The following is a 57,671-nucleotide window of genomic DNA, read 5'->3' as shown; positions in this document are numbered from 1 at the left end:
CCGGGTCGAGTTCATCCCGTACTGGGAACCGGACGAGCGCACCCGGGCCGAGCTGGCCGAGCGCGGAGCCGACCTGCACTACGCGCAGATGAGCAAGGCCAAGCACCTCTACGTGCTGTACGACACCCGCCGGGAGGCGGCCCGGCTGGGGCTGCGCATCGTGTGGCCGGTGGACATCGACCCCTGGTGGGAGCTGCCGCACCTGGCCTGGCTCGCCGCCCGGCGCATGGGCCGGGCAGCCGAGTTCTACACGGCGGTCATGGCGGCCCGCTGGGAGCACGGCGAGGACGTGTGCGAGGCGGCCGTGGTGCGCGAGCTGGCCCGGCAGGTGGGGCTCGACCCCGACCGGCTGGTTGGCGCGACGGAGGTCGAGGACATCCGTGCGGAGGGCGTCGACTGCCTTTACGCCGCGTACGACGACGACATCTTCGGTGTGCCCTACTTCCGGATCCGTCGCGAGCGCTACTGGGGCCTGGACCGGGTGGACGACTTCATCGCCGAGCTGGGCTCCGACGAGCCGCGATCGAGGCGCCCCGCGACGGCCGCGCGCGGGGAACGGGTGCGGGCCGCCGTCGACAACGACTCAGCCGGCGGCTGCGGCTGATCCACCCCCGCTGCGCCGCCGGTGCGGCTGGCGGGGGCTGGTGCCAACGGCCCGCGCCGCGCGCAGCGCGGCGATCCGGTCGGCGGGCAGCCCGAGCCACTCGGTCAGCACCTGGTCGGTGTGCTGGTCGAACAGGGGCGCGGGCAGCGGGCTGGTGAGCCGGCGCCCGTCCAGCCGGCCCGGCACGGCGAGGTACCCGCGGCGCCCGACCACCGGATGGTCCAACTCCGCCACCCACTGCCGCAGCGTGCCGTCGGCGTGGCGGTCGCGGACGCTGCGTACGGGCTCGGCCGCCGCGCCGGCCGCGCGCAGGCTCGCGACCACCTCGGCGACCGAGCGCCGCGCCGCGTCGCCCGGGTCGCCGGGCGGGCCGCCGTGGCGGTCGACGAAGGCCACGTGGCCGTCGGCCGCCGCGAGGATGCCGGAGCGGGTGGCGCCCGGTTCGGTGTTGCCCGACCTAGCCGGCTCGCGGCCCTCGCGGGAGGCGAGCACGAGCCCCTCGCCGAGGTGCAGCCAGAGCGTTTCCTGTTGGGACAGGTCGATCCAGTCGCCTCGGCCGTGCCGGGCCCGCCCGGCGAGCGTGGCGAGCACGGCCACGGTCCCGTGCACCCCGGCGACCGCGTCCGGGTAGTAGGTGCTGCTGGCCCGAGCGTGCTCGCAGGGGTGGCCGTAGCGGGCCGCGAAGCCGCCCATGCCCTCGGTCAACATGCCGTAGCCGGCCATGTCGCGGTACGGGCCAGTGCTGCCCAGGGCGGGCATGGTGATCACGACGAGCCCTCGGTCGACCTGTTCGAGGAGGCGGCGGGTCAGGCCGCGCCTGTCCAGGGCGTCGGAGCTCAGGTTGACGATCAGCACGTCGGCGACGCCGGTCAGGCCGAGGAACACCTCGGCGCCCTCGGGTGTGGCCAGGTCGACCGAGATTCCGCGCTTGCCCCGGTTGAGGCTGTTGAACTGCGCCGAGGCGTCCCAGGTGCACGCGTCGGGATCCACGCCGTCGGGCACCGGCACGCCGAGCTCGCGCCACCGGTGCCGGGTGCGCCAGCCGTCCGGCCGGTCGCCCACCTCGACGCGCACCACGTCGGCGCCGAGGCCGGCGAGGAACCGGCCGGCGAGCGGCCCAGCCCACGCCAGGGTCAGCTCCGCCACCCGCAGCCCGGCGAGCGCTGGCGGCCTCGGGGTCGGGGCCGAGCGCGGCCGGTCGGGGTCGAACCACTCACCATCACCGTCCATTGTGGACAGCCAGGTTTCGGTGCCCAGGTTCGGCCGCCGGCCGCGCCACGGCCGCACCGCGACGCGGGCCCCGGTCGCGCCCGGCGCGGTGTCCTGAGACGGTGTCGCTGGTGGCCCGGGACACCGCACCAGGCCGAGGAAGCCGCGCTCGCGCAGGTGCGGATCGGCCAGCGCGTCGCCCGCGGTCAACACCATCCCGGCCGCCCAGCCCGACCGCAGCGCCGCGGCGAAGATCTCCCGCCTTGAGCGGGCGAGATACCAGGGTCGCAGCTCCTCGGCGAGCAGCTCTCGGTTGGCCCAGCGGCGCGCGAACACGAAGCGCGGATCGTAGGGCAGCTCGGGGCGGCCGTACACCTCGCACTGCCTGATCCAGTCCTGCGCCCGGACTGTTCCCGGGATCACGTGGCCATCGGCGCAGGCGAAGACCCCGGACGGATAGGTGCGCGCCAGACGGCCGGCGTTGCGCCGGCGCTCCTCGGGGTCGTCGCCGCGGCCGGAGGTGAGCGTGTAGAGATCCGCGGCCACGTGCGACTCGAACGCCGACAGCAGCGCCTCGTCCCATGTGACCTCGGCGCGGCCGGCGTGCGCGGCGAGGCCGGCGAGCACCAGCGCCGCCGCGTACGCGCCGGCCAGGTACTGCGACTGCCAGCCGGGGAAGCGCAGCGGGTGGCCGCTCTCGTCGGCGCTGACCGCCAGCAGCCCGGACGCCGCCTGCACCAGCAGCTCCTCGGTCGGGCCGGACCCTGGGGTGACCGTGACGATCAACGGGCCGCCCGGCGGCTGCTCGCCCAGGGCCGGCGATCCGTCGTCGAGCACCACATCCGCCCAGCGCAGCGCCGCGGCGAGCCCGCGCCTGGTGACCAGCCGCTTGCCGGCGTTGAGGTGGACGAAGACCGGGCTCGGCCGCTCGAAGGGCAGGTCGTCCACCGGGAGCTCGCGGGCCGGGTCCCCGCCCGGCGGCTCGGCTTTCACCACGGTCGCGCCCAGCATCGCGAGCAGGCGGCCGGCGAACGGGCCGGCGACCCCGGTCGCGAGTTCGAACACCCGCAGCTCGCGCAGCGGTCCGGTCGTCCCGGTGTCAGCCGTGTGGCGCATCGTCGGCCTCCAGCAGCTGCGCGGCCAGCTCCGCCAGGTGCGCCGAGGACGACGCGTCGAACGACCGCAGCCACAACGCGCGGCGGTACCAGCGGTGCACGGGGTGTGCCCAGGTCATCGCGATGCCGCCGAGCACCTGCATGGCGTGCTCACAGGCGGCCAGCGCGGCGTCGCGCCCGGCGACCACGGCGCAGGCCACCGCGCCGTCCACCTCGGCCGGTGGAGTCAGCGCGGACTGGTCCACCAGCCACGCCGCGCGGTAGGCCAGGGTGCGCGCCAGCTCGGTGGCGAGATAGCTGTCCGCGATTCGGAACGCGACGCCCTGGTAGGAGCCGATGGGGCGGCCGAACTGGGTGCGCTCGCGCGCGTGCCCGGCAGCCAGGTCGAGTGCGCGGGCCGCCACGCCGACCGCCTCCGCGGCCAGCAGGGTCAGGGTCCGCCACCTGATCAGCCCCAACGCCTCGCGCGTCGCGGCGCCTGACTCCGTCAGCGGCCGGACCGGCGCGTCGACGCAGCGCAGCCGCGACAGACGCCGCAGTCCGTCCAGGGATCGGGTCGGCGTCACGCTCACCCCGGGGCCGGTGGGGGAGGCGCTGAACAGCGCGACGCCGTCCGGGGTTTCGGCGCTGAGCACGACCTCGGACGCGCTGGCGAGGTCGGGGACGAGCCGCTTGGTGCCGGACACCCGCCAGGCGGCGTCGGGCGAGCGGACCGCCCGGCAGGCGGACCTGCTGGCGGTGTCGCGCAGCGAGCGGCAGCGCTCGTCGTACCAGGCGAACGTCCGTGGCACCGGGGTGGCTGGAGTGGTCGGGGGCAGGCCGAGGGTCGACCACCACGGCGTCGGGTGCAGCACGTAGCCGGACTCCTCGGCCAGCAGCGCGAGCGTCGTCAGGTCCAGCTCCGGGTCCAGCCAGCCCATGCGCACCAACGGATCCCAACCGTCCACGGCGTGGCCGTACGCCGAGTCGGCGAGCTCCGCCACCCGCTCGGGCGGGTAGCGCGTGGCCAGGAACGCGTGCGCCACCTCGCGGAACTCCTCCTGTGCCGAGGTCGGACCGAACTCCATGACCGTGCCCCCTCACCGCGACCGGGGCAGCCCGGCGACGCGCTCGGCGACGATGCCGCGCAGGATCTCCGACGTGCCACCGGCGATGGTGTCGCCCCGGCTGCGCAGCAGCTGGGACTGCCAGTAGCCGGACCAGAACGCGTCCTCGGCGTCGAGCGCGGCCTCTGGCCCGAGCAGCTCCCAGGCGAGTCGGGTGAGCCGCTGGTGCGTCTGCGACCAGTGCAGTTTGAGGATCGAGGTCTCCGGGCCGGGATCGCCGGTGCGGGACAACCGGGTGAGCGCCCGGTATCCGGTGTAGCGCAACGCCTGTAGGTCGATGTGCAGCCGCGCCACCGAGGCGCGGACGTCCGGGTCGCCGGCCCGCCCGGTGGCCCGGACGGTGGCGAGCAGCCGTTCGAACTGGACGCGCAGGCGGGCGCTGAGGGTGATGGCGAAGGTGCCCCGCTCGTGCGCGAGGGTCGTGAGCGCGACCGGCCAGCCGCCGCCGACCTCGCCGAGCACGGCGTCCTCGCCGACGGACACGTCGGCCAGGGTGATTTGGCTGAAGTTCGACTCGCCGTTGATCTGCCGCAGCGGCCGCGTCAGAACGCCCTCGGCGCGCAGGTCGACAAGGAAACAGGTGAGCCCCCGGTGCCTGGCGGCCGGCTCGCCGGTGCGGGCCAGCAGCAGACAGAAGTCGGCGACGTGGGCGTAGGAGGACCACACCTTGTCCCCGTTGATCACGTACCCGTGCGGGACGGCGTCGGCGCGGGTGCGCACCGCGGCGAGGTCCGAGCCGGCCTCGGGCTCGGAGAACCCCTGGCAGAACAGGTGTTCGCCGCGCAGGATCGGGGTCAGGTGCCGGCGCTGCTGCGCCTGTGTGCCGAACCGGATCAGCGTGGGCCCCACCATGTTCAGGCCGATCACGTTGAGCTGGTCGGGGGCGCCGGCCAGCGCGCACTCCTCGGCGAAGATCCCCTGATAGGCCGGCGGGAGACCGCGGCCGCCGTGCTCGGCCGGCCAGGTCAGGCCCGCGTAGCCGGCCTCGTGCAGCGAGGTGCTCCACGCCAGCAGCCGAGCCAGGTCGACTTCCGCCGGGGCGCCGTCCACGGGGCCGGACGGCAGCCGCTCGCCCAGCCATTCCCTGAGCCGACGGCGAAAATCCGCCCGGTCGGGCGTGTCGTGGAGGTCCATGACCGCACGCTAGCCAGCCCGATGTCGGCGGAGCTACGGTGCGCGACGTGACCCGGCAGCAGCGGTCCCCGGACGAGGAACGGCTCCACCGCAGGCAACGGCTCGCCGCCGCGCTGCGGATCTTCGCCCGGCTGGGGTATGACGAGGGCGCGGGCGGCCACCTGACGGTTCGCGACCCGATTCGGGCGGATCACTTCTGGGTCAACGGGTTCGGCCAGTACTTCGGCCACATCCGGGTCAGCGACCTGCTACTGGTGGACGGCCACGGAACCGTGGTGCGGGGCGAGGGCGAGGTGAACCCGGCGGGGTACGCGATTCACTCGCAGATCCACGCGGCGCGGCCGGACGTGGTGGCCGCGGCGCACTGCCACTCGACCTTCGGGCGCGCGTGGTCGACGCTGGGCCGCCTGCTGGATCCCCTCACTCAGGACGCCTGCGCCTTCTTCGAGGATCACACCCTCTACGACGACTACTCCGGCGTGGTCCTCGATCCCGAGGAGGGCAAGCGGATCGCCGCCGCGCTCGGCCCGGCCAAGGCGGTGATCCTGCGCAATCACGGCCTGCTCACGGTCGGCGGCGGCGTGGCCGAGGCGGCGTGGTGGTTCGTGTCGATGGAGCGGTGCTGCCAGGCGCAGCTGCTCGCCGAGGCGGCCGGCGAGCCGGTCGTGATCGACCCCGACAGCGCCCGGGCCACCAGGGCCACCATCGGCGTGTCGGCGATGGGCCGGCTGAACTTCCGGCCGATGCTCGCTGACATCATGCGCGCCCAGCCGGATCTGCTGGGCTGAGAGCGTCTTCGGAGGTCACCGTGGCGCTGCTGCTGGCGGAGGCGGCCCGGTCGCGGGGCGGCGAGGCGGCGATCCGGGACGAGCGGCGGACTCTGGACTGGTCCGGACTCAACCGCGCTGTGAACCGTTGGGTAGCCCTGCTGCGCGCCATCGGACTGTCCACAGGGGACACCGTCGCGGTGGTGTCGGGCAACCGGGTGGAGGTTTTCGAGCTGCTGCTTGGCTGCCTGCACGCGGGGTTGACCGTGGTCCCGGTCAACTGGCAGCTGACCGCCGAGGAGATCGCCCACCTGCTGGCCGACTGCGGCAGCCGCGCGGTTGTGGTGGACGAGGACCGCGCCGACGTCGTCGCGGCCGCCATCGACCTGTCCGGCGTGGACGGTGTGTCGCGGCTGGTCACCGGTCGCGCCAACGTCTCCGGATTCCGCGCGGTTGAACCACTTGTGGCCGAGGCGGACGACGCGGAGCCGCCGGAGCAGCGCTGCGGCTCGATCCTGCTCTACACCTCGGGCAGCACCGGCACGCCGAAGGGCGTGGTGAACGGCGCGTTCCGGGTGGCGGCCCCGCTGACCGAGGTCAGCCGTCTGCTGACCTACGCGGCGAAGGTGCTCGGCGTGCCCTCCGATTCCAGGGCCCTGCTGGTCGGGCCCTGGTATCACTCGGCGCAGCTCTACTTCGCCCTCCTGCCGTTGCTACGCGGGTGCGAGCTGCTGATCAGGCGGCGCTTCGAGGCCGAGGAGACCCTGAGGCTCATCGACGCCGAGCGGATCGGGGTGTGCCACCTGGTGCCCACCCAGTTCGTCCGCCTGCTGCGGCTGCCGGACGAGGTGCGCCGGCGCTTCGGCGGCGGGAGCCTGCGCCGGGTCTGGCACGGCGGCGGTCCGTGCGCGCCCGAGGTGAAGCGCCGGATGATCGACTGGTGGGGTCCCGTCGTGGTCGAGTACTACGCGGCGACCGAAGGAGGCGTGGTGACCCTCATCGAGGCCGCCGAGTGGCTGAGCAAGCCGGGCAGCGTCGGCAGGGCGGTCCCGCCGACCCGCATCCATATCGCCGCGCCCGACGGCACGGAACTCCCGGTGGGCGCAGTCGGCCGGGTCTTCTTCCGGCGCGGGCGCGCCCAGGACTTCCACTACCGGCGCGATCCCGAGCAGACCAGCGCGGCCCACCTCGCGCCCGGCGTGTACACCTACGGCGAACTCGGCTACGTCGACGAGGACGGCTACCTGTTCCTGACCGGGCGGGCCAAGCAGCTGATCGTCTCCGGTGGGGTCAACATCCATCCGATGGAGGTGGAGGCGGCGCTGCTGGCCCACCCGGCGGTGCGGGACGTGGCCGTCATCGGGATACCGGACGAGGAGTTCGGTGAGCGCGTGCTCGCCGTGGTGCAGCTCTGCGGCGGCCTGATCGGCGACACCGAGGCAGCCGAGGTGCTGGCGCGACACTGCCGGGAACGGTTGGCCGGGTTCAAGGTCCCGCGCGCCTGGCGAGTGGTCGAGCGCCTGCCAAGGGACGACGCCGGCAAGCTCCGCCACAACGACGTGCGCCGGGCGCTCGGGCCGCGGTGAGCACCGGCGGGGGCGCTGTGCTCCGGCACAAGGACAGGCAGGGGACAAGGGTCACCCACGGAGCCCGCCTGCGTGCAAGATATGTGCAACTACGTGTGATTGGCAAAGGCCAGGATTTGGCCGCCGTCAGCCAGTGATCTCGGCGCCGATCTGGTCGATGGCGGCGCGGTAGCCGGCGGCGAGCCGCTCGGCGAGGCCACCATCGATACGCTCCGGCGCGTACTGCACCAGCACCCGCAGTCCGCCGTGATGGGACACCACGGACAGCTCAAGATCGAAGCGGCTGGCCAGTTCCGGCGGCTGCACGGTGACCTCGACGCCGGCGACCGTGGTCGGCGCCGGCAGGTCGGGGAGCAGTTGGAACACCACGCCCTCCACCCGCCGTTCCACCTCGGTGTCGTCGGTGGGCGGCAGGAAGTGCGAGAAGGCCTGGTGGGCGAGGGCGTCGTTGACAGTGGCGCTGGTCCGCCGCAGCAGGTCGGCCAGCGGCGCACCGCGCTGGACGCGGGTGCGCAGCACCAGCAGGTTGGCCAGGGAACCGACGGTGCGCATCACCTCGGGCCGCACCCGGTTGGCGAACGGCGCGGAGATCGCCAGGTCCGTGTCGCCGCATTCCTGGTGGATCACCCGGTAGAACAGGGCGAGGAGCACGCTGAACAGCGTGGTCCGCCCCGCGCGGGCGATATCACGCAGCTGCTCGGCCGTGGCCGCGTCGATCTCCAGCGGAATCGTGCGAACGCCGGGTTCGGCAAGCACGGGGTTCGCCGCGAGTCGCGCCAGCCTTGGCGCCCTGACCTGGGCGAGCTGCCGCTGCCAGTACTGCAGGTCGGTCCTGGCCCGCTCGACCGAACTCGGGCGCCGCTGCCACCGCGTGTAGTGCCGGTAGCTCCAGCCGGGGCACGGCAGCGGCGCTCCGGCGAGCAGGGCGACGAACTCCTCCACGAGGACCCGGCAGGACCAGGCGTCGGTCACCAGGTGATGGGCGTTGAGGCAGAGCAGGTGGTCGCGCTCGCCGAGCGACCAGAGCGTCACCCGCAGCGGGCACCGGGTGGGATCGATCGGCTCGCGCACCTCGGTCTGCACGCGCCGACGCAGCTCCTCCTCGGTGGCCGGGCCGACCGAGGCGATGGCCACCGGCTCCGCCTGGTGCACCAGCTGGGTGAGCAGGCCCCGACGGCGGGCGAAGGTGGTCCGAAGGCTTTCGTGCCGGGCGACCAACTCGTCGACAACCGGCTGCAGCACGTCGGGGCCGGCCCGCCCGCGCAACCGCAGCAGCAGTGGATAGTTCAGGTTGCCCTGGCCGCCGTGGAACCGGTTGACCAGCCACAGCATCCGCTGGCCGACCGAGGCCGGTTCCTCATGGACGATCATGGCCGGCGAACTCGGCGGCCGGCGTCGGGGCCAGGTCCCTCGGCCGGTACTTGGTCTGCCGGCCGGCCGCGACGAACAGGCTCTGCCCCGGCTCGTACACGTCGCTGGTGTGCCAGGTGCCCCGAGGGTTGATCAGGGCCTGGCCAGGCCCTAGCTCGATCGTGTGGTGCTCGCCGTTCACCTCCTGCACGATCGCCGACCGGCCGGACAGCTGGACCACCAGCTCGTCGCCGCCGACGTGGCACTCCCAGTGCCGCCACGTCTCGGCCAGGGACACGATGCCGACCAGGCGGCGCTCATCGCGTTCGGCGGCGAAGGTGCGCAGGTAGCCCCTGAGGTAGTCGGAGGTCCAGGAGAATCCCGGCAGCGGCAGCGCCCTGGCGCCGGAGCCCAGGTGCACGAATGTCGTGGAAAGGTCGAACGGCTCAGCCGCCATGACGGTTGCCTCCGTTGTTTTCGGCGGCTCGCACGTAGCGGGTGACGCCGCTGCCGAAATAGCGTTCTCGCAGTGTTCGCTCAGCTGTGTCATAGCTCTTTCGCGCCAGGCCGCGACGCTGTAGTTCGGGCACCAGGAGTTCGCACAGATCCCGGGTGCCGAGTGTAGGCGGGCACGGCATGAGATTGAACCCGTCGATTTTCGTCCGTTCGAGCCACATCTCCATCCGGTCGGCAACCTGCTCAGGAGTGCCGAACAGCATGAGCCTCGCGTGCGGGTTCGGCCGGCGCGGCGTAGCGACGTGTTCTCGGAGGTCGCCGACCGTGAGTTCGCGACCCGCGCCGGCCTGCCGGAGAAAGTCGGTGACCGAACGCATCTGGCCGGCCGGCAGGTCCGACAGCGGCGCCTCGGCCGGGTACGAGGCGAGATCCAATCCGGTCCAGCCGCACCATTTCGCGGTCAGCCCGCCCCGGCTGCTGAACCTCTCGTACTCCTCGGCCCTGGCCCGCGCCTGCGCGGCGTCCTCGCCCAAGATGAGGCACATGCCCTGGAGGATCCGCAGCCCTTCCGGGTCGCGGCCCTGCCGCCGCGCGCGGTCGCGCAGGTCCTCGACGCGTTCGCGGCCCTGCCTGAACCCGCTGAGCGCGACGAACACCAGCTCGGCGTGCCGCGCGGCGAAGGTCAGCCCCCGGTCGGAGGATCCCGCCTGGTAGAGCACCGGAGTGCGCTGCGGCGACGGCTCGCACTGGTGCGGCGCGGACATCCGGTACCACCGGCCGGCATGGTCGACGCGATGCACGCGCGCCGGGTCGGCGAAGGTGTCCGAGGCGGCGTCGTGGCGCACGGCGCCGGCCTCCCAGCTGTCCTCCCAGAGCCGCACGACCAGGTCCAGGTACTCGTCGGCGCGGTCGTAGCGCTCGTCGTGCGGGCACTGCTCGGCCAGCCCGGTGCCCACGGCCAGCCGCAGATCCGAGGTGACGATGTTCCAGCCGATGCGCCCGCCGGTGAGGTGGTCCAGGCTGGAGAACAGCCGGGCGCACTGGTACGGCGCATGATACGAGGTGGAGTAGCTGACCGCGAAACCCAGGTTCCTGGTGGCGGCCGCCGCTGCCGGGATAACCAGCACCGGATCTATCGCGGGCACCTGAACGGAATGCTGGATGGACGGCGCGGGTGAATCCTGGTACACGTCGTACACGCCGTGAATGTCCGCGAAGAACAGCGCGTCAATACACGCGCTCTCCAGCTGTTGGGCCATGTTCACCCAGTAGTCCAGCGACCGGTAGCCGAGCGCCGACTGATCCTCGGGATGTCGCCACATCCCCTCGAACAGTGGCGCGGGAATGCATTGGGTGAGAACGTTCAGATACATGGCACGCACCTCTCCCCGAATTGCGTCGAAAGCAGGGCTTCGGTGACCGCAGGGAATTCTCATCGCCGATGGCGGACGGTACCGGATATTCTGCTCGACTGCGTCGAGCACAGGCCGGACGTCGCGGTGCTCGCCGACACGGCCGGCGGGGAGCTCTCCTCGGTGCGGCTGCTGGACCTGGTGCGGCGCGGAGCCTTCCGCCTGCACGCGGAGGGCGTGCGGCGCGGCGGGTTCGTCGCCGTCGACACCACCTCGCTGACCTGGCGGGAGGTCGCGATCGGGTACCTGTCGGTGGTGTGGCTCGGCGCTGCCGCCGTGCTGACCGCCGGCGAGGTCAGCGAGCGCAGCGCCAGGGAGCTGGCGGACGTGTCGGTACTCGTCCGCGGCGCGGGCCGGCGCTCGGCCGGCCCGGCGTGGCTGTGCGTCGAGGAACTGATAGCCGCCGGCGGGCACTTCGGGGCGCCGCTGGCCGAACCCGACGACCTGCTCGACATCGTGTTCACCTCGGGCACCACCGGCTCACCCAAGCCGGTGGCCTCCCGGCACACGCAGTGGACCGGGCTGGTTCGCCCGGAGATCCTGGCCAGCCAGGTGCGCCGGGTGGTGGCGCACACCGGCATCCCGGTCGGCGTCTCCGGCGGGCTGCACGGAGTCCTGCTGCACCACCTCGCCCGAGGGGTGACCAGCCGCTGCGCCCCAACCGCCGCGGCGCTCGCCGCGAGCTGCCGCGACCATCCGGCGGACGAGCTGCACCTCACCCCGCACGCGGCCAGCGGCGTCGCCCGCGTGGTGGCGCCGCGGGAGCCGTGGGCGCGGCGGGTGGTGATCATCAGGGTGGTGGGCGGCCCGGTGCCCGAGGCTGTGGCCCAGGCGCTCGCGGAGCGGTTCACGCGGGCCAGAGTGGTCTCTGTGTACGCCCTGACCGAGGGCGGCGCGGCGCTGTGCGTGAAGGTGGTGGGCGGCGGTCACCGCGACTCGGTCGGCCGCCCGGTCGCCGGCACCGAGGTGCGGGTGCTCGACGCGGACGGGCGAGAGCTGCCGGCCGGGGAGGTCGGCGAGCTGGCGGTCCGGGCCAGCGGCACAGCGCCGCTGGCCTACTTCCGGGACGAGTCGATGAACCGCGACTGGTTCCCCGGCGGCTGGGCGCGCAGCGGCGATCTCGGTTTCGTCGACCCCGGCGGCGAGGTCCGGCTGGTCGGGCGGGTCAAGGAGCTGATCTTCCTGCGCGGCGGCCGGCTGCCTCCCGAGTACGTCGAGGAGATCCTGTTCCGGCGAATACCGGAGGAGGTGGAGTTCGCGGTCGCGGGCGTGCCGACCGCGGGCGGCTGGGACCGCATCGCGGTCTTCCTGCGCGGATCGGACTCCAGCCCGGAGATTGGTGAGGCGAAGCGACGCCTGGCCGACATGACGGGCCCGTTCCGGCCACAGATCGTGCGGGTCGTCCCGGAGATCCCGCGCGCCCCGTTCGGCAAGCCGCTGCGCCGGGTGCTCACCCAGGACCTGGTCACGAGCGTCGACCAGGTGACGCGAAGACCAACTGCTGATTCTCCCTAGTTGCACACCTCGGCGCGCTTGCCCGGCCGATCCGGCCGCTGCCAGTCTCGTTCGGGCCGACCGCGAATGCCGCCGATGGTGGGCCATGACCTCATGAGGGCGACATGGAATTCGAGCTGGGATGCGTTTCGTCCGGTGGCGCGCAGTGCGTGGAACTCGCCGACAAGCACGCGGCCGACTTCGCGGTGACGGCGGACCGGTTCGACCGCGACAACGCCTTTCCCACGGACAACTGGGCGGCGTTGCAACGCTCCGGGTTCCTGGCCGCCACTGTGCCGGTCGACCTCGGCGGCCTTGGCCTGCGGTCGATCCACGACCTGGTGGTGGCGATCAGCCGGCTGGCCCGAGGGGACGGCTCCACCGCGATCGGCGCGGCCATGCACCTCACCGCGTTCTGGTACCTGGCGCGGCTGCGCACCTCACCTTCCTGGCCGGTCGCCGCGCCGCCGGCCCGGCACCTCGATCTGATGCTGCGCGCCTGCGCGCGCCGGCGCGCGATCGCCTGCGTGGCCATCTCCGAGCGCGGAACCCCGCTTGGCAACCCGGCCACCACCGCCGAACCGGCCGGCTCCGGCTACCGGATCAGCGGGCGGAAGGCGTTCTGCACCAACTCCCCGGCGGCCACCCTGTTCCTCAGCACGGTCCGCCTCGGCGCCGACGAGGTCGGATTCGCCGTGGTGCCCAGGACGACCCCCGGGCTGCGGGTGCTGGAGAACTGGGACGCCCTGGGCGTGCGCGCCTCCGGCAGCGGCGACGTCGTGTTCGACGGCTGCCAGGTCGCGCAGGAGATGGTCGTGCCGGCCGGGCCGGTTGGCGCGCTGCCCCCAGCCATCCTCCCGCTGACCATGGTCGGCGCGCTGGTCCTCGCCTCGGCATTCCTCGGCATGTCCGAGCAGGCGCAGGACCTGCTCACCCAGGCGCTGTCCCGGCCGAGGTCCGTCCGGCCCGCGGCGCGGGCGCTGGTCGGGGAGAACGAGATCGACATCGCGACGAGCCGCGCGGTGCTGGCCAGGACCGCCGTCCTGCTGGACGAACGGCTCGGGGCGGGCACGCCCGACCTGCCTGCCGTCGAACTCGCCGGCCTCATGCGCGAGGTGCAGTGCGCGAACATGGCGGCCAAGCGGGCCGCGATCACCACGGTGGACCGCTGCCTGACCGCGTCCGGCGGCGGCGGCTACCTGTCGTCGAATCCGATGTCCCGGCTGTACCGCGACGTTCGCGCCGGACCGTTCATGCAGCCGTTCTCGGCGCTCGACGCGTTCGAGTACATCGGCTCGGTCCGGCTCGGGCTCGACCGGGATCCGGGCAGGCCGAACGGGGAGCGCGAGCTGCCATGACTACCGAGGATCTTCGCGGCCCCGTCGAGGTGCTGGCCGACCTGGAGAGCATGGGCGTCGAGCTGTGGTTGGACGGGGCCATCCTGCGATACCGAGCCCCGCACGGGGTCATGACCGCCGAGCGGCTGGCGGCGCTGCGGGCCCGGCGCCAGGAGGTGATCGGGGCGCTGGAGGCTGCCGCCCGCCCCACCGCCGTGCGGCCCGATCCAGCCGGTCGGTACGAGCCGTTCCCGCTCACCGACGTGCAGTCCGCCTACCTCACCGGGCGCGGCGGCGGCTTCCCCTACGGCGCGGTGGGCTGCCACGGCTACGGCGAGCTGCGGTTCGACCAGGTCGAACCGGCCCGGCTTGAGGCGGCGTGGCGGGCGCTCGTCGACCGCCACGACATGCTCCGCGCGGTGGTCGGCGCGGACGGGACACAGCAGGTCCGCGAGCAGGTGCCGGCCTACCGCATCCGGGTGGTCGACCTCGGCGCGGCCACGGCCGAGCAGCTGCGGGCGGCGATCGAGACGACCCGCGCCGATCTGGACCACCGGGTCTACCAGCCGGGTGAGTGGCCCCTGTTCGATCTGGTGCTGACCAGGTCCGACGCCGCGGCCATCCTGCACTTCTCGATCGACTTCCTGGTCGCCGACTTCGTCAGCATCCAGCAGCTGCTGGCCGAGTTGGACGCGCTGTACCGGGATCCCGCCGCGCTGCCGGCCGGGCTGGAGATCACCTTCCGCGACGTGCTGCTCGCCGACCGGGCGGCCAGGTCGGGCCCGACCGCGCACCGCGACCGCGCGTACTGGTGGGATCGGATCGACACCCTGCCGGGGCCACCCGACGTCCCGGTGCTGCCGGTCGAGCGCGCCCTGCCGCGGTTCCGCCGGCTCGTCGCGGCGCTGTCCGGTCCGGAGTGGACATTGCTGCGCGACCGGGCGAGGACGGCCGGGGTGACGCCGACCTGCGCGGTGCTCGCCGCCTACGCCGAGGTGATTCGCAAGTGGTGCCGCCGCAAGGACTTCACGCTCAACGTCACCGTGCTCAACCGGCCTGGCGCGCACCCGCAGATCGGGCAGGTCGTCGGCGACTTCACCTCTGTCGAGCTGCTCGCCGTGCGGCACCAGTCCGGCGAGCCGTTCCGCGACCGGGCGGCGCGGATCCAGGCCACGCTCTGGGAGGACATGGACCACCGGTCCTGCTCGGGCATCGACGTCATGCGCGAGCTGCGCAAGCGCGGCGCGGACGGGCTGACGATCTTCCCGTTCGTCTTCACCAGCAGCGTCGGGCTGGCCAGGGACCGGGAGGCCGGCGGCGGCATCGAACGGCTGGTGCACGGCATCAGCCAGACCCCGCAGGTGTGGCTGGACTGCCAGGTCATGGAGCACGCCACCGGTCTGTCGTTCAACTGGGACGTCCGCGAGGGCGTGTTCTCCGACGGGTTGCCCGAGGCCATGTTCGACGCGTTCGAGGCGCTGCTGCGGGACTTGGCGGCCAGCGCGCGCCCGTGGGACGCTGCCGGCGCGGTCCCGGTGCCGGCCGCGCAGCTCGCCAGCCGCCCCCCAGCCGATGCCGCCGCCGCGATCGGCGAAAGCCTGTTGCCGGACGGAGTGCTGGCCCGGGCCCGTGAACACCCGGACCGGCCGGCCGTGCACGCGGGAGACCGCACCCTGACCTATCGGGAGCTGGTCGGTTGGGCCGGCGCGGTCGCGGCGGCGATCCGAGGCTGGGGCACCCCGGCCGGCTCGATCGTCGCCGTTGCGATGGACAAGGGCGCCAGGCAGGTCGCCGCGGTGCTGGGCGTGCTGTTCAGCGGCTGCGCCTACGTCCCCATCGAGACCAGTCAGCCGATCGCAAGGCAGCGGCGGATCCTCGCCGACGTCGGCGCCGTCGGGCTCCTCACCCAGTCGTGGCGCCCCGGCGAAACCCATGGCCTGCCGTCGGTGGCCGTGGACACGCTGCCGAACTCGACCGAGCCGCCCACTGTGACCGGCGCGGCGCCCGACGACCTCGCCTATGTCATCTACACCTCCGGCTCGACCGGGTCGCCCAAGGGTGTGACGATCACTCACCGGGCCGCGCTGAACACCATCGACGAGGTCAACCGGCGGTTCGAGGTCGGGCCCGGCGATCGCGTGCTCGGCCTGTCGAACCTGGCGTTCGACCTGTCCGTGTACGACATCTTCGGCACCCTGTCGGCCGGCGGCTGCCTCGTCCTGCCCGACGCGGACCGGCGAACGGACCCGGCGCACTGGGCCGACCTGATCGACCAGCACGGCATCACACTGTGGAACTCGGTGCCAGCGCAGTTCGAGATGCTCATCGCCTACCTGCGCACCGAGCCGGACCGCGTGCTCGCGACGCTGCGGCTGGCCCTGCTGTCCGGCGACTGGATCCTGGTGTCGCTGCCCCCGGCCGCCCGGCTGCGGCTGCCAGGGCTCCGGCTGATCAGCCTCGGCGGCGCCACGGAAGCCTCGATCTGGTCGATCATGCATCCGATCGAGCCGGCCGACGAGGGCGCGGCGAGCATCCCGTACGGGCGGCCGCTGGCCAACCAGACCGTCGAGGTGCTGGACGCCGACCTCGACCCGGTTCCCGACCTGGTGGCCGGCGAGCTGTTCATCGGCGGGGCCGGCCTGTCCACGGGCTACCTCGGCGACGCCGAGAAGACCGCGGAGCGGTTCATCACGCACCCCGTCAGCGGGCGCCGGCTCTACCGCACCGGCGACCTCGGGCGTTACCTGCCCGGCGGCGCCATCGAGTTCCTGGGCCGCGAGGATTCCCAGGTCAAGATCCGAGGGCACCGGGTGGAGCTGGCCGAGGTGGAGGCGGCACTGGTCGGCCACCCGGCAGTGCGCGCGGCCGCGGTGGTCGCGGTCGGCCAGCGGCCGGACCCGGTCCGGCTCGCCGCGTTCGTCGAGCCCGCCGCGCGCGAGCCGGTCGCGGCCGGGGTCGACGCGCTGCGCACGGCCGCAGTCGAGGGCTCTCGGGCGTTGCGCGCGGAGGTCCGCGACGATGAGATGCTCGCCTTCGCGCACGCGCTGGACGCGACCGCGTTGGCGCAGATGCTGCACGCCCTGTGCCAGGAGGGCCTGTTCGCCGACCCGGCGCGGGCGCACACCATGGGGGACATCCTGACCGGGGCGCGGGTGGCCCCCCGACACCACCGGCTGGTGCGGCGCTGGGTGCGGGCGCTGGCCGAGGAGGGCCTGCTCGACCACGACGAGGAGGCCGACACCTACCGCCGGATCGCCGAGGCGGACGGGACAACCGTGGCGGCGGGCTGGCGGCGGGTGGAAGGCCTGGTCCCCGAGGTCGAACGGCGCACCGAGCTGATCCAGTACTTCCGCACCACGGCACGCCACCTGTCCGAGCTGATTCGCGGCGAGCTCGACCCGCTCACCCTGCTCTTCCCGGAGGGCCGCACGGAGATCCACGAGGTCGCCTACAACGGCATGTTCCTCAGCCGCTACGTCAACCGGCTGCTGATCGGGGTCGCGACGGAACTGGCCGGCCGGCACGACGCGGCGGCGGGGCCGTTCCAGGTGCTGGAGGTGGGCGCCGGGGTCGGCGGCACCAGCGTGGACCTGATCCCGGCGTTGGCCGGCTTCGACGTGGCGTACCGCTTCACCGACGTCTCCGAGTTCTTCCTGAACAACGCGCGGAACCGGTTCCGGGACCACCCCTGGGTGAGCTACGGCCGATTCGACATGAACCAGGACTTCCGGACGCAGCGGCTGCCGCCCAACTCCTACGACCTGATCGTGTGCGCCAACGTGCTGCACTACGCGCACGGCGCCGACGCCACCTTGGCCACGCTCCGCGAGCTGCTCAGGCCGGGCGGCTGGATTCTGTTCATCGAGGCGACCAGGGACAGCTACCAGATCATGACCTCGATGGAGTTCCTCTTCGACGAGGGGATCGGCGAGTTCGACGACGTGCGCAGGGCCGGGGAGCAGACCTTCCTCACCCGCCCGCAGTGGCTGGCGGCCCTCCGCGCCGCCGGCGCGGACGGCGTGCTGAGCCTGCCAGAGGACGACCCGATCACCGACCAGATGGGCATGCACGTCTTCGCCGCCCGGTTCAAGTCCGACCGCTGCCCGGTGACCCGCGCGGACGTGGAGCACCACCTCACCGGCCAGCTCCCCGACCACATGCTGCCCTACCAGCTTCAGGTAGTGGACCGCCTGCCGCTGACCGGCAACGGGAAGGTCGACCGAGGCGCGCTGCGCTCATGGCTCGCCGCGGGCGAGCGCACCGGCGCGGCGGCGGGCGGCGGCGAGCCGCCGGCCGGGGAGCTGGAGCAGCGGCTGGCGCGAGTGTGGCAGCGGATGCTGCGGGTGGAGCGGATCGGCCGGGCGCAGAACTTCTTCGAGCTCGGCGGGGACTCGCTGCTGGCCGCCCAGCTCGCCGGGGAGATCCGGGAGCACGTGCCCGAGGCGGCCGGCATCTTCTACGACGACATGCTTCGGCTGATCCTGCAAAGCTCCACGGTGGCCTCGCTGGCGGCCAGGATGGGATCGGCCCCCGACCGCTGTGGCGAACCGCCGGTGCCGGACCGGCCGTCCTCGCTGGTGCCGCTCGGGCCGGGCACCGGCACGGTGGTCGTGGTGCACGACGGCACCGGAACGCTGGCGGCATACCGGCCGCTGCTGGAACGGCTCGACGGGGCGGCACTGGCCGGCCTGGTGGTCGCCGACCCGGACCGCTACCTCGGCACGGTCCCCACCGCGTTGCTGGACCAGGTCGCCGCCGAGTACACCCAGGCGCTGCGCGCGGCCGGCCACGACCGGCTGCGACTGGTCGGCCACGGGTTCGGCGGGATCCTCGCCGCCGAGCTCGCCCGCCAGCTCACCGAGGTCGGGGTGCGGGTGGAGCGGCTGGTGGTGGTCGCGACCGAACCGCCAGGGCCAAGCGGCGATGGCGACGCGCCGAGCCTGCTGCGCCGGGAGTTCGGGGCCGAGCCGCCCGCGGACGTGGAGCTGGACGTCGCGCTCGAGGTGTTCCGGCACAGCACGGCCGCCGCCGCGCAGCCGCTGCTGCCCTACGCCGGCGACATCACGCTGGTTCGGCCGAGGACCGCCGGGCCGCAGCTGACCGCGTACTGGGCCGAGATCTGCCTTGGCGACCTGGAGATCGTCGACGTCGACGCCACGGCGGGCGACTGCCTTCTGGCGGCGACCCAAGCGCTGGCCGAGCTGCTCGGCGACGCGCCGTGACGGACCGGCCGCTGATCGGCGTGCTCGGCGCCGCGGGCGCCGTCGGCGGCGCCCTCGTCGAGACGCTGGCCGCGCGCGGCCTCGGACGGCTGCGGCTGGGCACACGCCGGCCCGGCCCCGCGCGGCAGCTCGGCGCCGGTGTCGAGCTCGCCTCGGTGGACCTGGCCCGGCCGGAGAGTCTGCGCCGGTTCTGCGACGGGTGCGCGGTGGTGGCCAACTGCGTCGGGCCTGTCGCCGGCCCGCCCGCCGAGGTCGCGGAGGCCGTGCTCCGCGCCGGCGCCGGCTACGTCGACGCTGGCGGCGACGAGCCGCTGCGTGCCCGGCTGGCCGCGCTACCGGGCACGGCAGTGATCGGCGCCGGAGTCCGGCCGGGACTGTCGGGGCTGCTGCCCCGCTGGCTGGCGCGGACCGCCGATCCGTCCAGGGACACCGCGCTGGTGCTGACCGGCTACCTGGCCACCACCGACCGGATGACCAGGGGAGCGGCGGCCGAGTTCCTGCTCGACCTGGCCGAGGGCGACGGCGAGCCGGGCGCGCTGTGGCGGTCGGGCGCGCGGGTGCCCCGCGCGCTGGAGCCCGAGCACGGGACGCTGCCGTTCTTCGCGGGCGCTATCATCGCCTACCCCTACCTGAGCGCGGAGATCGAACGGGTCGCCCGGTCGATTCCGCTCGCGGAGGTCCGCTGGTACCAGGTGTTTGAGGCGGGCGGCCGGATGCTGGCGACGCTGAGCCGGCTCCAGGAGGCGCTGCGCCAAGGGGCCCGGCCCGCCGATCTCGCCGGCGAGCTGACCAGGGCCGTCGACGCCGAGATGTTCGGCAGGAAGTCCGCTCAGCAGCTGGTGTTCGAACTCGCGGGACCGGCCGGAGGACAGGTGGCGGTGCTGCACGCGTCGAGCACCTACCGGCTCACCGCGACGGTGACCGCGCTCGCCGTGGCGGCCCTGCTCGCCGGCACGCTGCCGGTGGGCGCGTACTTCGCGGCCGAGGCGCTCGACTCCGAGGCGGTGGCCGGGCTGCCCGGTCAGCCGGGGGTGGCCGGGCTGAACCTGCTGGACGGGTCGCTGGCCGACTACCGCCGGGTCGAGGAGGGCGCGCTGTGAGCGCGCCGGACCAACACGGCGAGCAGTGGCGTCCCCGGGTCGTGGTGTGCGGCACCGGCTTCGGCCGGACCTACCTCGCCGCGACCCGCCAGCCCAGCGCGCCGGTCGAGCTGGTCGGCATCCTGGCCAGGGGCAGTGCCCGCTCCCGGGACTGCGCGCGGCACTACGAGGTGCCGCTGTACACAGATGTCGACCAGCTCCCGGACGGCGTGGACATCGCATGCGTGGTGGTCAGCGCCGCGATCAACGGCGGGCGCGGGGCGGAGCTCGCCCAGCGGCTCATGGCCCGCGGCATCCACGTGCTCCAGGAACACCCGCTGCACCAGGCGGAACTCGCCGAGTGCCTGCGCCACGCGCGTCGCCACCGGGTCGTCTACCACCTCAACACCCACTACGTGCACCTGGAGCCGGTGGCCCGGTTCGTCGAGGCCGCCCGCCGCCTGCTCGCGGGCCAGCCGGCGCTGTTCGTCGACGCGCTGACCTGCTTCCAGGTGCTGTACACCCTCGTCGACATCCTCGGCTCGGCGCTGGGCGGCGTGAGCCCCTGGGAGTTCGCGGCCGCGCCGGACGCCGGAGCCGCCGAGGTGCTGCGCAGCGTCAACGGCCGCATCGCCGGGGTGCCGGTGACACTGCGCGTCCAGAACCAGCTCAACCCGGTGGAGCGGGACAACGGCGGCCACGTCATGCACCGCGTCACCCTGGCCGCCGAAGGCGGGAACCTGTTGCTGGCCAACGCCCACGGCCCGGTGCTGTGGACGCCGAGGCTGCACATGCCGGCCGACTACGCCGGCGCGGTCACCGTGGACGCCTGCGCCGCGCCGGACCTGGATGTGCCCGGCGTGCGCTGCCTCGCCCCGCCGGACGGGGCGTCCTACCGCGAGGTGGTCCGCGACCAGTGGCCGGCGGCGGCCGGCCGCGCGCTGGCCGGGCTCCGCCGGGCGATCCTGGTCGGCGAGGACCCGCTGCCCCGGGGGCAGTACCACCTGGCGCTGTGCCGGCTGGTCGCCGAGATCACCACGGCGCTCGGCCAGCCGGAGATCGATGCGCCGCCCGCGCCGGACATCCTGCTGGCCGACGAGCTGGTCGCCGGTCAGCCGCCCAACAGCCAGGCCAAAGCGTCGGCGAGGTAGGCCCGCGCGGAAACGGTGTCGTGGCCGGTGGGACCGGTGTCGAAGCGGACCGCGCCGCCGCGTTCGCGCAGGATCGCGGCCAGCTCGGTGGTCTGCTCCAGGATCGTGTGCTCCCAGGCGTCCTCGTACTGTCCGGCGGCCAGGTACACCCGCTCCGGTGTGACAGCGGCGCCGGCGTAGCGCTCAAGGAGCCGGGTGTCCGGTCGGGCGCGGCGGAAGTCGGTGCCCGGCACCAGGTGAAGCGCGCCGGAGACCACCGCGAGCCGGGCGAACCGGTCGGGTTCGTCCAGGCACAGCGCGGCGGCGGCCAGGCCGCCAGCGCTGTAGCCGGCGACGGTGGCCGGGCGGTCGAGGATCGCGTAGCGGCCGGCCAGCAGCGGCCACAGCTCGTCGACCACGAACCTGGTGTGGCCGGCGTAGTTGGCCAGGTCGCGCAGCCGGGCGGTGAAGCCGCGGTCGGCGAACAGCACGGCGAGGAACGGCGCGAACCGGCCGGTCGCCATCAGGTTGTCCAGGAACGCCGTGGCGCGCCATTCCTCGTTGCCCTCCAGCAACAGCACCACGTCCCACGGGCCTCGGCACTCGGTGTAGCCCGGCGGGAGGTAGACCAGCACGTCCTTGCGCCGGCCGAGGGCGGCGCTGTGGATGGTGAACTGCTCGACCCGGCCGGCGGGGACCCCCGGCCGCGCGGCCGTCGGCGGCGCGGCCGGCGCGCCAGGCAGGCTCAGCAGCGACTCCAGCATCCGCAGCCGCAGGCCGCGGATGCGCACCTGGTCCACCGCCGGGTTGAGGTAGTCGATCCGGCGGGCGGTGGGGGAGTGGGCGAGCGCGAACAGAGCCTCGGCGTCGAGCGCCTCCGGCGGATCCGGGCAGAAGTGGTACTTCACCCTGGCCGCGCGGGGCAGGGTCACGGTGCCGGCGAACAGGCCCGCGCCCAACCTCGCCAGCAGCAGGTACCCGCCGGGCAGGGCCGGGCAGAACAGCCCAGCGCGGCCCGGACCGCGGCGGTCGGCGTAGACGAAGCTGACCTCGAAGCGGTCCGGGTCGCCGGTCGGCTCGACGATCGGACCGCGGGCCTCGCGGGCCAGACCGAGCACGGCCGCCGGCCCGCCGGCGGCCAGGGCTGCCCGCACGGTCGGTCCGAGCACCGCGGTCGCGATCGCCGTCATGGCCGAGGCACGGACACGCACCAGCCGTCGCCGGCCAGCAGGTCCAGGCCCATCGCGACGGCGGCCCGGTAGGCGTCCTCCGGGCTGTAGACGATGGGCTGGCCCGCCGGGTTGAACGAGGTGCAGGTGACCACGGCATGGCCGGTCCGCTGCCGCAGCTCGCGCAGCAGGGCGACATAGGGCCCCTCGGCCAGGTCCGCGCCGAGGACCTGCGGGCGGGCGGTGTTGTCCACGTGCACCACGCCGGCCAGCGGCCGCAACGCCGAGGTCGCCACCGCGCAGTTGATCAGCATGTGCGGCGACGGGGTGCCCAGGAAGGACGCCTCGAACTCCTCGGGCAGCACCGAAGGGGCCAGCGGCCGCCAACTCTCCCTGCCCTTCAGCACGTTGAGCCGGTCCCTGGTTCTGGTCGAGTCGGCGCGGGCCAGCACCGCCCGCTTGCCCAGCGCGCGCGGGCCGATCTCGGCCCTGCCCTCGAACCAGCCGCATATCTGGTCGCGGTCGACCAGCCGGTCGGCGAGCTCGCCGGGCGAGTGGTCAAGCGGCGTGGCGCCCAGCGCCGCCAGCCGCGAGCGGATCTCCTCAGGGGTGAACCCCCGCCCGAGAAACGCGCTCTCCGCGACGCACGAGGCAGGGTCGGCGCTGGCGGCGACGGCCGCGCCGATGGCGATCCCGCCGTCGTTGGCCGGCGGCGGGATGGTCAGCGCCGCGCCGCGCCCGGCACACCACCTGGCGACGGTGGCGTTGATGCTGCAGTTGAGCGCGACCCCGCCGGCCAGCACGAACGCCGCCGGCACTTCGGTCTGCTCGCCGAGGTAACCCATGATCTGCGCCTCGACCTGGCTCTGCACGCCAAGCGCGAGGTCGGCCCGCCGGTTGAACGAGGCTCCGGCCGGCACGAGCGCGCGCATCCGCAGCACGCCGGCACGGTGCTGGCGGCGGATCTCGTCGCGGTCGCCGAGCACCGGGATCAGCCCGGCGAAGCGGTCGTCGGGAAGCGCGGGCAGCCGGTCCATGGCCTGCTCGCGGCCGTAGGAGGCCAGGCCCATCGTCTTGCCCTCGTCGCCCCGACGGAACCCGATGGCCGAGGTCGCCGCCTCGTAGAGCAGGCCGAGCGAGCCGGCCAGCCCCAGGTTCCACACCTTCTCCACGGAGCCGTGGCGCAGCCGGAAGTACGCGCCCGAGGTGGACTCGCCTGCGCCGTCGATCACCAGTCCGTCCACCTCGTCGCGGGCGAGCCCCGGCGCGATGAAGGGCACGCCGCTCCAGAAGTGCGCGAGATGGTGGTCGACGAAGGTGACCGGGGTGGCCTTCGGGATGGCCACGTCGACCGAGGCGAGCGCGTCGCGGATCGCCTCGCCGGTGTGCCGCTCGGTCAGACCAAGGCCCAGCGCCTGCGGCCGCCAGCCGTGGCAGACCGCGTCGATGTCGCCGGTCTTCACCCCGGCGATGCGCAGCACCTCGGGGACGGCGAGCGCCGGCTCGTCGCCGGGCGCGTGCCGGCGGCGGTTGAGCCGCTCCTCCTCGACAGCGGCCACCACGCGCCCGTCGATCACCAGTGCGGCCGCCGCGTCGTGGTCGGCTCCGGCGAACCCGTTGAGCCCCAGGGTTATCACCCGACCATCGTGGGCCCGGCCCCGTGGTGTGCGGTACTGCGCCGCACGGTTCGCCGTCCTTGTTGCGGTCATCGGGCGCGCCCATGCTTGACCGATGTTCGAGTACCTGCTGGACCTGGTGGACGGACCTGTTGCCGCCACGGCGTTTCATCTCGGGGCGGAGCCAGCGGACCGGGTCGACCGCGGCGAGTTCGCCGCCGACATCGTCCGGCTCGCCGTGGACCTGCCGACGCCGGGCGGACCGGGCGACGGCGCGGCGTGGGTGGCCGTCCGCGACCGCTACCTGTTCGCGGTCGCCACGATTGCCGCGCTGCGCGGGCGATCCGCGGCCCTGGTGGAACGCGACGGTCCACTCGCGACATTCGACGCGCTCGCCGCCGCCTGCCCGCCGGCCCTCGTGCTGTGCGACGACCCGGACTCCGGCGCGTCGCGGTGGGCGGTGGCTCGCGGAGTCCGCGTGCACGTGCTGACCGGCGCGCGCGACGGGGACCGCCCCGTGGGGCGGCTGTCCGGCAGTGCTGTCGCCGGCACGGTGTTGCACTTCTTCAGTTCCGGCACGACCGGTCCGGTCAAGTGTGTCGGTGTCAACCGCGCGCACCTGTCCGCCGCGATCAGCGGGGTGATCGGCCGGTTGTCGCTCACCGCCGAGGACATCTCGTTGAGTATCGCCCCGCTGACCCACACGCTCGGGTTCGTCACCGGCGTGCTGGCCGCGCTCGGCGCGGGCGGGGCGGTGGCCTTCGCCGACCCCGGTCGGGCGCGGCAGTTACGGGAGATCGTCACCGACGTCGGGCCGAGCTGGTGCGCGGCCTCGCCAAGCGGCCACGCGCTGGTGCACACGCTGGTGCACGACGGTGGCCTGCGCTGGCGCGCGCTGCGCTTCCTGCGTGCCAGCGCTGGGCCGCTGCCCGACGAACTGGTCGACGACGTGGAGCGCCACTTCGGCGTTCCGCTGATCAACGCGTACGCGATGACCGAGGCGCCGGGGGAGATCGCCTCGCAGGACCTGGTCGGCGTCCGCCGTTTGGGCACGGTCGGCCGGCCGAGCCTGTGCGAGGTGGACGTGCGTGGCGCGGGCGGGTCGGCGCCGGCCGCCGGGGGCGGGGAGGTCTGGATCCGCGGCCCGAACGTCGCGACCGCCGCGCGGGCCGGGGACTGGGTGCGCACCGGGGACGTCGGACTGCTCGACGACGCCGGATTCCTGCGGCTGACCGGCCGGATCCACGATGTCATCAACCAGGGCGGGCTGAAAGTGTGGCCGCCGGAGGTCGAGGCCGCGGCCCGACTGCATCCCTCTGTGCGCGCCGCGGTGGCGTTTCCGATACCGCACAAGGGACTCGGGGAGACCGTCGGCCTCGCCGTGGTGCCGCGCGCCGGCGAGGTGGTCGAGCGGTCCTCGGTGCGCCGGCTGCTGATGGCCGAGCTGCCACGGGAGAAGTGGCCGAGCACCATTGTGATCTGCGACCGGGTCCCGCTCAACGGCCGAGGCAAGATCGACCGGCGTGGGCTGTCCTCGGCGCTGCGCCTCGACCCGTTGACGTGATCGTGTCCCCGCTGTGAACGTGTCCGTGTCCCGGTGGGCGGGAGCGTCCGATGTCCCTTCAGCTGTACTGGTTTCTGCCGTCGCACGGCGATGGCCGCACTATCAGTCGCAAGACCGGCTCTGGCTCGGCCGGCACGCGGGCCGCGCAGCGCGACCCGGACCTCAACTACCTCGGGCAGGTCTGCGGGGCGGTGGAACAGGCCGGCTTCGCAGGCATGCTGGTGCCGGCCGGAATGTTCTGCGAGGACCCGTGGCTGCTCACCGCGGCACTGGCGCAGCACAGCTCGCGGGTGGCGTTCATGGTGGCCCTGCGGCCGGGTCTGCTGTCCCCGACGCTGGCCGCGCAGATGGCGGCGACCGCGCAGCGCGTCACCGGCGGCCGGCTGCTGCTCAACGTCGTCACCGGCGGCGACCAGGTCGAGCTGGCCCGGTACGGGGAATGGCTGGAGCACGACCAGCGCTACGAGCAGTCGGCCGAGTTCCTGGCCATCGCCAGGGAACTGTGGGCCGGCCGGCAGGTGACCTTCTCCGGCGCGCATTTCCGGGTCAAGGACGCGCTGCTCACCCGCCCGCCCGAGGTGCCGCCCCCGGTGTTCGTCGGCGGCTCGTCGGCCGCGGCCTGGCGGGTGGCGGCCGAGCACGGCGACGTGTACCTGGCCTGGGGCGAGCCGCCGCCGCGGCTCGCCGAGCTGTTCGCCGGGGTCCGCGAGGTGGCCGGGAAACAGGGCCGTGCGCCGTCCTGCGGCACCCGGTTCCACGTCATCTGCCGGGACACCGCCGAGGAGGCGTGGGCGGTGGCGGCGGACCTGGTCGCCGACCTGTCCCCGGACATGGTCGCCGCCGCGCGCAGGCGGATCCTGCGGTCGGACTCGGTCGGCCAGCGGCGGATGGCGGACCTGCACGGTGACCGGCTCGACGGGCTGGAGATCTATCCCAACGTGTGGGCCGGCTACGGGCTGCTGCGGCCGGGCGCGGGCGCGGCCCTGGTCGGCAGCCACGCCGAGGTTGCCGACCGGATCGAGGAGTTCCACCGGATCGGGGTGCGGCACCTGATCCTGTCCGGCCAGCCGCACCTGGAGGAGGCGTACTGGTTCGGCGAGGGAGTCATGCCGCTGCTGCGGGACCGCGGCCTGCTCGGCGGGGGCGACGGCGCGGCAGCCGCCCCGCCCGACCCCCGGCTGGCCGTGCCCGGCTGACGAACCCGAGGAGATCGTGATGGCCATCGGCGATGACGGAAACCCGATGACGGTGGTGGTCGGCCACCCCCGGCCAGGGTCGCGGACGCACGCAGTAGCGGTCCGGGCCGGCGACCTGCTCGCGACGCGGCTGCGCGCCGGCGCGGCCAAGCCACCGCCCCGGCCCCACCTGGTCGACCTGGCGCTGCTGGCGCCGTTCCTACTCGACGGCCGCACTGCCGGGCGGGCCTTCGAGGCGATGGGCCCCAACCGGGTGGTGGTGATGGCCAGCCCCACGTTCCGGGGGGCGTACTCGGGGTTGCTCAAGGTGTTCCTCGACCTGCTGCCGCGCCATGGCCTGTCCGGTTCGGTCGTGGTGCCGCTGATGACCGCCGGCATTCCCGAACACCGGCACGTCGTGGACACCACCCTGCGGCCCGTCCTCGCCGAGTTGGGCGCCGACGTGCCGACTCCCGGGATCAGCGTGCTGGAAACCGACATTGGCCGCGTCGACGAGGTGTTCGAGGCCTGGTGGGACGCCAACGGCCGGGCCCTGCGCCGCGCGGTCGGCGCCGCGCTCGCGCTGCGCGAGGAGGCCACCCGATGCTGACCGGAGCCGTGCCGTGGCCGGCTGCGCTTGCCCGGCGCTACCGGCGGGACGGGTACTGGACCGGCGAGACGCTTGCCGAACTGCTGCGCGGCCCCGCCCGCGACCGCCCGACCCACCCGGCCGTGGCGACCCGCGCCGACCAGGTCGGCTACGCCGAACTGGACCGGCGCTGCGACGCGCTCGCGGGTGGGCTGCGCGCCGCGGGCGCCAGGGCCGGCGACCGGTGGGTGGTGCAGCTGCCCAACTCGGTGGAGCTGGTCACGGTGTGCGTCGCCATGTTCCGGCTCGGGGTCATCCCGGTGCTCACCCTCACCGCGCACCGCCTCGCAGAGATCGGCTCCCTGTGCGCGTCCGCCGACGCGGCCGGACTGGTGATCCCGGACGTACATCTCGGCTACGACCACCGCACCCTGGCCCGCGCGGTCGCCGCGGCTGTGCCCGGTGTGCGAAGCGTCGTGGTGGCCGGCGAGCCGGCGGAGTTCACCGCGCTCGCCGAGCTCGCCGGGGCCGACCCGGTCGACCCGGCCCCGCCCGACCCCGACGAGGTGGCGCTGTGCCTGCTCTCCGGCGGCACGACCGGCCTGCCCAAGCTCATCCCGCGCACCCACAACGACTACGCCTACCAGCTGCGCGAAACGGCCACGGCGATGCGGCTGGACGGCTCGGGGGCCTACCTCGCCGCGCTGCCGGTGGCCCACAACGCGGCGCTGGGCTGCCCCGGGGTGCTGGGCGCGCTGCGCTGCGGTGCCACCGCGGTGCTCGCCAGCAGCCCGGCTCCGGACGACGCGATCCCGCTGATCGGGCGGGCGGGCGTCACGCTGACCACCCTGATGCCGGCGTTCCTGCCGCTGTGGGCCGCCTCAGCCGACCTGTTCGACGTGGACCTGTCCCGGCTGGTGATCGAGGTCGGCGGGGCCATGCTCGACGAGGCCACGGCGCGCGCGGCGGAGCAGGCGCTGGGCTGCACGCTGACCCGCTGGTTCGGGATGGGCGAGGGCCTGCTCAGCTTCACCCGCGTGGACGACCCGCCCGGGGTTCGCCTGGGCACCGAGGGACGTCCGCTCTGCCCGGCCGACGAGCTGCGGGTGGTGGGCGAGGACGGCCGGGATGTGGCCCCCGGCGCAGTGGGAGAGCTGCTCACCCGGGGTCCGTACACGCTGCGCGGGTACTACCGGGCCGACGAGCACAACACGAGGGTGTTCACGCGGGATGGCTTCTTCCGCACGGGCGACCTGGTCCGGATGACCCCGGCCGGCGACATGATCGTCGAGGGGCGGATCAGGGACGTGATCAACCGCGGCGGGGAGAAGGTCCCGGCAGGTGAGGTCGAGGAGCACCTGCGGGCCCACCCGCTGGTGCGCGACGCCGCGCTCGTGGCCGTGCCGGACCGGGCCATGGGCGAGAAGTCCGCCGCGTTCGTGATCCCGGCCGGAGCGTCGCCGCCGTCGCTGGCGCAGCTCCGCGACTTCCTGCGCGGCCGTGGACTGGCCGCCTACAAGCTGCCGGACCGGCTGGCGCTGGTCGAGCGGTTCCCCCACACCGCGATCGGCAAGGTCGACAAGGCGCGGCTGCGCGACGAGATGCTCGTCGCTCCGGCGGGCTGAGCGGTGCCGGCCCCAGTGCTGGTCGAGGCGGTCCGCACCCCCATCGGGCGGCGCGGCGGCGCGCTGGCCGGGCTGAAGGCGGTGCAGCTGCTGGGTCACGTCCAGCGGGAGGTGATCCGCCGCGCCGGCATCGAGCCCGCCGATGTGGAGCAGGTCATCGGCGGCTGCGTGACCCAGATCGGCGAGCAGAGCCTCAACGTCACCCGCAACGCCTGGCTGAACGCCGGGTTCGACTACCGCGTCGGGGCGAGCACCGTCGACGCCTCCTGCGGCTCGGCGCAGCAGGCCAACCACCTCATCACCGCGCTGATCGCGGCCGGCGCGATCGAGATCGGCATCGCCTGCGGAGTGGAGTCGATGAGCCGCGTGCCCATCGGCAGCAACCTCACCAACGGCCCCGGCCACTACAAGACCCGCGACTACCCCTACGACGACCCGCCGGGCGCCCAGTTCGGCGGGGCCGAGCGGATCGCGGCGCGGGACGGGATCACCCGCCGCGACGCCGACGCCTACGGGCTGCGCTCCCAGCAGCGGGCGGCGGCGGCCTGGGCAGCGGGCCACTACGCCGCCGAGGTCACGCCGATCCTCGCGCGGGGACCGGACGGCGAGATCGTGGTCGACCGCGACGAGGGCCTGCGGGAGACCACGTTGGCCGGCCTCGCCGGGTTGCGGCCGGTGCAGCCAGACGGCGTCCACACCGCGGGCACCGCCTCCCAGGTCTCCGACGGCGCCGCCGCGGTGCTGTGGATGGCCGAGTCGCGGGCCCGCGCGTTGGGGCTTCGCCCCCGCGCCCGCCTCGCGCACCAGGTGCTGACCGGCGCGGACCCCTACTACCTGCTGGACGGCCCGATCGCGGCCACCGAGAAGATCCTGCGGCGGTCCGCGATGAGCCTGTCGGACATCGACCGGTACGAGGTGAACGAGGCGTTCGCCGCCGTGGTGCTGGCCTGGGCCCGCGCCAACCGGGCCGAGGAGGACCGGCTCAACGTCAACGGCGGCGCGATCTCCCTCGGCCACCCGCTCGGGGCCACCGGCACCAGGCTGCTGGTGAGCGCGCTGGCCGAACTGGAACGCGTCGACGGCGAGTTCGCCCTGATCACCATGTGCTGCGGTGGATCCCTCGGCACGGCCTCGATTCTTCAGCGGCTGTGACCGGTGACCGTTTGATGAGCACCGGCTGGGACGCGGAGACTGGCTGGCGTGCCCGACGACCGACAGCCTGCCGCCCTGGTGACCGGCGCCTCGCGGGGCATCGGCGCGGCCATCGCGGTCCGGCTCGCCCAGGACGGCTTCGCGGTCGCCGGCTGCCACACCGGGCCGAGCCCCTCGGCGGACAAGGCCCGCGCCCAGGTCGAGGAGATCGGCGGGGCGTCCTACTTCGCGCCGTGCGACGTGCGCGACGCCGACGCCGTCGAGGCGTTCGTGGCCGCCGCCGAGCGGGCGGTCGGCCCGATCGCGACGCTGGTCAACAACGCCGGGATCGTCCGGGACAACCCGATGGTCCTCATGCCGGCCCAGGACTGGCAGGCGGTCGTGGACACCAACCTCACCGGCACCTGGAACGTCTGCCGCGCGGTCGGCTTCCGGCTGATGAAGCGCGGCGGCGGGGTCATCGTGAACATCTCCTCGGTGGCCGGGGTGCACGGCAGCGCGTCGCAGGCGAACTACGCGGCCGCCAAGGCCGGCATCATCGGGCTGAGCAAGTCGCTCACCCGGGAACTGGCCCGCTTCGGCGTGCGGGTGAACGTGGTGGCGCCTGGCTTCATCACCACCGACATGACCGACGCGCTGGCATCGGCGCTGCGGTCCAGAGCACTCGACCAGATCCTGTTGCGGCGCTTCGGCGAACCCGACGACGTGGCCGACCTGGTCGCCTTCCTGGTCTCCGATCGGGCCGGCTACATCACCGGCCAGGTCATCCAGGTCGACGGCGGCATCACGCTGTGAGCGGCCACTACGCGGCCCCGCTGCCCGCCGTTGACTGGGTCGAGGCAGGCGGGCGCGACGGCACGGTGACCCTGACCGCCAGCAAGGACGTCCGCGCGGACGACCCGTACCTGCCGGCGCACTTCCCCGACCACCCGGTCTATCCCGGCGTGTTCGTGCTGGAGACCGTCCGGCAGGCCGTGATCGCCGCGCTGGGCGAGCGCGCCGGAGCGCTGCCCGACCTCGTCGAGGTGCGCTCGCTGCGGCTGCTGCGGGCCGTGCGGCCGGGCGAGCGGCTGTGCGTCGCGGCCGCCCTCACCCACGGCGGCGGGGGCGGCCCGATCCTGGTGGACGCGCGGTGCGAGCTGGCGGACGGCACCGAGGTGGCGCGGCTGCGGCTGGGGTTCGGCTATGAGCCGTGAGTACGGCGAGATCCGCGCGATCCTGCCGCACGGCCCGCAGATGGTGCTGCTGGACCGGGTGGAGTGGCTCGATCCAGGGCGGGCACTGCGGGCGGTGAAGGCCATCAGCGGCGGCGAGCCGTGCTACCAGCGGCTGCCGGCTGGGCTGCCACGCCGCGGCTACGCCTATCCCCGCTCGCTGATTCTGGAGTCCTTCGGGCAGGCCGCCGCGGTGCTCTGGCACTCCCTGACCGGCCGGCTGGCCGACCAGGACAGCCTGCTGATGTTCGCGGCGGCCCGGTCCTGCCGGTTCGAGGGCCACGCCTACCCGGGCGAGGTGCTGCGGCACGAGGTGGCGCTGGAGCGGTGCGTGGCCGACACGGCGTTCGCCACCGGCAGTACCTGGGTCGGCGAGCGGCGCATCGCCAGCATGGGCTCTCTGATCGCGGTGGTGCGCACCCGACCCGAGTGAGTCAGCCACGCGTCCTGCACACGTCGTCAACGGCCCACCCAGCGGTTACGTTGGCCCAATGCCGCAGGTGACTGTCCGCGCATCGGTAGCCGCCACGCTGAGCTGGCAGTACGCCGGGCGCGAGGCGCGCCTGCAGTCGCTGTACCAACGGGCCAAACACGCCCAGTGGAACGCCGCCTCCGACGTGGACTGGTCGATCGAGGTCCCGTTCGGCGCGCCCCTGCCGATGGATTCCGGCGACGCGCTCGGAACGTTCGCGGCGTCGCCCCTGGCCGGGCGCGGCCCGGCGATGTGGGACGTGTTCCGGTGGGAGCTCCAGTCCTGGATGGTGAGCCAGTTCCTACACGGCGAGCAGGCCGCGCTGGTGGTGGCCGGCCGGCTGGTCGAGTCCATGCCGGATGTGGAGGGCAAGCTGTGCGCGGCCAGTCAGGCGATCGACGAGGCCCGCCACGTCGAGGTGTTCTCCAGGTACGCGCAGGAGAAGCTGCCCCGGATCTACCCGATCTGCGCCCCGCTGGCCACGCTGGTCGAGGACATCCTCGGCGACGCGCGCTGGGACATCACCGCGCTGGGCATGCAGATCCTCGTCGAGGCGCTGGCCATGGCGGCGTTCCGGCTCGTCGACCGGACCTTCCACGACGACCTGATCAAGGACATCACCCGGCTGGTGGCTCGCGACGAGGCGCGGCACGTCTCCTTCGGCGTTGTGTCCCTCGGGAACCTGTACCGCGAGCTCACCAGCGTGGAGCTGGCCGACCGCGAGGAGCTGGTGCTTGAGGCGGCCGTCCTGACCCGGCGTCGTTTCCTGCTGGAGGACGTGTGGGAGCGGCTGGACGTGCCGGCCGCCGCCGGCGCGGGGTTCGCCGCGAGCGACCCGACCATGACCAGGTACCGCCAGACGATCTTCGCGAAGGTGTTCGCCTCGCTGCGCGCCGTCGGGCTGCTCACCGAACGGGTCCGCACCGAGTTGGCCGCCCTGGAACTGGTGCCGCGGCGAGAGGGAGCGCGATGGTGACGACCAAGACCCTCGCTCTGGACCTGGCCGGGATGCGCGCGGCAGTGGCCGAGCTGCTCGACCTGGCGCCGGAAGCGCTGGCCGGCGACGAGGACCTGCTCGGCCTTGGCGTGGACTCCATCCAGGTGATGCGCCTGGCAGGCCAGTGGCGCCGGGCGGGAGCCGACGTCACCTACGCCGAGCTGGTCGAGCTCCGCACCCTGGCGCAGTGGTGGCACCTGGTGTCGGCGAAGCTGGCCGCGCCGGTCGCGGGTGATCTGCCGGCCCTGCCTGAGGTCGACGAGAACGAGCCGTTCGACCTGGCCCCGCTCCAGCACGCCTACTGGGTCGGACGCGGCGACGAGCAGCGGCTCGGCGGCGTCGGGGCCCAGTTCTACTGCGAGTTCGACGGCGCGGGAGTGCGGACGGAGCGGCTGGAGCAGGCGGTCCGCGCCCTCGCTGGGCGGCACGGCATGCTGCGCGCCCGGTTCCTGCCAGACGGGCGCCAGCAGATCCCGGCCGACAGCACCTGGCCCGGGCTGACCGTGCACGACCTGCGCGGCCTCGACGAGACCGAGGCGCTGGCGCGCGCCGGGCAGCTGCGCGACCTGCTGGCCCAGCGTCGGATGGCCGCTGACGCTGGCCAGGTCCTCGACGTGCACCTGTCGCTGCTGCCCGGCGGGCGCACCAGGGTCCACCTGGCGGTGGAGATGCTGGTGTGCGACGCGCAGAGCTTCCAGGTGCTGCTCGCCGACCTGGCCGCGCTCTACGTCGAACCGGGCGCCCCGCTGCCGCCGCTGGATGTCAGCTACCCGCGCTACCGCGCCGCCGTCACCCGCCGACGGAGGGCCGCCGCCGAGCGGGACCGCGCCTGGTGGCAGGGCCGGCTGGACGAGCTGCCCGGCGCGCCGCGGCTACCGCTGGCCGGCGAACCCGGCGACCTGGCCACGCGAACCCATCGCCGACGCGGCCACACGATCCCGGCGCGGGACTGGGCCAGGCTCAGCGCGCACGCCCGCGACAACCGGGTCCTGCTGTCGGTCGCGCTGGCCACGGCGTTCGCCGAGGTCGTCGGCGGGTGGAGTGAAACGCCGCGATTCCTGCTGAACATGCCGTACTACGACCGCGAGGACGTGCACCCCGACATCGGCCGCATCGTCGGCGACTTCACCAACGTGGTGCTCGTCCCGGTCGACGTCGGCGACGACCGCCCGTTCGCCGACAGCGTGCGCCGGGTCCAGGCGGTGTTCCACGAGCACGTCGCCCACGGGTCCTACACCGGCGTCGACGTCCTGCGCGACCTGCTCCGACGCGACCCCGACGCGGGGCCGCCGGCGCCGGTGGTGTTCACCACCGCGATCAACCTCGGCGAGCTGTTCGACGACGGCCTGCGCCGCTGCCTGGGCGCCCCCGGCTACACGATGTCCACCACCCCGCAGGTACTGCTGGACTGCCAGGTGACTGTGCGCGGCGGCGGGCTGTTCGTGAACTGGGACGCGGTGGAGGAGGTCTTCCCCGCCGGTGTGCTGGACGCCATGTTCGGCGCCTACGTCACGCTGCTCGACCGGTTGGTGGCCGGCGCATGGGCCGATCCTGTCGGCGCGCTGCTGCCAGCCGGCCATGCGGCGGTGCGGGCCGAGGTGAACGCGACGGCGACCCCGTCCCCGGCGGCGCTGCTGCACGACGGCGTGTTCGGCCGCGCCGCGCGAGAGCCGGACCGGCCGGCGCTGCTGGCCGCCGCAGGGACCTGGTCCTATGGGGAGCTGGCCGACCGGGCCCTGCGGGTCGCCGGGTGGCTCGCCGAGCGGGGTGTGCGTCCCGGCGACACGGTGTGCGTGTGCGTGCCGCGCGGGCCGGCGCAGGTCGCAGCGGTCCTTGGGGTGCTGGCCGCCGGCGGGGCGTACGTGCCGGTCGGGGTGGACCAGCCGGCGGCGCGCCGCGAGCGCATCCAGCGGCTGGCTGGCGTGCGCCACACGCTGACCGAGCAGGCCGTCGAGCAGGCGCGCGACGTGGCGCCGCTGCCCGGCCCGCTGCCGATCGAGCCGCACACTCTGGCCTACGTGATCTACACCTCCGGCTCGACCGGCGAGCCCAAGGGCGTCGAGGTCACCCACGCGGCCGCGATGAACACCGTTGCCGCCGTCAACCGCCGGTTCGGGGTGGGCGAGGCGGACCGGGTCCTCGCGCTGTCTGCGCTGGACTTCGACCTGTCCGTGTATGACATCTTCGGGCTGCTGGGCGCGGGCGGCTCTATGGTGCTCGTCGCCGAGGAGGACCGGCGGGAGGCCGCCGTCTGGGTGGACCTCGCCCGGCGACACGGGGTCACCATCTGGAACTCGGTGCCGGCGCTGCTGGACATGGCCCTGGTTGCCGGCGCCGCCCGGCTGGGCTGGGCGCGGCGGCTGCGGCTGGCGCTGCTGTCCGGCGACTGGGTGGGCCTTGACCTGCCGGGCCGGCTGCGCGAGCAGGCCGAGGGCTGCCGGTTCGTCGCGCTCGGCGGGGCGACCGAGGCGGCGATCTGGTCCAACGCACAGGAGGTCGACAGCGTGCCGGGCGACTGGCGCTCGGTGCCCTACGGCCGGCCGCTGCCCAACCAGCGGTTCCGGGTGGTGGACGGGCGCGGCCGGGACTGCCCCGACTGGGTGGCCGGCGAGCTGTGGATCGGCGGGGCCGGCGTCGCCCTCGGCTACCGGGGCGACCAGCAGCGCACAGCCGCGCAGTTCGTCACCAGCGGCGGCCGGCGCTGGTACCGCACCGGAGACCTCGGCCGGTACTGGCCGGACGGCACCCTGGAGTTCCTCGGCCGGCGCGACAGCCAGGTCAAGATCGGCGGGCACCGCATCGAGCTCGGCGAAATCGAGGCCGCGCTGGCCGGCCACCCGGAGGTGGCGGCCGCGGTCGCCGTGGTGACAGACCGGCCCGGCCGCCAGTTGGCCGTCGCGATCACCCCTGTCGACCAGGACCGCCCGCCCACCCCCGAGCAGCTGCACCGACACTGCGCCGAGCAGCTCCCCGGGTATATGACCCCGGCGCTGGCCAACATCCGCATAGTCGCGGCGCTGCCGCTGACCGCGAACGGAAAGGTCGACCGCGCCGCACTGACCGAGGGGATGAGCCCGGCGGCGGCCGGCCGGTCGCACCAGCCGCCGTCCGGCCGCGTGGAGACCACGCTCGCCGACCTCTGGGCGGAGTTGCTGGGCCGGGCGCCGATCGGCCGCGCCGACAACTTCTTCACCCTCGGCGGCGACAGCCTGCTGGCCACCCGCCTGCTGGCCCGGCTGCGCGCGGCCGGCCTTGGCGGCGGTCGGCTGCCGTCGCTGTTTGCGCATCCGGTGCTCGCCGAGTTCGCCGCCACCCTGCGGCCGGAGGCGACACCAGCCCAGACGCCGCTGGGCGCCGACCCCGCCAACCGGTGGGAGCCGTTCCCGCCCACCGACGTGCAGCGCGCCTACTGGATGGGCCGGACCGGCGGCTTCGAGCTCGGCGCGGTCGGCTCGCACTGGTACTGGGAGCTCGACGGGGCCGGGGTAGACCTGGAGCGGCTGGCGGCGGCGTGGAACCGGCTCGTCGCACGGCACGAGATGCTGCGGGTGGTGTTCGACGAGGACGGCAACCAGCGCATCCAGCCGGTGGTCGGACGGCTCACGATCCCGGTCACCGACGCGCCGGCCGACGCGCCGGCCGGGGCGCTGGCCGCGCTGCGCGCGGAGTTGTCGCACCGGGTCGCCGACCCCGCCAGCTGGCCGCTCAACGAGATCAGGGCGGTGCGCTACGGCCAGCGGACCCGCCTGGCGTTCAGCTTCGACTACATCGCGCTGGACGCGCTGAGCATCGTGATCGTCTTCACCGAGCTGAGCCGGCTCTACGCCGATCCCGGCACCGAGCTGCCGCCGGCGGAGATGTCGTTTCGCGACTACGTGCTCCTCGGCGGCGCGGACGACGCGGAGCTGGAGCGGGCCCGGCGGTACTGGCTGGCGCAGATCGCGGAACTGCCGCCAGCGCCCCGCCTGCCGCTGGCGAAGGACCCCGCCGCGGTCCGCGCACCCCGCTTCACCCGCTGGGAGGCGACGCTCCCATCGCAGCGGTGGACGCGGCTGCTCGCCGCCGCACAACGGCACGCGGTGACCCCGGCCGCGGCGCTGGCGGCGGCGTTCGCCGCGGTCCTCGGCACCAGGTCGGCGCGCGCCGACCTCACCCTGAACCTCACACTGTTCGACCGGCGCCCGGTGCACCCCGGCGTCAACACCACCCTCGGCGACTTCACCTCATTGCTGCTCGCCCCCTACCGGCCGCGGCCGGGCGCCGGCTTCGCAGACCTGGTGCTGGATTACCAGAAGACGATCTGGGCCGGCATGGAGCACCGCGCCGTGTCGGCCATCTGGGTGATGCGGGAGCGCGCCAGGACGGTCGGTCCCGCCGAAGCCGCCATGCCGGTCGTGTTCACCAGCGCCCTCGGGCTGCCAAGCGAGCTGGTCGACGTCGAGCTGCCATTCGGCCAGCCGGTGTTCGGCCTCTCCCAAACACCACAGGTGTGGTTGGACTGCCAGGTGACCGTGCGCGGCGGCGGGCTGGTGGTCAGCTGGGACGCGGTGCGGGAGCTGTTCCCGCCCGGCCTGCTTGACGCCATGTTCGACGCCTACGTCCGAGTGGTCGACAGCCTCGTCGACGGCGACTGGACGGCCCCGCTGCCGCTCGCCGACCGGCCTGGCGCGGACCCGCCCGCGACCAGGCCGGTCCGCCGCGCCGCGCCAGCCCCGCACCAGCCACCGGTCGGCGACACCGAGATCGTCCTCGCCGAACTGTGGTCGCGGCTGCTGGGCCGGGCGCCGATCGGCCGCGCCGACAACTTCTTCACCCTCGGCGGCGACAGCATCCTGGCCACCGCGCTGGTCGAGGCCATCCGCGGCGACCTCGCCGCGCCGATGTCGCTGCGCGCCCTGCTCGACGCGCCCACCCTCGCCGAGCTGGCCGAGGCCGTGGACACAGGCGCCCGCGAGGCCGCCGCACTGGTCGAGGAGGGTGTGGTGTGACCCCGCCAGCCGACCGACGCGCCGCCGCCCTGGCCGACCCAACCGGCACCTGGCTGCGCCGGTTCGCGCAGGTGTGCTGGCCGTGGGCCCGGCTGGTGTGCTTCCCGCACGCCGGCGGCACCGCGTCGTTCTTCCACCCCTGGCGCGCGCACCTGCCGCCCGACCTGGAGCTGTACGCCGTGCAGTATCCGGGCCGGCTGGACCGGATCGGCGACCCGTGCGTCGACAACATGGACGTGCTCGCCGACGCGGTGACCGCCGCGCTCGAACCGCTGACGGACCGGCCGCTGGCCCTGTTCGGGCACAGCCTTGGCGCGCTGGTCGCCTACGAGGTGGCCCGCCGGCTGCCTGCCCGCACCGGCCGCGCGCCGCTGCGGCTGTTCGTCTCCGGCCGCCCGGCACCGGACCGCCAGCGCCCCGGCACCACCCACCTGGCCAGCGATGACGTGCTCTGGTCGCAGGTCACCCGGCTGGGCGGCACCCGCGCGGAGGTGCTCGCCGACCGGGAGCTGCGCCGCACGGTTCTTCCCGCGTTGCGCAACGACTACCGGCTCGCCGAGCGCTACCAGCCGCCGGTGGGCGGGCCGCTGGCCTGCCCGGTGACCGCACTGCTCGGTGACGAGGACACCGAGGTGAACCTCGCCGAGGCGCGGCCGTGGGCGCAGACCACCCTGGCCGGATTCAGCGTCCGGGTCTTCCCCGGCGACCACTTCTACCTGACACAACGGCTGCCCGAGGTCGTCGGCGAGGTCCTGCGCCGGATGACCGAGGGCGCGCCACCCCGCTGTGCCGGCGACGCCGGCCCGTAGCCGCAGAGGAGGCATCCGATGACCGAAAGCGTCCAGGCCGGCACCACCGCACCGGGCGATCGCACCGAAGCGGGGGTGCGCGAGCTGGTGCGGTCGATCGTGATCGAGCTGAGCCCCGGACGGGACGAGTCGGCCGGGCCCGACGCGGGCCTGATCGAGACTCTCGGCTACAACTCGCTCGCCCTGATCGAGCTCGCGTTCACGCTGGAGGACGAGTTCGACCTGGCCCCGATCGAGGAGGCCACCGCCCGGCAGATCACCACCATCAGCAGAGTCGAGGACCACGTCGTCAACGAGCTGGCCGGGCGGGGCGAACTCGTCGCCGACCCGTGACCGCGGCACCCGCCGCCGACCGGGACGCCTCGGCGGCCGACACCGCGGCGAGAGCGCTGTTCCTGCGGATGTTCCGGGCGATGCTGGCGACGCAGGAGTCCTTCACCGCCTACCTCGGGGCCAAACTGGGTCTCTACCGGGCGCTGCACGACCACGGACCGGCCACCGTCGCGCAGCTCGCCGCCCGCACCGGCCTGCACCACCGGTACCTGCGCGAGTGGCTCGAACAGCAGGCGAGCAGCGGACTGCTGGCCTGCGACGCCGCCGACCGACCGTGGCCACTGCGGATCTACCGGCTGCCGCCGGGCCACGAGCGGGTGCTGATCGCCTCGGACGACGCGCTGTCGCTGACCTCGGCCGCGTTCCTGCCGGTCGGCGGCATCGCCGGCGCGCTGCCCAGCCTGCTCGCCGCGTTCCGCACTGGGGGCGGTCTGAGCGCCGAGGTCTTCGGTGCGGACTGGCGCGACGGGCACGGCGGCGCCAACCGGGCGATCTACACCCACGAGCTGGTCGGGTGGCTTGGCCGGCACCTGCCCGACGTGGCGTCGCGCCTGTCCGACGGGCCGAGCCACATCGCCGACATCGGCTGCGGGGCGGGCTGGGCGAGCATCTCGCTGGCCAGGGCACACCCGCGGGCCAGGGTCAGCGCGGTGGATCTGGACGCCGACGCGGTGGCCCAGGCGCGCGCGCACGTCCAGGCCGCCGGCCTGGCCACCAGGATCGACGTGCGCACACTCGACGCGGCCGACCTGGCCGGCGGCGACCTGTTCGACCTGGTGTGCCTGTTCGACGTGGTGCACGAGCTCGCGCAGCCGGTGCCGGTGCTGCGGGTCTGCCGGCGGCTGCTCGCCCCGACCGGCACCGTGCTGGTCCTCGACTCCCGGGTGGCGGACGCGTTCCACGCGCCGGGTGACGAGATCGAACGATTCCAGTACGCCACCAGCGTCCTGCACTGCCTGCCGGCCGGCCTGGCCGGAGACGCGGCCGTGGGCACCGGCACCGTCATGCGCCAGGGGACCGTGCGGGGATACGCGGCGTCCTCGGGTTTCGCCGACGTCCGGAGCTATGACCTCGACGACCGCCTACACCGGCTCTATCGGCTCGAAGAATAGCGCGCGTTGACATCACGGCTGGCCCAACCCTAGCTTTGCGTGAAGGACACTGCGCCAGCCCCGAATAGAAGGGCTAATCGGGTGATCGAAACTAGCGTGCAAAAAGAGGACCTGCGCGAGATCGTGGCGGAGGTCCTCGAGGTCGACACCGATGAACTGACTGACACCGACGATTTCGTCGAGGTTTACGAGGCCGATTCGCTGCGAGCGATCGAGATCCTCGCGAGAATTGAGAAGAAATACAAGGTGGAAATACCGCAGTCGGAACTGGCCAAGATGCTGAACCTCGACGCGGTCTGCGAGGTCGTGGCCCGGTATGTCGGGACCTGACGGCCGGGGCACCCGGCGCGTCGCGGTGACCGGCCTCGGACCGGTGTCCAACATCGGCACCGGCGTGCGGGAGTTCGGCTCCGGGTTGCGCGCCGGGCTCGTCGGATACTCGAAGATCCGCAGCTTCGACCCGACCGGATTCCCGCACGCCTACGCCGGTGAGGTGCCGGACTTCGATCCAGGGCCAACGCTCAGGCGGCTTGAGGCGGGCCGGTGGGGCCGGTCGGGACAGTTCGCGGCGGTCGCGGCGCGGCTGGCCGTCGAGGACGCCGGCATCGCCATCGACCGGCGCGACGCCCGCCGGGTCGCGGTGGTGATGGGCACCACCAGCGGCGAGTCGCGGCTGGTCGACCAACTGGCGGCCCAGGCGGTGGCCGCCGGCGGCTACGCGGGCTTCGACACCAACGAGCTGACCAAACTCCCCGCTGCCCGGCTGGCCAACGCGGCCAGCGAGGAACTTGGCGCCGCCGGCCTCTCGGTCACCCTGGCCACCGCCTGCTCGGCCAGCAACTACGCCATCGGGTACGGCTTCGACCTGGTGGCCGTTGGCGCGGCCGACGTGGTGATCGCCGGCGGCGCGGACTCCGTGTGCCGCTGGGCGCACGCCGGCTTCTACCGGCTCGGCGCGCTCAGCGAGGACAGGTGCTCGCCGTTCGACCGCGACCGCACCGGAATTCTCACCGCCGAGGGCGGTGTCGCGCTGACCCTGGAAGCCATGGACCGAGCGCACGCCCGCGGCGCCCGCGTCTACGCCGAGGTGTTCGGCTACGGATTGAACTGCGACGCCCGGCACATGGTCACCCCGAATGCCGACAGCATCGCGGAATGCATGCGTCTCGCGCATGCCAACGCCGGCGTCAAACCGCAGGAAATTGACTATATCTGCGCGCATGGGACGGGCACCGCAATCAACGACCAGGCCGAGGCGCAGGCGGTTCGGCAGGTGTTCGGGGCGAATCCGCCGCCGATGAGCTCCATCAAATCGATGCTCGGCCACACCATGGGCGCGGCCAGTGGTTTCGGCGCGGTCGCCGCCGTTCTGGCGATCGCCGAGGGATTCCTCCCGCCAACCGCGAACTGGTCCATCCCGGATCCTCGGTTCGACTGGCTGGACCCCGTGCCGAACCAGTCCCGACCGGCAACCGTGCGGGTGGCCCAGAACAACGGATTCGCCTTCGGCGGCAACAACTGCATCACGGTGTTCGGCGCCCTGCCATGAGCGCCGACCTGGTGGTGACCGGCCGAGGCGTGGTCTGCGCCGCCGGGATCGGCACCGCCGCCATGACGGCCGCCCTGGCCGACGGCGCGCGCCCTGCTCCGGACGTCACCGCGCTCTACTCCGACGCGATGCCGCAACCGACCGGGTACGCCCTGGTCGACTTCGACGTGCGGGCCCTTCTCGGCCGCAAGGGCACCACCTTCCTCGACCGGGCCACCGGCCTCGCGCTGGTCGCCTTCGGGGAGGCGCTCGCCGAGGCCGGCCTGGTGATCGACGACGAGTCCCGAACCCGCGTCGGCATCGCGCTGGGCACCACGGTGGGCAGCCTGCGCTCCTCGGCCGACTACAGTCTCGAAACCCTCGTGGCGGACCGGCCCTACCTGGTGAACCCCGCGCTGTTCCCCAACACGGTGATGAACTGCGCGTCCGGCCAGGCCGCGATCCGCTACGGCCTGCGCGGGGTGAACAGCACGGTGGCCACCGGCCGCGTGGGCTTCCTCGGCGCGTTGGGCTACGCCGCCAACGTGCTCCGCCGCGGGTACGCCTCGGCGATGCTGGTCGGCGCGGTCGAGGAGTTCACCCCGCACACCGCGTGGACGCACCACCGGCTCAGGCGGCCAGGACAGCCGGGCGAGGCGGCGGCGGTGTTCGTGCTGGAGCCGAGGGCCAACGCCGTCCGGGCCGGCCGCCGGGTGTTGGCCGAGCTCGCCGCGATCGAGGAGGGCTACCACCCCGGCGACGACCCGGCGGAGCGCGGCGCGCTGCTGGCCGGCTGTCTGTCCGGCGTCCTGGCCGAGGCCGGCGCCGAACCCGGGCAGGTCCAGTTCGCCGCGACCACCGAGGCATGGAACGCCGACGACGAACTGATCGGGCGGGCCGCCGTGGCCGCGCTACCCTCGGCCCGTCCGGTGCGCGTGCGCGACGCGCTCGGCGACTGCGGAGCGGCCGCCGGAGCACTCCAGTTCGCCGCGCTGCTGGACGCCGGTGGCCGCGGGACCGGTGTGCTGGCCGGCTGGTCGCCGGAGGGCGCATTCGGCGCGGCGGTGCTGCGCGGCCGCGACAGGGCGGAGGTGGCCTGATGCCTGATTCACACGGCGCGGACCTGTTCGCGCTGACCGACCTGTGCACGCCGTGGTGCCTGCGGGTGGTCGCCACGCTGCGGATCGCCGAGCACATCGCCGACGGCACGACCGACGTCGACAAGCTGGCCGCGGCGGCCGGTTGCGACCAGGACGTGCTGCACCGCGTGCTCGGGCACCTGGTGTCCAGGGGCGTGTTCGCAGAGCCGGCTCCCGGGCAGTTCGCGCTGAACGAGGCCGCGCGCGGCCTGCTGGACCCCGCCCTGGTCCTCGGCCTGGATCTGGACGGCTTCGGCGGGCGGATGGCCCACGCCTGGGGCAGCCTGCTCACCGCCGCGCGGACTGGCCGGCCGGCCTACGACACCGTGTTCGGTCGCCCGTTCTGGGCGGATCTGGACGCCCATCCCGACATCGCCGCGAGCTTCGACGCCCTCATGGGCCCTGCCGGCCATGGCGAACCCGACCCCGAGGTGCTGCTCGACGGGGACTGGGACGCGGTGCGCACCGTGGTCGACGTCGGCGGCGGCACCGGAACACTGCTCGCCGGGGTGCTGCGGGCGCGCCCCGCCACCACCGGGATCCTGATCGACCTGCCGCGAACCGTGGCGAGGGCCGCCGGCACCTTCGACAGCGCCGGGGTCGCCGGCCGGGCCACCACGCCCGGGGGCAGCTTCTTCGACCCGCTGCCGGCCGGGGCGGACCTCTACCTGCTCAAGTCCGTGCTGGCTGACTGGCCGGACGCGGAGGCCGCCGCGATCCTGAGGCGGTGCGCCGAGGCGGTGAGCCGGACAGGCCGGGTGGTAGTCCTCGGCGGGGTGACTCCCGGCGCGGCGGCGGGGGAGTCGGACCTGCTGATGATGGTGCTGCTCGGCGGCCGGCAGCGCACCCTGGCGGAGTTCGCCGAGCTCGCCGCGCGAGCCGGGCTGGCGGTGACCGCCTCGGGCCGCCAGCCATCCGGCCGCTACGTTGTGGAGTGCCGTCCCGCCCCGACCGGTTGAGGAGCCCGCCATGAGCGAGCTTGCGAGCGAATCATTCAATGCAGGGCGCCACCGTGGGCTCATGCCCTCGACGAGCGCCAGCGAGGAGACGGCATGACCCTGCATGACATCGAGGTCCGCACCCTGTCCGGGCGCGCCACGACGCTCGGGGAGTTCACCGGCCGGTCACTGCTGATCGTCAATGTCGCCTCGCGGTGCGGCGCGACGCCGCAGTACGCGGGGCTGGAGAAGCTGCACCAGCGGTACGCCGAGCGGGGCTTCGCCGTGCTCGGCTTCCCCTGCAACCAGTTCGGCGGCCAGGAACCCGGCACCTCAGCGGACATCCAGGAGTTCTGCACCACCAACTACAGCGTGACGTTCCCGATGTTCGACAAGATCGAGGTGAACGGCGGGGACCGGCATCCGCTGTATGCCGAGCTGACCAGGGCCGCCGACGCGGCCGGGACGGCCGGCGCGGTGCAGTGGAACTTCGAGAAGTTCCTCGTGTCGCCTGGGGGCGAGGTGCTCGGCAGATTCCGCACCGGAACCGGGCCGGACGCCGCCGAACTGGTCGAGGCCATCGAGGCGAGCCTACCGTCGTCCTGATCACTCCACAATGGACAGAGCAACGCCGAACCGGCCGGCCCGGTCGGTCCACCAGCGGGTGAGCGGGAAACCTCCGGCGGCGAGCTCGGTCCGCACACCCTCTGGCCGGAACTTCGCCGAGATCTCGGTGCGCATCTCCTCGCCAGCGCCGAACGTCACGACCAGGCCGGCGCCGGGCAGCGAGACGACCTGGCGGCGCACCGAGCGCAGTCGCATCTCGATCCACTCCCGCCCGGCGACCCACCTGGCCACGTGGGCGAAGCCGCCGAGGTCGAAGTCCGCGCCCAACTCCCGGTTGAGCACCCGCAGCACGTTGCGGTTGAACCGCGCGGTCACGCCAGCGGCATCGTCGTAGGCCGCGACCAGCACCGCGGGGTCCTTCACCAGGTCGGCGCCAAGCAGCAGCGCATCCCCCGGCACCAGCGCGCGGCGCACGTCCCGGAGGAAGACCGCGCGCTCGGCCGGCGGCAGGTTGCCGATCGTGCCACCGAGGAAGGCCACCAGGCAGCGCCCGTCGCGCGGCAGCGCGGTCAGCTGCGCGCCGAAGTCGGCCTGCACCGCGTGGATGGCCAGGTCCGGGCTGTCCGACCGGAGCCCGTCGGCCGCGGCGGCCAGGGCGGTGTCGCTGACATCCACCGGCACATACAGCGCCAGGCTCGCCGCCTCGCGCAGAGCGGCCAGTAACAGCCGCGTCTTCGCCGACGACCCCGAGCCCAGATCGACCAGCGTCCCGGCCAGGGTCAACCGCGCGATCTCACCGGCCCGGTCGGCGAGAATCTCCCGCTCGGCCCTGGTCGGGTAGTACTCCGGCAGCCGGGTGATGTCGTCGAACAACGCGCTGCCGACAGCGTCGTAGAACCACACCGGCCGCAGGTGTTTCGGCGATGCGGACAAACCGTCGAGAACGTCCTGGCGCAATGCCGCATGCCGATAACCGTCGGACAGTCGGCGTTCGATGGTCAACGCCCTCACGGCGCCTCCACTCCAGCGAGACAGGAATCGCGCACACTGGTGCCCGTAAATTACCGCGATAAGCTTGATATATGCGAGAAAGTGTGACGCGAGAATTGACGGCCGGCCCCTTGTCGTATCGGGAGGAGGTCGCCTGGAATGAATTCAACACCGACCGCGCGACATTCTTCAAACGCGGCGCGGTGCTGGCCGTCGACCTGCCACCCGGCCTCGACGCGGCGGACGTCGCCGCCCTGCTCGACGCGGTCTGCGCGCGCCACGCAATCTTCCGAACGGCCTACGACACAACCGCGGGCCGACCGGTCCGGCACATCCTCCCCACCCACCCCCACACCGTCCGCCCGGCCGGCGAGCCCGACGAGACCGACCGCGACCGACGCCGGCACCTGATGCCGGACGACCTCCTGCGGGCCCATGCCGCGCCCGGCCCGCACGGCGGCACGACGCTCTCGTTGCGGCTCAACGAGATGATCACCGACACCTGGTCGTGCGCCCGGCTGCGGACCGAGATCGAACTGCTCGGCAGGGGACAGGACCCGCCGCCGCTCGAACTGGGCTACGCCGACTTCGCCACCGAGGAACGGGCGCGCTCGCTGCCCGCCGCCAGCGAGTCCTACTGGCACCGCCAGCTGGCCGGCGTCGCCGCGCCGCTGGCCCCGCTGCCGGACGGCCCCGACCCCAGCGGCGACGTGGCCGGCGAGCGGATCGTGGTGTTTCCCGACGAGCTCACCGAGACGCTGCGCGCGGTGTGTCGGCGCACGCGTACCTCGCCGTTCATGGTCGTCACCGCGCTTGTGGCGCTGGCGATCGCGAGCATGGGCGAGAACCGCGACGTCACCGTGTCGACCATGGCAAGCATCCGGCCCGCGAAATGGGCCGACGTGCAGGGCAACTTCACCAACCTCACCATGCTGAGGACCGCGCTGCCGGCGCGCCCGGGCTTCGACGACGCGCTCTCGGCCGCCAGGGCGGCGGTACTGGCAGCTATGGCCCGGCCAGTGCCGTACCTGCGGCTCGCCGAGCTGACCGGCGGCGCGCCGCCAATCCCGCCGGTCCGGGTGCACTACCTGCCCAGCCGGGCGCACCACTACAACCGCACGCTCGACACGCGGCCCTCCGGCGCATCCTGGGTCGAGGAGGCTGACTTCGCCGAGTGGCCGCTCGACCTGGGTTTCGCCGAGGACAGCCGAGGGCGTGTCGCCATCTGGGCGAGCTACGACCCCCGGCGCTACACCCACGCCATGGTCGAACGCCTGGTCGACACCTGCCGCCGCCTCCTGGACAGCCAGTCGCTCCTGCCGCGCTGACCACGACCGCTGGCAACGCCCGTCCGCAGGGCCAGACACGCCAGCGGTCACCGGAGCAACTCCGGCGACCGCTGGCGTGTCTGGCCTACGAGCCCTCAGAGCGCCGGCGTTGGCTCGCTTCGCCGCGGGCGCCGCTCCGCCAGCAGCGCCGCCAGCCCGGCCACCGTCGGTTCGGCGAGCAGGTCGGCGATGGTCATCCCGAGCGGGGACAGCTCGGCCGAGCCGTTGATCGCGTCGACCAGCCGCACTGCGGTGTCGATGGCTGCCCTTGGGTCGGCAAACACGCTCTCACCCGCGGCCAGCCGCTCGTTCCCGCACGCGGACCTGGCGATCCGCAACAGGTCCCGCTCGATCTGCGCCGCGTCGCGCCCGGCGGTCGCCGGCCGCTCGCCGGCTCGGTCGGCGCGGGCCACCTCGGCCTCCCGCCGCGCCGTGCCCGGCACCACGGTCCGCAGCGAGTCGACAGTTCGGTCGGGGTCCTCGGCCACCGCCGTCAGCACGTCCCGGAACGACCCGAGGAAGTCCTGCACGCTTTCGGGCGGGTAGACCCCGCCGGGGTTGTTCGCCTCCAGCACAAGGCCGGGAGCGGCGCCGTCCAGCCGGGTGCCCTCCTCCATCGCGAAGACCTGGAAGTCGCTGGCCGTCCCGATGCGGCTGCCCGCACAGACAATCACGTCTAGGTCCGCGGGCCAGTCGGCCATGCGGCCGACCGCGAAGAGCGCGAACTGCACCATGCCGCCGGCCAGGGCCGCGTTCGTGTTGGCCGCCTCGCCCCGGTGCAGCACCGAACCCAGCACAAGGCTCATCGGGATCCGCTGGTGCCGCAGCCCGGACAGAACCTGACCCCGGACGTCGGCGATCAGGGCGGCGCAGGTCAGCGAGTCATCCACGCTGCACTTCACGAACGTCTGCGTCTCCAGCGAGCCGATCATCGACCGGTGCTGTGCCCGGGTGCGGTTCGCCGACGGGCTGCGGACCAGGAACGACTCGCTGCCCGAGCGCAGGTACAGGGTGAGTTGGAGGGCGGCGAGCAGCACCATGTACAGGCTGCACCTGCTGGTCCGCATGAGCTGGCGGATCCTGTCGACCAGTTGCGGCTCGACGAAGGCCTGCTGCCGGTCGGCGAAGCCCTCCGGGACTACCGTCATGGCGTAGCCGGGCTGGGCGGGCGCGCCGGGCGGGCCGAGGATCGCGTCGAGGTCGATGCGGTCCGCGTCGCGCAGCAGTTCGGTCAGGTGCGTCACGCCGGGGTCATCGCCGTGCAGGGTCTCGTTCTGCCAGTCGATGAACTCCCGGTAGGGCAACGGTTCCAGCGGCGCCTCGGCGCTGGCGGGGACGCCGTCGCGGTAGAGCCCGGACAGCTCCTCCTCGAGCAGGACAAGGGAAGCGGCGTCGACGGCCAGGTGATGAGTGGCGAACAGGACGAGGTGCTCGGTCGGCGAGATCCTGGCCACCATGCACCGGGTCTGCTTGCCCCTGGCGATGTCGATCTGTTTGGTCCGCTCCGCGTCCATGTAGGCGAGGGCGCGGCTCTCGCGGTCGCTCTCCGGCTCCTCCGAGCTGAAGTCGCGCCAGATCCACTCGGGCGTCGGGTCGGTCGACACGACGCGCGCCAGGCGGCCGTCGACCGCCTCGAAGGTGGTTCTGAGCGTGTCGTGCCGGCGAATCAGTTCGGTCACGCATGCGTGCAGCCGGTCGAGGTCCAGCGGTCCGCGGACGCGCCGGCCCAGCGTGGCCGTGGTCCGCGCAATCGAACCGGGAGTGAGATTCTCGACGAGCCAGAGCCACTGCTCGTTGAGGGACAACGTCGACGCCGTCACCATAGTTTTCCTCCGCGGCATTCATCGGACTGTGGCCGCGGGGCACTCGAAACGGAAATTGGCGCCCACGTCAGCGCCACCATTTACGGAGGCAACACTACGATGCGGACGACCCGGCCCGCCAAGAGCGGACTTGCCGCAGTTGCACACCACGGGGGCAATTGGAATCGGCGAGTGACGTTGACACCGCCACGACAGGCTGGACACCATCGGCGCATGGTGTGCCTCGGCAATCGGCGTGGCCCGGTCGGTGACCGGAGATGAGCCTTCTGTCGCAGCGCACATCGGTGTTCGACCCGCTGGATCCGGCCTTTCTCGACGACCCTTACCCGTGCTACGCGCGATTGCGCGCGGCCGGTCCGATGGTCCGCGACGGCGCCGCCCAGTGGGTGGTGGCGCGGCACGAGCACGTCGCGCGGCTGCTACGCCATCCCGGGCTGCGCAGCGAGTGGCCGGAGTCCTTCCAGCAGATGCGCGTCGGCGAGGGCGCGGCCGGGGACTTCCTGCGGCGCGTGCTGCTGCACCGCGAGGGGCCGGACCACACGGTGCTGCGCAGGCTGCTCGGCAGCACGATGCAGGCCACCCCCGGCGCCGCGCTGCGTGAGTGCGTGGCGCGGGTGACCGATGCCCGACTCGACCGGGCGCTGGAGTCGGGAATGCTGGATGTGATGGCCGACCTGGCCATCCCCGTACCGGTCGCCGTCGCCTGCGAGATGCTCGGCATCCCGGCCGCCGACGTGCCGCTGGTCGAGACGTGGGGCATCGAGATCATCAAGGCCTTCACGGTGATCCTGCCCGAGCCGGACCGCCCGAATGTGGACGCGGCGATCGAGGAACTGCGCGCGTATCTCGCCGAGCGGCTGCGGACCTCCCCGGACTCCGACAAGCTCGTCGGGATCTTCGCGGAGCTGCGGCAGTCGGCGGAGGGGACCACGCTGACCACGGACGAGCTGATCGACAACCTGATCTTCCTGCTGGTCAGCGGTTTCACCACGACGGTCCACGCGATCGCGGCCATCGGCGCCGTGTTGCTGCGGCATCCTGACGTGTACCGGCAGCTGCGGGCCGACCGTGCCCTGGTCGGCCGCGCGGTGGAGGAGATCCTGCGCTACGACGCGCCGATCCAGCACGTGTCGCGGTTCGCCGCGGAGCGCATCGAGGTCGAGGGCCTCACCATCCGCCCAGGCAGGGTGGTGCACCTGTTGCTTGGCGCGGCCAACCACGACGAGCGGCAGTTCACCGAGCCGCAGCGGCTGGACATCCGGCGCGATCCCAACCCGCACGTCAGTTTCGGCGCCGGCATCCACACCTGTCTCGGCGCGGGTCTGGGCCGCCTGGAGTCCACCTTCCTGTTGGAGCGGCTGTTGGAGCGGTGCGCTGACGTCGAGGCCGGCGGCGAGCTGGTCCGCCGGCCGGTGCAGGTCTTCCGCACCTACGAACGACTCCCCGCGAGGCTCACCGCGGCGTGACGACGGAACGGAGCCCTCCATGCCCGAGCGAGCAGGCCTGCACGGCGCGCGATTGTTGCTGCGGCTGCGGTGGACGTTGTTCCGGGAGATGGTGCGCACCAGCCCGGGGCTGTGTGTGCTGCTGCTGTTGGCGATCATGCTGCCGGCGGCGCTGAGCGGCGCGTTCGTTGTCGCCACCGGGGTGGTTATCGACACCGTCGCGACGGCGGCCAAGGACGGGTTGACCCCGGCGGGTTCCCGCACCATGATCACGGCGCTGGTGGTCGCGGGCGTCCTCTACACGGTGCAGATGACGCTGCACCCCACCGGCGCGGCGGCGTGCGACGTGATGGGCCGGCGTCTGGAGGGTCGACTCCGCGACCGGGTCATGGCCACCGTGCTCGCCCCGCCGGGCCTCGCCCACCTCGAACAGCCCGACGTGCTGGACCGGGTGTCGACGGCGCAGACCGTCGGCATCGGCGAGATCCGCCCGCGCGCGGCCGTGCGCGCGGTGAACAACAAGTACAGCGAGCAGTTGCAGGGACTGGTGGGCGCCGGCCTGCTGCTCGGGTACGCCTGGTGGGCGCCCCTGGTGTTCATCGCGGCCTGGACGTTCCTGCGGCACGCGTGGGTGCGCAAGCTTCGCGACTCGGTGCAGCTGACCGCGTTGCAGACCCGCTCGCTGCGGCGCAGCAGCTACTTCCGGGACCTCGCGCTGACCTCGCCGGCGGCCAAGGAGACCCGCGTGTTCGGGATGGCCGGCTGGCTGCTGGACCGGTTCGCGCGGACCTGGACCGAGGCCATGTCGGTGGTGTGGCAGGAGCGCCGCAACGGCGGCCCCCGGCTGTGGATCTCCATCGTGCTCCTGGCCGGGATCCACCTGGCGATCTTTGTGCTGCTGGGCAACTCGGCGGCCAGCGGCGCGATCTCGATCGGCGCGATGTCCGTCTACATCCAGGCGATCCTGTCGCTGGAGGGCGTGGTGTCCTACGACCTGGACCACACCATCGACGCCGGGTCGCGTCCGATCCTGACGGCCATCGAGCTGGAGGAGGAGATGGCCAGGCCGGCGTACCGGATGAGCGGCGAGCTGCCGGCGGCCGGCCTGCCCAGCGAGGGCATCCGGTTCGAGGACGTGTCCTTCCGCTATCCCGGCCAGTCGCACGACGTGCTCGCCGGCCTCGACCTGGAGATCCCGGCGGGCCGGTCGCTGGCGATCGTGGGCGAGAACGGCACCGGAAAGACCACCCTGGTCAAGCTGCTGGCCCGCCTCTACGACCGCACCGGCGGCCGAATCCTGGTCGACGGCGTCGATCTGGTGCGGATCGACCCGCAGCAGTGGTCGCACCGGATCGCCGCGATCTTCCAGGACTTCGTCCAGTACCACCTGACCGCCGCGGCGAACGTGGGGTTCGGCGCGCTGGAGCTGGCCGAGGACAGAGAGGCGCTGGCGACGGCGGCGCGCCGGGCCGGGGCGCTGGAGATCATCGAGTCGCTTCCACAGGGCTGGGACACCATCCTGTCTCGTGAGTTCGTGGACGGCGCCGACCTCAGTGGCGGCCAGTGGCAACGCATCGCGCTGGCCAGGGCGCTGCTCGCGGTGGCGGGCGGAGCCGGTGTGCTGGTGCTCGACGAGCCGACCGCGCACCTGGACGCCCGCGCCGAGGCCGAGTTCTACAACCGCTTCCTCGAACTGACCGAGGGCACCACGACCGTCGTGATCTCCCACCGGTTCTCCACGGTGCGGCGAGCCGACCGGATCGTCGTGCTGGCCGACGGGAAGGTGGCCGAGCAGGGCACCCACGACGAGTTGGTCGCCGAGGGCGGCCGCTACGCGCGGATGTTCGCGCTCCAGGCCGCGCGGTTCGACGAGCCGGCGAAGCAGGTCGAAGCCCATGCCTGACGGACTGCGCGCAGTCGGACTGATCATCGCGCTGACCTTCCGCGCCGACCCGTGGCGGGCGGCCTGGCTGGTGGTGCGCTCACCCATCGCCATGTGCAGCCTGCTGGGCACCGCCTACGGCGCGAAGCTCCTCATCGACGGAGCCCTGACCGCCAACGGGGGCGGTGTGCTGGCCGGCGCCTTGGCGCTGGTCGCGGTGCAGCTGCTCGGCACGCTCTCCGGCGTCGGCAGCCTCGCCGCTCGCGCGATGGTCATCGAGAAGACCACCCTGCTCATCGACCTCAGACTGATGCAGGCCGCACTCGACACGCCCGGCCTCGACCTGCACGAGACGCCACGGCACCGCGACCAGTTGGAGCTGCTGCGGCTGCGCCGGGGCGAGCTGGGGGAGGTCGTCGACTCGGTCAGTCACAACCTGGGCATGCTGCTGCTGACCGGCGGCTCGGTGCTGCTGCTGGCCAGGATCCACCCGCTGCTGCTGCTCCTGCCGCTGGCCGCGATCCCGTCGCTGCTGGTGTCGCCGCTGGCCGAGCGAATGCGTGTGCGGGCGCAGGAGGACACCGTCGAGACGCTGCGCTCCGCGAACCACGTCTTCGAGCTCGCGACCAACGCGTCGCCGGCCAAGGAGATCCGCCTGTTCGGCCTGGGGCCGGTGCTGCTGGACCGGCATCGCCGGGAGTGGGACCGGGCCGACGAACTACAGAACCGCGCGGTCTGGACCGGCAGCTTCCTGGCCGCCGGCAGCTGGCTGGTGTTCGCCGCGGCCTACGTCGCCTCGATCGCCTTCGTGGCGGTGCTGGCCACCCACGGCCGGGCCACCCCGGGCGACGTGCTGATGTCGGTGCAGGTAGCCGCCGGGGTCAACCGGTTCGTCCAGGGCCTGGTGTTCATGGCGGGGTGGCTGTACGGCCAGATCAAGACCGCGGGCCGGCTGGTGTGGCTGACGAACTACGCCCGGTCGGCCCTGCCTCCCGTCGCGGAGCCGGCCGAACCGCCCGACCGGCTGAGTTCCGGAATCACCTTCGAGGGCGTGACCTTCCGTTACCCAGACACCGAACGTGAGGTCATCCGCGATCTCACGCTGCACATCCCGGCCGGCACGACCGTCGCGGTCGTCGGCGAGAACGGGGCGGGCAAGTCCACGCTGGTGAAGCTGCTCGCTCGGTTCTACGAGCCGACCGAGGGCCGGATCCTGGTCGACGGAACGGATCTGCGGTCCTTCGACCCGGTCCGGTGGCGCACCCGGTGGGCCGCCGGCTTCCAGGACTTCGCCCGGTTCGAGCTGCTGGCCGGCGAGACGGTCGGCGTCGGCGACCTGCCGCGCATTGGGGAGCCGGCGGCGATCGACTCGGCGCTGGAACGCGCGGCAGCCACGGGCACCGTGGAGGCCCTGCCGCTGGGCACCCGCACGCCGCTGGGCCGGACCTTCGACGACGGGGTGGAACTGTCCGGAGGACAGTGGCAGAAGCTCGCCCTTGGCCGGGCGATGATGCGCGAGTCGCCGCTGGTGCTGGTGCTCGACGAACCGACGGCGAGCCTGGACGCGGTCACCGAGCACGAGCTGTTTCGCCACTACGCCAGCCGGGCGCGGGGGATGGCCGCCGAGACCGGTGCGATCACCGTGCTCGTGTCGCACCGGTTCTCCACGGTCCAGATGGCGGAGCTGATCATGGTTCTGGACGATCGCCGACTGGTCGAGGTGGGCAGCCACGACGAGCTGATCGCGCGAAACGGCCTCTACGCCGAGCTGTTCGAACTACAGGCCAGCAGTTATCGGTAGCCCGGACAAAGACGCGTCATTGCCAGATCCGACGGCCCGTAATTAGGCTGCCAAGCAGATCCGGTGAGTGTTCCTCGGTCGTTGGGTTCACGGTTTCGGCAGCGCCTCGGTCATTCGCTCGGGGAATCCGGGCCATATTCAGTGTTGGAGCGTGTCTCCTGTGGCTTCTGGACGCCGCGGCCAGCCGGCCGGAATCGTACGCATTGACGACGTCGGCGATCTGATCACGCCGATGGCGGTGCGGGTCGCGGCCACCCTCCGGCTCGCCGAACACATTGGTGACGGTGTCGACACGGTGGACGGGCTGGCCGCGAAAACCGCCGCGCACCGGCCGTCCCTGGGTGTCCTGATCCGCCACCTGGTCTCGGTCGGCGTGTTCACCGCGAGCGGCGACCGGGACATCGCGCTCACCACTCTGGGCCGGCAACTGCGGTTGGCCCAGGAGTTCCTGGACGCGGACAGCTCCGTCGGGCGGTCCGAGCTGTCGCTGGTGCACCTCGTGCACTCCGTGCGAACCGGGGAGGCCGCGTATCCGCGCCTGTTCGGCGCCACGTTCTGGGAGGACCTGACCGCCGATCCGCGCCTGAAGGCGTCGTTCGACTCGATGACCGACCGGCACCTGCGCACCGAGATCGGGCCGCTGCTGGCGGGGTTCGACTGGGCCTCGATCGCGCACGTGGTCGACCTCGGCAGCGGCAACGCCGAGCTGCTGGTCCGCCTGCTGTCCGCGTTCGACGGTCTGCGCGGCACGTTCTTCGACCTGCCGGGCAACACCTGGGTGGCCGAACGCAACCTGGCCAGGGCCGGCCTGACCGATCGCTGCGCGGTGGTCGGCGGCGACTTCTTCCAGCCGCTGACCGGGGTCGACCCCGGCACGCTGGTGCTCAACTCGGTGCTGCACGACTGGAACGACGAGGAGACCTCGGCGATCCTTGGCCGGTGCGGCGAGGCGCTGCGCCAGCAGGACCGGCTGCTGATCGTCGACTCGTTCACCGAGGACGGCGTCGACGACACGCGAATGGACCTGCGGATGCTCGCGCTGTTCGGTGGCCGCCAGCGCACCATCGCGGACATGGCTCGGCTCGCCGAAGGGTCGGGACTGCGCGTCGCGAACAGTCAGCGGCTTCGGAAGAAATGGCTGCTGGAACTCGCGGCGCGATGACTTCGGATGCACTCCTCGCCGTTTCGGTCAGAAAGGAAGGGATCGTCAATGTCCACCACGGGGCCAGACCTTCTGGACAAATCGAGCGGCGTCGACCGGTTGTTCGCTGTCATCAAGGAGGTACTGGGAGTGGTGGTCCAGCCGGACACCCATTTCCTGGATCTCGGCGGCGACTCGATGGACGCCGTCATCATCGCCGACATGATCGTCGAGGAGTTCGGCGTCGGGCCGGAATTGGATTCGTTCTTCGTCTCCAACACGGTGCGGGATCTCGCCGACTCATGGTGGGTCGCGCTGGCCGCCCCGGCGTCCTGACCCGGTTTTCGAGAGAAACCGAGGATCTTCGATGACCACAGTGCAGAGTTCCAGGGCGAGCGAATGGCCCGCGACGCCGATCCAGCGCTGGATCACCGCCCAGGACCAGGCGGTGCCGCAGAGTGGGTACTGGGTGCTGCCGTTCACCTGGACCGTCGACGGGCAGGTCGACTGGCCCGCCTTCACCCGCGCGTTCGAGGCGATCTGCGACCGCTACCCGGTTCTGCTGGCCGCCACCCGGCGCCGGGCGGACGGCTGGGTGCAGGAGGTCCAGCCCTTCGCCGACGTCCCGATGCAACTGCGCGACGCGACCGGCCTCGCCGGCAAGGAGCGTGACCAGTTCCTGCTGGCCCGCTACGAGGAGTACTGCCGCACGCCGTTCAACCTGGCCGAGCAGCCGCCGATCCGGGTCCTGGTTATCCAGCTCGACAGCGAGTTCCTGGTGTTCGGCGCGTATCACCAGACGGTCTGCGACATCGAGTCCATGGCGATCTTCATCGCCGAGTTCACCAGCCTCTACGAGTCGTTCACGCTGGGGCGCCAGCCAGACCTGCCACCGGTGACGATGGACTTCGCCACCTACGCCGCAAGCGTCGTGCCCTCGTCGCGCCAGCGGGAGGTCGACAACATCGCCTTCTGGCGCGAACGGCTGCGGGACCAGCGGCTGGAGTACCCGCTCCCGGTGGACTACCCCGATGGCGTCCGCAACCCGGTCGGCCCGACCGCCTACGTCAAGATCGGCGCACAGGCTACGGCGCTGGCCGTGCACGCCATCGCCACGGAGAACCGGTGCAGCGAGTACGCCGTACTCCTCTCGGTGTTCGCGTTCGTGCTGGCGAAGCGGTCGGGCCAGCCGTCGATCGTGCTGTCCTGTCCGATCTCCCGACGCAGGTCACCTGACCTGTTCGGAGTGTTCGGCCCGCTCACCGACATGACCTGGCTGCGCGTGGACGTCCGCGACACCCTGCGGGAGACCATCCAGCCGACCTTCCACGCGATCCTGGAGTCGCTGTCGCGGCCGTGCCCGATCGACCTGCTCACCGGCGAGGCCCCGGACGGCGAGTCGGGTCTGCCAGCCGGTCCCAACATCCAGAGCCAGTTCTTTCCCCCGGAGCGCGTTGCGAACCCCGACTGGGTGACCTCCAGCGTGAAGGTGAAGGACGTCATGCCGGTCTACCTGCTGACGGGCCCGCTGCACAGCCCGTTCTGGCTGGACCTGACCATCGCCGGGGAGCGCAAGCAGCCCGATACCGACTTCAGCCTCGTCTACCGGTGCGACCTGTTCCACCCGGACACCGTGCGGGCGCTGGCCGCAGAGATCGAGCAGTGCGTGCTCGACTACCCCACGCAGGCGCGTTCCAGCTAGGACGGCGGTGTTCCGGTGAGCGAGCCAGATACGCGGAGCGACCGGCAGGACGAGGCCGACATCTCGATGGTGCGAACCCAGACCGGCCGGCCGGCCTGGCAGGTGAACGGCCACGCCGCCGTGAAGTCCCTCAGTCACGACCCTCGACTGTCCGATGTGGACCCGATGCTGCCCCACACGCGGCCCGACGCCATCGCGTCCACTTCGGACAGTGCGGGCGAGCCGACCGACCCCGATCTGGCCGACCAGGCCGAGAGCCTTGGCTGGTCCAGGGTGCTCCGCAAGGCGTTCGCGACCGAGCGGATCGACGCGCTGCGGCCGAGGATCGCAGACCGGGTGCGCTCCCTGCTTGAGGGCGTCGCCGCCGGCCCGCGACCGCCCGATCTGCACAGTCAGCTGTCAGTGCCGACGGTGAGCTTCGTCACCTGTGCCCTGCTCGACGTGCCACAGGAGGACGGGCACCACTTCCGAACCTGCTGGGAGGCGGTCAAGACCGGCACCCAGGCCGAGGCGGGACAGGGACAGGCCACCCTGCTGCGGTACGTGCGAGCGCTGATGGCGTCCCGCCAGCAGGGTGGCGACGACTTCGTGTCCACGATGCTCACTGCGGCCGGGGACAACCGGGCCTACCTCGACCGCGCCCTGAAGTTCCTGACCAGCCTCGTCAGCAAGGGCCGCGAGACGCCGACCAACGCCCTGGACTGGGCGCTGGTGCTACTGCTGCGCGACCCAGCGCAGTACGACAGCCTCGTGCGGGACCCCCGACTGATCGGGCCGGCGGTCGAGGAGATCCTGCGCCTGTTCCCGGTCATCTCGGGAAAGATCCAGGGCCCGGAGGGGATCCGGCGGTTCGCGCTGCACGACTTCGAGGAACGGGCCAGGGCGCTGCGCCGCGGCGACCTGATCCTGCTCAACGTCGTCGGAGCCAACATGGACACCAGCGTGTTCCCCGAGCCGGACCGCTTCGACCCGCGGCGCACCCCCAACCCGCACCTGACCTTCGGCTACGGCCCGCACTCCTGCCCGGCCGCCCGGCTGGCCAAGATCGAGATCCAGGTGGTGGTGGAGCTCGTCGTCGAGCGCTTCCCGACCCTGCGCCTGGCGATCGACGCCGAGGAACTGCGTTTCAAGGAGCGGCCGACAAGTGAGGGGTTCGACGCGCTGCCGGTCACCTGGTAGCGCGCACCCGACGGTTCGACAGGGGAAGGAGGACGCGGTGCGGCCCGCCGGCCCGCCGCCGATCGCCATGGCAACTGAGCACGACGTGCGGCAGATCATCGCCACACTGCCGGACACCTCGGAACTGCTCTCCGCCGGAGCGCCCTACTTCCGGGTGTCCCGCCGCGGCTTCGCCAAGCTGCGGCAGAACCCGGAGGCCCTCGTCGTGCACACGCGCGATCTGGAGGAGAAGGACGCGATGCTGCGTGCGGCGCCGGAGAAGTTCTTCACCAGCCCACACTACGAGGGCGCGCCCAACGTCCTGGTCCGGTTGGCGGCGGTCGACGTGGACGAGCTGACCGACCTGCTCGTGGCCTCGTGGCGGGTGCGCGCGCCCGAGGAACTTCGGGCCA

Annotated in this window: 45 protein-coding genes (2 of these 45 only partly in view); 35 read left to right on the top strand and 10 right to left on the bottom strand. The window is 73.0% G+C overall.

All coding sequences use genetic code 11. The features are described from left to right. Positions 1-604, top strand: the 3' portion of a protein-coding gene (locus tag F0L68_RS04460; RefSeq protein ID WP_149848098.1) for a 2-hydroxychromene-2-carboxylate isomerase. 95 nt of this gene lie to the left of the window's left edge; only the last 604 of its 699 coding nucleotides appear in the window; the start codon falls outside the window, past its left edge; its stop codon occupies positions 602-604. On the opposite strand, the gene F0L68_RS04455 is transcribed toward F0L68_RS04460, so the two are convergent. Genes F0L68_RS04455 through F0L68_RS04445 form a run of 3 tightly spaced genes read right to left on the bottom strand, consistent with a single transcriptional unit; the run spans position 584 to position 5,168 of the window. Next, on the bottom strand, positions 584-2,929 hold the full coding sequence (locus F0L68_RS04455; protein ID WP_149848097.1) for a CoA transferase: 2,346 nt from the start codon (positions 2,927-2,929) through the stop codon (positions 584-586). The two genes, F0L68_RS04460 and F0L68_RS04455, sit on opposite strands and share 21 nt — an antisense overlap. Continuing rightward, positions 2,913-3,995: an acyl-CoA dehydrogenase family protein gene (locus tag F0L68_RS04450; protein ID WP_149848096.1), complete on the bottom strand. Its 1,083-nt coding sequence runs from the start codon at positions 3,993-3,995 to the stop codon at positions 2,913-2,915. Before F0L68_RS04450 ends, F0L68_RS04455 begins: the two co-directional genes overlap by 17 nt. A 12-nt stretch (positions 3,996-4,007) precedes the next feature. Beyond that, positions 4,008-5,168, bottom strand: a complete 1,161-nt coding sequence (locus F0L68_RS04445) for an acyl-CoA dehydrogenase family protein (protein WP_149848095.1) — start codon at positions 5,166-5,168, stop codon at positions 4,008-4,010. A 38-nt stretch (positions 5,169-5,206) separates the two neighbouring features. Between F0L68_RS04445 and F0L68_RS04440 the strand changes: the two genes are divergently transcribed. Beyond that, positions 5,207-5,956 (top strand): class II aldolase/adducin family protein, encoded by a 750-nt coding sequence (locus tag F0L68_RS04440; RefSeq protein ID WP_223198484.1) that lies wholly within the window; start codon positions 5,207-5,209, stop codon positions 5,954-5,956. A 20-nt stretch (positions 5,957-5,976) separates the two neighbouring features. Beyond that, positions 5,977-7,521 (top strand): AMP-binding protein, encoded by a 1,545-nt coding sequence (locus tag F0L68_RS04435; protein WP_149848094.1) that lies wholly within the window; start codon positions 5,977-5,979, stop codon positions 7,519-7,521. 126 nt (positions 7,522-7,647) lie between these two features. Here F0L68_RS04435 and F0L68_RS04430 read toward each other — a convergent pair whose 3' ends face one another. The 3 genes from F0L68_RS04430 to F0L68_RS04420 are packed head-to-tail and all read right to left on the bottom strand — an operon-like array spanning position 7,648 to position 10,811. Continuing rightward, the gene (locus F0L68_RS04430; protein WP_149848093.1) at positions 7,648-8,892 is read right to left on the bottom strand and encodes a condensation domain-containing protein; all 1,245 of its coding nucleotides are present in this window, start codon (positions 8,890-8,892) and stop codon (positions 7,648-7,650) included. Then, positions 8,879-9,328, bottom strand: a complete 450-nt coding sequence (locus F0L68_RS04425) for a cupin domain-containing protein (RefSeq protein WP_149848092.1) — start codon at positions 9,326-9,328, stop codon at positions 8,879-8,881. The genes F0L68_RS04430 and F0L68_RS04425 overlap by 14 nt, the downstream gene beginning before the upstream one ends. Beyond that, a complete protein-coding gene (locus F0L68_RS04420; RefSeq protein ID WP_223198483.1) occupies positions 9,318-10,811 on the bottom strand; it encodes an NtaA/DmoA family FMN-dependent monooxygenase in 1,494 nt (497 codons plus the stop codon). The genes F0L68_RS04425 and F0L68_RS04420 overlap by 11 nt, the downstream gene beginning before the upstream one ends. A gap of 15 nt (positions 10,812-10,826) precedes the next feature. On the opposite strand from F0L68_RS04420, the gene F0L68_RS04415 reads away from it, so the two are divergent. The 5 genes from F0L68_RS04415 (at position 10,827) to F0L68_RS04395 (ending at position 21,022) form a co-directional block, all read left to right on the top strand. Beyond that, complete coding sequence (locus F0L68_RS04415) at positions 10,827-12,254, top strand: class I adenylate-forming enzyme family protein (protein WP_149848091.1); 1,428 nt, start codon at positions 10,827-10,829, stop codon at positions 12,252-12,254. Between the two features lie 104 nt (positions 12,255-12,358). Next, positions 12,359-13,591: an acyl-CoA dehydrogenase family protein gene (locus tag F0L68_RS04410; protein ID WP_149848090.1), complete on the top strand. Its 1,233-nt coding sequence runs from the start codon at positions 12,359-12,361 to the stop codon at positions 13,589-13,591. After that, a complete protein-coding gene (locus F0L68_RS04405) occupies positions 13,588-18,792 on the top strand; it encodes a non-ribosomal peptide synthetase (RefSeq protein ID WP_149848089.1) in 5,205 nt (1,734 codons plus the stop codon). The genes F0L68_RS04410 and F0L68_RS04405 overlap by 4 nt, the downstream gene beginning before the upstream one ends. Beyond that, on the top strand, positions 18,789-19,892 hold the full coding sequence (locus tag F0L68_RS42135) for an NAD-dependent epimerase/dehydratase family protein (RefSeq protein WP_188316386.1): 1,104 nt from the start codon (positions 18,789-18,791) through the stop codon (positions 19,890-19,892). The genes F0L68_RS04405 and F0L68_RS42135 overlap by 4 nt, the downstream gene beginning before the upstream one ends. After that, positions 19,889-21,022, top strand: coding sequence for a Gfo/Idh/MocA family oxidoreductase (locus F0L68_RS04395; RefSeq protein WP_149848087.1), 1,134 nt, complete (start codon positions 19,889-19,891; stop codon positions 21,020-21,022). The genes F0L68_RS42135 and F0L68_RS04395 overlap by 4 nt, the downstream gene beginning before the upstream one ends. On the opposite strand, the gene F0L68_RS04390 is transcribed toward F0L68_RS04395, so the two are convergent. Together F0L68_RS04390 and F0L68_RS04385 are read right to left on the bottom strand one after the other, a co-directional pair. Next, positions 20,983-22,191 (bottom strand): alpha/beta hydrolase, encoded by a 1,209-nt coding sequence (locus tag F0L68_RS04390; protein WP_149848086.1) that lies wholly within the window; start codon positions 22,189-22,191, stop codon positions 20,983-20,985. The genes F0L68_RS04395 and F0L68_RS04390 overlap by 40 nt on opposite strands. Beyond that, entirely contained in the window at positions 22,188-23,807 is a 1,620-nt protein-coding gene (locus tag F0L68_RS04385) for a carbamoyltransferase C-terminal domain-containing protein (protein ID WP_188316385.1), read from the bottom strand. The genes F0L68_RS04390 and F0L68_RS04385 overlap by 4 nt, the downstream gene beginning before the upstream one ends. Before the next feature lie 94 nt (positions 23,808-23,901). On the opposite strand from F0L68_RS04385, the gene F0L68_RS04380 reads away from it, so the two are divergent. The 18 genes from F0L68_RS04380 (at position 23,902) to F0L68_RS04295 (ending at position 44,027) form a co-directional block, all read left to right on the top strand. Continuing rightward, a complete protein-coding gene (locus F0L68_RS04380) occupies positions 23,902-25,350 on the top strand; it encodes an AMP-binding protein (protein ID WP_149848084.1) in 1,449 nt (482 codons plus the stop codon). 50 nt (positions 25,351-25,400) lie between these two features. Next, positions 25,401-26,546 (top strand): LLM class flavin-dependent oxidoreductase, encoded by a 1,146-nt coding sequence (locus F0L68_RS04375; RefSeq protein ID WP_149848083.1) that lies wholly within the window; start codon positions 25,401-25,403, stop codon positions 26,544-26,546. A gap of 19 nt (positions 26,547-26,565) precedes the next feature. Beyond that, entirely contained in the window at positions 26,566-27,135 is a 570-nt protein-coding gene (locus tag F0L68_RS04370; RefSeq protein ID WP_149848082.1) for an NAD(P)H-dependent oxidoreductase, read from the top strand. Then, the gene (locus F0L68_RS04365; protein ID WP_149848081.1) at positions 27,129-28,739 is read left to right on the top strand and encodes a (2,3-dihydroxybenzoyl)adenylate synthase; all 1,611 of its coding nucleotides are present in this window, start codon (positions 27,129-27,131) and stop codon (positions 28,737-28,739) included. The genes F0L68_RS04370 and F0L68_RS04365 overlap by 7 nt, the downstream gene beginning before the upstream one ends. Before the next feature lie 3 nt (positions 28,740-28,742). Beyond that, a complete protein-coding gene (locus F0L68_RS04360) occupies positions 28,743-29,891 on the top strand; it encodes a steroid 3-ketoacyl-CoA thiolase (protein ID WP_149848080.1) in 1,149 nt (382 codons plus the stop codon). 48 nt (positions 29,892-29,939) lie between these two features. Continuing rightward, positions 29,940-30,686, top strand: a complete 747-nt coding sequence (fabG, locus tag F0L68_RS04355; RefSeq protein ID WP_149848079.1) for a 3-oxoacyl-ACP reductase FabG — start codon at positions 29,940-29,942, stop codon at positions 30,684-30,686. Next, positions 30,683-31,087 carry a 3-hydroxyacyl-ACP dehydratase FabZ family protein gene (locus tag F0L68_RS04350; protein WP_149848078.1) on the top strand — a complete coding sequence of 135 codons (405 nt, stop codon included), beginning with the start codon at positions 30,683-30,685 and terminating at the stop codon, positions 31,085-31,087. The genes fabG and F0L68_RS04350 overlap by 4 nt, the downstream gene beginning before the upstream one ends. After that, positions 31,077-31,538, top strand: a complete 462-nt coding sequence (locus F0L68_RS04345; RefSeq protein WP_149848077.1) for a 3-hydroxyacyl-ACP dehydratase FabZ family protein — start codon at positions 31,077-31,079, stop codon at positions 31,536-31,538. The genes F0L68_RS04350 and F0L68_RS04345 overlap by 11 nt, the downstream gene beginning before the upstream one ends. Positions 31,539-31,596: 58 nt before the next feature. Beyond that, the gene (locus F0L68_RS04340; RefSeq protein ID WP_149848076.1) at positions 31,597-32,553 is read left to right on the top strand and encodes a ferritin-like domain-containing protein; all 957 of its coding nucleotides are present in this window, start codon (positions 31,597-31,599) and stop codon (positions 32,551-32,553) included. After that, positions 32,550-37,562: a non-ribosomal peptide synthetase gene (locus F0L68_RS04335; protein WP_188316384.1), complete on the top strand. Its 5,013-nt coding sequence runs from the start codon at positions 32,550-32,552 to the stop codon at positions 37,560-37,562. The genes F0L68_RS04340 and F0L68_RS04335 overlap by 4 nt, the downstream gene beginning before the upstream one ends. Beyond that, positions 37,559-38,371 (top strand): thioesterase II family protein, encoded by an 813-nt coding sequence (locus F0L68_RS04330; protein ID WP_223198482.1) that lies wholly within the window; start codon positions 37,559-37,561, stop codon positions 38,369-38,371. Before F0L68_RS04335 ends, F0L68_RS04330 begins: the two co-directional genes overlap by 4 nt. Positions 38,372-38,389: 18 nt before the next feature. Then, complete coding sequence (locus F0L68_RS04325; protein WP_149848074.1) at positions 38,390-38,704, top strand: acyl carrier protein; 315 nt, start codon at positions 38,390-38,392, stop codon at positions 38,702-38,704. Continuing rightward, positions 38,701-39,816: a class I SAM-dependent methyltransferase gene (locus F0L68_RS04320; RefSeq protein ID WP_223198481.1), complete on the top strand. Its 1,116-nt coding sequence runs from the start codon at positions 38,701-38,703 to the stop codon at positions 39,814-39,816. Before F0L68_RS04325 ends, F0L68_RS04320 begins: the two co-directional genes overlap by 4 nt. 39 nt (positions 39,817-39,855) lie before the next feature. Continuing rightward, positions 39,856-40,146, top strand: a complete 291-nt coding sequence (locus F0L68_RS04315) for an acyl carrier protein (protein WP_306463141.1) — start codon at positions 39,856-39,858, stop codon at positions 40,144-40,146. After that, complete coding sequence (locus F0L68_RS04310) at positions 40,133-41,365, top strand: beta-ketoacyl-[acyl-carrier-protein] synthase family protein (RefSeq protein ID WP_149848073.1); 1,233 nt, start codon at positions 40,133-40,135, stop codon at positions 41,363-41,365. Before F0L68_RS04315 ends, F0L68_RS04310 begins: the two co-directional genes overlap by 14 nt. Beyond that, on the top strand, positions 41,362-42,444 hold the full coding sequence (locus F0L68_RS04305) for a beta-ketoacyl synthase N-terminal-like domain-containing protein (protein ID WP_149848072.1): 1,083 nt from the start codon (positions 41,362-41,364) through the stop codon (positions 42,442-42,444). Before F0L68_RS04310 ends, F0L68_RS04305 begins: the two co-directional genes overlap by 4 nt. Beyond that, positions 42,444-43,442, top strand: coding sequence for a methyltransferase (locus F0L68_RS04300; protein ID WP_188316383.1), 999 nt, complete (start codon positions 42,444-42,446; stop codon positions 43,440-43,442). Before F0L68_RS04305 ends, F0L68_RS04300 begins: the two co-directional genes overlap by 1 nt. Before the next feature lie 93 nt (positions 43,443-43,535). After that, positions 43,536-44,027 (top strand): glutathione peroxidase, encoded by a 492-nt coding sequence (locus tag F0L68_RS04295; RefSeq protein WP_149848071.1) that lies wholly within the window; start codon positions 43,536-43,538, stop codon positions 44,025-44,027. Here F0L68_RS04295 and egtD read toward each other — a convergent pair whose 3' ends face one another. Continuing rightward, positions 44,028-44,999, bottom strand: a complete 972-nt coding sequence (gene egtD, locus F0L68_RS04290; protein WP_149848070.1) for an L-histidine N(alpha)-methyltransferase — start codon at positions 44,997-44,999, stop codon at positions 44,028-44,030. It lies immediately after the preceding gene. Between the two features lie 110 nt (positions 45,000-45,109). On the opposite strand from egtD, the gene F0L68_RS04285 reads away from it, so the two are divergent. Further along, positions 45,110-46,306 (top strand): condensation domain-containing protein, encoded by a 1,197-nt coding sequence (locus F0L68_RS04285; protein WP_188316382.1) that lies wholly within the window; start codon positions 45,110-45,112, stop codon positions 46,304-46,306. A gap of 95 nt (positions 46,307-46,401) precedes the next feature. On the opposite strand, the gene F0L68_RS04280 is transcribed toward F0L68_RS04285, so the two are convergent. Then, entirely contained in the window at positions 46,402-48,126 is a 1,725-nt protein-coding gene (locus tag F0L68_RS04280) for a condensation domain-containing protein (RefSeq protein ID WP_188316381.1), read from the bottom strand. Positions 48,127-48,386: 260 nt separating this feature from the next. Here F0L68_RS04280 and F0L68_RS04275 point away from each other — a divergent pair, with 260 nt between their 5' ends. From F0L68_RS04275 to F0L68_RS04240, 8 genes are all read left to right on the top strand, one after another. Continuing rightward, a complete protein-coding gene (locus F0L68_RS04275) occupies positions 48,387-49,595 on the top strand; it encodes a cytochrome P450 (protein ID WP_149848067.1) in 1,209 nt (402 codons plus the stop codon). A gap of 19 nt (positions 49,596-49,614) precedes the next feature. Next, on the top strand, positions 49,615-51,477 hold the full coding sequence (locus F0L68_RS04270) for an ABC transporter ATP-binding protein (protein ID WP_149848066.1): 1,863 nt from the start codon (positions 49,615-49,617) through the stop codon (positions 51,475-51,477). Next, positions 51,470-53,257, top strand: coding sequence for an ABC transporter ATP-binding protein (locus F0L68_RS04265; protein ID WP_149848065.1), 1,788 nt, complete (start codon positions 51,470-51,472; stop codon positions 53,255-53,257). The genes F0L68_RS04270 and F0L68_RS04265 overlap by 8 nt, the downstream gene beginning before the upstream one ends. Positions 53,258-53,417: 160 nt before the next feature. Next, positions 53,418-54,419 carry a methyltransferase gene (locus F0L68_RS04260; RefSeq protein ID WP_149848064.1) on the top strand — a complete coding sequence of 334 codons (1,002 nt, stop codon included), beginning with the start codon at positions 53,418-53,420 and terminating at the stop codon, positions 54,417-54,419. A 48-nt stretch (positions 54,420-54,467) separates the two neighbouring features. Next, positions 54,468-54,734, top strand: coding sequence for an acyl carrier protein (locus tag F0L68_RS04255; RefSeq protein WP_188316380.1), 267 nt, complete (start codon positions 54,468-54,470; stop codon positions 54,732-54,734). A 31-nt stretch (positions 54,735-54,765) separates the two neighbouring features. Next, the gene (locus F0L68_RS04250) at positions 54,766-56,100 is read left to right on the top strand and encodes a condensation domain-containing protein (protein WP_149848062.1); all 1,335 of its coding nucleotides are present in this window, start codon (positions 54,766-54,768) and stop codon (positions 56,098-56,100) included. 15 nt (positions 56,101-56,115) lie between these two features. Next, a complete protein-coding gene (locus F0L68_RS04245) occupies positions 56,116-57,279 on the top strand; it encodes a cytochrome P450 (protein WP_149848061.1) in 1,164 nt (387 codons plus the stop codon). Between the two features lie 37 nt (positions 57,280-57,316). Beyond that, positions 57,317-57,671, top strand: the 5' portion of a protein-coding gene (locus F0L68_RS04240; RefSeq protein ID WP_223198480.1) for an MmcQ/YjbR family DNA-binding protein. 41 nt of this gene lie beyond the right edge of the window; the window shows 355 of its 396 coding nt (coding positions 1-355); it begins with the start codon at positions 57,317-57,319; its stop codon lies beyond the right edge, outside the window.

Origin of the sequence: Solihabitans fulvus (assembly GCF_008386585.1) — a bacterium.
In the GTDB taxonomy this organism is placed as follows: domain Bacteria; phylum Actinomycetota; class Actinomycetes; order Mycobacteriales; family Pseudonocardiaceae; genus Solihabitans; species Solihabitans fulvus.
This window is presented reverse-complemented; position numbering and strand designations above follow the sequence as displayed.

Coding starts and splice junctions, on each gene's coding strand:
- F0L68_RS04430 (WP_149848093.1), bottom strand. CDS start 8,892: ATGATCGTCCATGAGGAACCGGCCTCGGTCGGCCAGCGGATGCTGTGG.
- F0L68_RS04310 (WP_149848073.1), top strand. CDS start 40,133: ATGTCGGGACCTGACGGCCGGGGCACCCGGCGCGTCGCGGTGACCGGC.
- F0L68_RS04300 (WP_188316383.1), top strand. CDS start 42,444: ATGCCTGATTCACACGGCGCGGACCTGTTCGCGCTGACCGACCTGTGC.
- F0L68_RS04265 (WP_149848065.1), top strand. CDS start 51,470: ATGCCTGACGGACTGCGCGCAGTCGGACTGATCATCGCGCTGACCTTC.
- F0L68_RS04390 (WP_149848086.1), bottom strand. CDS start 22,191: ATGACGGCGATCGCGACCGCGGTGCTCGGACCGACCGTGCGGGCAGCC.
- F0L68_RS04340 (WP_149848076.1), top strand. CDS start 31,597: ATGCCGCAGGTGACTGTCCGCGCATCGGTAGCCGCCACGCTGAGCTGG.
- F0L68_RS04445 (WP_149848095.1), bottom strand. CDS start 5,168: ATGGACCTCCACGACACGCCCGACCGGGCGGATTTTCGCCGTCGGCTC.
- F0L68_RS04450 (WP_149848096.1), bottom strand. CDS start 3,995: ATGGAGTTCGGTCCGACCTCGGCACAGGAGGAGTTCCGCGAGGTGGCG.
- F0L68_RS04455 (WP_149848097.1), bottom strand. CDS start 2,929: ATGCGCCACACGGCTGACACCGGGACGACCGGACCGCTGCGCGAGCTG.
- F0L68_RS04380 (WP_149848084.1), top strand. CDS start 23,902: ATGTTCGAGTACCTGCTGGACCTGGTGGACGGACCTGTTGCCGCCACG.
- F0L68_RS04325 (WP_149848074.1), top strand. CDS start 38,390: ATGACCGAAAGCGTCCAGGCCGGCACCACCGCACCGGGCGATCGCACC.
- F0L68_RS04250 (WP_149848062.1), top strand. CDS start 54,766: ATGACCACAGTGCAGAGTTCCAGGGCGAGCGAATGGCCCGCGACGCCG.
- F0L68_RS04370 (WP_149848082.1), top strand. CDS start 26,566: ATGGCCATCGGCGATGACGGAAACCCGATGACGGTGGTGGTCGGCCAC.
- F0L68_RS04365 (WP_149848081.1), top strand. CDS start 27,129: ATGCTGACCGGAGCCGTGCCGTGGCCGGCTGCGCTTGCCCGGCGCTAC.
- F0L68_RS04345 (WP_149848077.1), top strand. CDS start 31,077: ATGAGCCGTGAGTACGGCGAGATCCGCGCGATCCTGCCGCACGGCCCG.
- F0L68_RS04305 (WP_149848072.1), top strand. CDS start 41,362: ATGAGCGCCGACCTGGTGGTGACCGGCCGAGGCGTGGTCTGCGCCGCC.
- F0L68_RS04295 (WP_149848071.1), top strand. CDS start 43,536: ATGACCCTGCATGACATCGAGGTCCGCACCCTGTCCGGGCGCGCCACG.
- F0L68_RS04410 (WP_149848090.1), top strand. CDS start 12,359: ATGGAATTCGAGCTGGGATGCGTTTCGTCCGGTGGCGCGCAGTGCGTG.
- F0L68_RS04405 (WP_149848089.1), top strand. CDS start 13,588: ATGACTACCGAGGATCTTCGCGGCCCCGTCGAGGTGCTGGCCGACCTG.
- F0L68_RS04255 (WP_188316380.1), top strand. CDS start 54,468: ATGTCCACCACGGGGCCAGACCTTCTGGACAAATCGAGCGGCGTCGAC.
- F0L68_RS04375 (WP_149848083.1), top strand. CDS start 25,401: ATGTCCCTTCAGCTGTACTGGTTTCTGCCGTCGCACGGCGATGGCCGC.
- F0L68_RS04425 (WP_149848092.1), bottom strand. CDS start 9,328: ATGGCGGCTGAGCCGTTCGACCTTTCCACGACATTCGTGCACCTGGGC.
- F0L68_RS04275 (WP_149848067.1), top strand. CDS start 48,387: ATGAGCCTTCTGTCGCAGCGCACATCGGTGTTCGACCCGCTGGATCCG.
- F0L68_RS04270 (WP_149848066.1), top strand. CDS start 49,615: ATGCCCGAGCGAGCAGGCCTGCACGGCGCGCGATTGTTGCTGCGGCTG.